Raw genomic sequence first — 56,408 nt, 5'->3', positions numbered from 1 at the left:
CAGAACGACCAGTTCTACGCCGATTACTGCAATGGCACGCTGGACATTCACGCCTACCAGCGCTTTGCGCTCGCACCCCTCGTGGGCCGCGATCCCGAGGAACTGGCGCAGTGGCATCGCGAATTCATGCAGCGATACATCGAACCCATTATCCTGCCCAAAGGATTTGAAGCGCTGGAGAAACACCGCAAGGCAGGCGATACGCTGATGATCATCACCGCCACCAATGCCTTTGTTACACGCCCCATTGCCGAGCGCCTCGGCGTAGAGCATCTGCTCGCCACCGAACCAGAACGGGATGAAAACGGCTATTACACCGGCGAAATTGTCGGCATTCCCACCTTTCAACACGGCAAGGTGGAACGCCTGCAGCAGTGGCTGAATGAACATGGCGAGACGCTGGAAGGCAGCTGGTTCTATTCCGACTCCCACAATGACATCCCTCTGCTGGAAGCGGTTGACAATCCTGCGGTCGTTGATCCGGACGACCGGTTGCGGGCTCATGCCGAGCGACAGGGCTGGCCGATTATCTCTTTCCGCTAAAACGAGGCGCTACGCCTGAACAGCCTAGCAGCCATCACGAATCGCACTTCATAGGCATTTAAAGTCAGTCGGGTTCTCTAGATAGATCTCCAGATAAACAAAGCCCCGCACCTGGCGGGGCTTTTTCACGCTGCAGATGCGTGAGAAGTAATCAGGCCAGACCCATCTCTTCCACGATCTGATCAACCCACTGGCTGACGCGCTCTTCGGTCAATTCGGGCTGCTGATCCTCGTCAATGGCAAGCCCCACAAAGAACTCGCCATCCTCGGTCACCGCCTTGGACGCATCGAACTCATAGCCATCCGTGGGCCAGTAGCCGACCGGCTCGGCACCATTTTCCACCGCTACATCGTGCATCATGCCCATGGCATCAAGGAAATATTCGGAGTAATCCGCCTGGTCACCGAGCCCGAAACAGGCCACCTTCTTGCCGGTGAAATCCACTTTCTTGAAGTCGTCCCAGAACTCGTCCCAGCTGCTCTGCAGCTCGCCGTAGTACCACGTGGGCTGACCCAGAATGATGTACTGATACTTGTCGAAATCTTCTGGCGAGGCGGTAGCCACGTCATAAACGTCCACCTGCCCTTCACCAATCTTTTCTTCCAGCTTTTCCTTGATCAGTTCGGCGACGCGCTCGGTGTTGCCGGTATCCGTGCCGTAGAACAGGCCCACTTTTCCAGTCATGGTGTGCTCCTCATAAGGTAAATTGATTGAGTTGATAAAATCATAGCACCGAAGCGGCCCAGCGTCGATAAACTTGCATTATGAATAAGAATAAACAAATAGACTGCTTTCGTTGTCGGCACTTTTATGTCACATGGGATCCCTCTGCGCCGCGGGGCTGTCGGGCCTTCGGCTTCAAGACGAAACTGCTCCCTTCCATAGTCGTTCAGCAAAGTTCCGGCGAGCCGTGCCAACTGTTCGAGCCAAAACAGGATACGAACGCTACAAACACTGGTTCAAAAACGCCAGTTTGAAACCCTCGAACATGCCAACAGCAAGCCGATGGATCGTGCCCGTGCGGGCTTGCCCGCTGACAGGGTTAAGCCCTCCTTTGCCAGTTAAACCGCCTGAACAGACTCGACAGCCGATGCCAGGCAAACGCGGCACCCGGATCCGTCTTGCGACCGGGCGCAATCTCGCTGTGGCCCGCAATCCCTTCGATGGGATAGGCCTGCGCCAACAGCGGTAACACCTGCTCAAGACACCGGTACTGCGCGGCCGTGTAAGGCAGCCAGTCCGCACCCTCCAACTCAATGCCAATGGAAAAGTCATTGCAGCGTTCAAGACCACGCCAATGAGAAAGGCCGGCATGCCAGGCGCGACGATTAAAGGCCACATACTGGGTGATACGCCCCTGACGGTCGATCAGCAGGTGAGCCGAGACACGCAGGTGCGCAATCTGTGCAAAATAGGGGTGCTTCGCCGGATCGAGACGATTGGTAAACAGGTCATCCACATGGGAGCCGCCAAACTCGCCCGGCGGCAGACTGATCCCGTGCACAACAACCAGCCGCGGCTGCACGCCGTCGGGACGGGCATCCTGGTTGGGGCTGGGCAGCCAACGAACAGGCTGCAGGCGATGGTGGCGCAAGGCCAGAGAGGTCTTCATGGCGCATCAGTATAATGGGGTCCATTCACACAATACACGGCATTCCCATGGCGCACTTCGAGCTGACCCCTTCACACATCCGTCCCATCGTGCAACTGGCACTGGAAGAAGATATCGGCTCCGGGGATGTGAGTGCGGCACTGATTCCGGCGGAGACACGAGCTGAAGCGCGCGTCATCAGCCGAGAAGACGCAGTCATCTGTGGACGTCTGTGGTTTGACGAGGTCTTCCAACAGCTCAGCCACGAAGTGGAAATCGAATGGCTGGTCGACGAAGGCGCACAGGTCAAACCCGACCAGCCCATCGTACAACTGCACGGACCGGCACGTGCCCTGCTCAGTGGCGAGCGCACCGCGCTTAACTTTCTCCAGACACTCAGCGGGACCGCCACTGTCACACGCCGTTATGTAGAGGCACTGGGCGACAGCAAAACCCGTCTGCTGGACACGCGCAAGACCTTGCCGGGTCTGCGCCTCGCGCAGAAATACGCCGTACGCTGTGGAGGCGGTCACAATCACCGCCTTGGCCTGCACGACATGATCATGTTGAAGGAAAACCACATTGCCGCAGCGGGCGGCATTCAGGCAGCCGTGCAGCGGGCCCGGGCACAGTTCCCAGACTTAAAGGTAGAGGTAGAAACGGAAACACTGCAAGAAGTGGACGCAGCACTGCAAGCCGGCGCCGACATTATCATGCTGGACAATTTCGATATTCCCACCGTGTGCGAGGCGCTTGAGCGCATCAAGGGCCGCGCGCTGACCGAACTGTCCGGCAATGTCACGCTCGACACCCTACCCCAATTGGCGAAACTGGGGGTTGATTTCATTTCCACCGGCGCCATTACCAAGCATGTGCGCGCCATTGACCTTTCCATGAGAATTGTCAATGAATGAACACATCATCCTCGCTATCGCCGCCCTGCTTGGGGTGAGCATGGTGGTGGTCGCCCTTGCGCACCGCCTGCACATGCCGGCCATCCTCGGCTATATCCTTGTGGGAATGCTGGTGGGGCCGGACGGTCTGGGCTGGATACAGAGTGACAAGACCATTCACCTGCTGGCCGAGGTGGGTATCGTCTTTCTGCTGTTTTCCATCGGGCTGGAATTTTCCGTGCCGCAGATGCTGGCACTGCGTCGGCACGTGTTCGGCATGGGTACGCTTCAGGTGGTGCTGACGACGCTGGTGATTTTTCTGTTGGCCATCGTCTTTTTCGAGCTGGATACCACGCAGGCGTTTGTCATCGGCTCAGCGCTGGCACTCTCCTCCACCGCCATTGTCATCAAGCAGCTGGCCGATCAGGGTGAGCTGCAGTCCCGCCATGGCAGGGCGGCCGTAGGCATTCTGATCTTTCAGGACCTGATGGCCATCCCGCTGCTCATCGTGGTGCCCGCACTGGGCAACCCAGTTGAAGGCCAGCTGGCCACCACGCTTGCCTGGTCATTGCTGAAGGGACTGGGCGTCACCGCCCTGCTTCTGTTGGCCGGGCGCTATGTGTTACGCCCTCTGTTTCACGAGGTGGCCCACAGCCGCAGCGAGGAACTGTTCACCCTCACCGTTCTGACCGTAGCCCTGCTCGCCGCGGCTCTCGCCGAAAGCGCCGGCATCAGCATGACGCTGGGTGCCTTTATTGCCGGCATGATGCTGGGAGAAACCGAGTATCGCCATCAGATCGAATCGGACATCCGACCCTTCCGCGACGTGCTGCTGGGGCTGTTCTTCATTACCGTCGGCATGGGGCTTTCGTTCAAGGTATTGGGTGCAAATTTCGTCTGGATCCTTGCGCTCACGCTTGCCATCATGGCGCTGAAAACCCTCGTCATTCTGCTGGTCGGCTGGCTGATGCGCAAACCGCTCGGCGTCAGTCTGCGCACCGCCCTGTCGTTGAATCAGGTCGGCGAGTTCGGCCTGGTACTGCTGACGCTGGCTGGCAGCTACGCCCTGCTGGATGAGTTGACACTGCAATGGATCATGACCGCTGCCGTGCTCTCCATGATGATGGCCCCCATCCTCATCAAATTCAATGGCGTGATCGCCAAACGGCTCGATCTCAGCTATGGTCAGGAACTGGTCAACCGTGAAGAAGAAATCCGCGAAGAAACCGACTGGATGAAGAACCACGTCATCCTGTGCGGCTTTGGCCGGGTCGGCCAGATGACGGCACGCTTTCTGAAGGAAGCACACGAGCCTTATCTTGCACTGGATCTGGACATCAGCCGCGTGCATCTGGCCAAACAGGCCGGTGAGCCCGTGTTTTACGGCAACAGCTCACGGCCCAGCATTCTCGAAGCGGCCCACATCGACCGCGCCCGCCTTGTCAGCATCACCTATGGCGACGTGCAGATGGCGCTGAAAACCCTTGAAGCCGTGCGCCGCCTGCGTCCCGATATTCCTGTGATGGTACGCCTGCGCGACGACCGCCATTACGAAGAATTCTTGCAGGCCGGCGCCACCGAAGTTATCTCCGACACTTTTGAGGCCAGCCTGCTGCTGAGCGCCGAAATTCTCCTTAAGCTGGGCCATAGCGAAACCGAAGTGCTCAACGCCATCGAGCTAGCGCGCAAGCACCATGAAGAAGTGCTGGAAGGCTTCTATCAGGGCGAAGGCAACCTGACGCGCCTGAAGGATCAAGGCATTCGCAAGCTGACCCGTACCGTGCCGCTCACGGCAGACAGCTACGCGACCGGCCGCACCATCGGCGACCTGAATCTGCAGGACATGAACGTCAAGGTGCAGGCGGTCAAACGCGGCCACATCCGTGGCGAAAACCCGGAAGACGCCACCCGCCTGCGCGACGAGGATGTGGTCGTACTGGTGGGCGAGCCGGAAGATCTCGAACGCGCCGAGCACTTCCTACAGTCCGGCAAATAACGTTGGCTAGCCCTTGGGGCACACCAGTTCGAACGCCCAGCCGCCGTCCGGCATGTTAACCGCATCCAGCCGCCCATGACAGGCGCGGGCGAAGTTCTGCCGCGCCAGATACAGCCCCAGCCCCAGCCCACTTTCACTGGTGGTCCAGAAGGGTTCGAACATGCGCACCCGCTGTTCTGCAGTAAGGGGCTGTTGCATCGAAGCATCGCGCAAACGCATCACCACGCCTACGCCCTGATCCTCGATCCAGATCCGAACAGGTTCATTGCGCTCGCCATGGTGGATAAAATTCTCCAGAACACCCTGCAACCCCTGTTCAAACAGCGCTTCATAAGCCTTGAGCGTTGCATCACCTTCGATAGCTACCTGAACATCAACCATGCGCGCCACCAGCTGAATGCGTTCGCTCAAGGCAAAGGTCTGCTGTTCAGCCGTATCGATATTTTTCTGGGTCAGAAAGCGCAGGATGCGCTGGGCACGATGTTCCAACGAGGGCAGCACACCCCGCAAACGGTTTACCAGCTTAAGGACACACTCGGAATCATCACAGCGATCAATCTGGCTGTTCAGCAAGGTAAGGAACTGAGCCAGGTTTTTCAAATCATGTTTATAAAACATTTCATAGCGTTGCATCTGTTGTTGGGATAGATGCAACTGGGCAACACGACCATTGAGCTGCGCAGCCAGCAGGCGCAGCCAGAGCTGCTTGACGACCTGAAAAAGGGCTTCTCGCTCCCCACGAAGCGAACTTTTGGGGCACAACAGGACAGTTGCCTGAAGCTCGCCTTCACCCAGGCTGAAAACTTCGCATCCTTTTTCCTCCTGGTCTGCAGAGCGTCCCGATACGGTATCCCCCAGCTGCAATACTTCACCAAACCAGTTCAGGCGAACATGCAGTTTGTCCGCGCCTGCCCGCTTCATCCATGCCAGAGTGGATTTGATGAATTCGATGGGATCATTGCGGGCATCTTCATCCAGATGGACCAACTGCTGAATCAGGTACTCCACTTCCTTTGCCTGCATGTGCAGGTAGTAGGCAGCGGCAATAAGGGTGACACCGGCCACCACCAGAATAAGCGGCAACAGCAGCGTCAGTTCCATAACGGCTTACCCATCCTTTTGTGGACGCTTGATGCCATATTTCTTCAGCAGGTAATAGACGTTTTCCCGATTCAGGTTCAGGCGACGGGCGGTTTCATGGATTTTGTAGGCCGATTCTTCCAGTACCTGCCGCAGCAACTGCTCCTCGGCACGATTGCGCACCGGCTTGACACCTTCTCCCACCGGCAGGGTAAGCGTAAGCTTCTCTTCACCGGCTTCGTTGCGCAAACGCTGTTCATTATCCAGAAACAGCAGCGCACGCTCGAGGGCGTGCAATAGCCGCCCTTCCTCCACGGGTTTGGAAAGATAATCGAACGCACCATGACGGATGGCTGCATAGGCCGATTCACTGCGGTTCTGTCCCGTCAGCACGATGGTTTTGAGTCGACGCGGATGCTGCTGCAGCCAGTCCAGTACCTGAAGGCCCTCTTCCAATGTGTGCTCGTGAGGCGGCATGCCCATATCCAGAAACACAACGTCAAACGCGTGCTGATGCAGCTGTGCCACAGCACAGTGGCGATCCCGTGCCAGAGCGACATCGTGCCCCTCCCCCTCCAGCAGCAGGGCCAGCATATTGCGCAGTGCTGCATCATCATCAACAACCAGTATCTGCGCCATATAACCCTCTCACAAAAAACCCCGCAGTGCGGGGTTTTCATTACATGCATTACATGGTGTACTGATTCTGAATGAAGCGGCTCATTTCGAGAAAGCGCGCATTCATCTCTTTCTGCAGTCTGTGGCCATTGCGAATGATCGCCCGCATAATGTGATAGCAGGTCACCGGTGCGTTTTCCACCAGCGATTCGAAATCTTCCCGCTTAATGGTAATAACCTCGGTCGATTTAAGTGCCTTCAGGGTCAGTGTATGAGGCGACCCGTCCACAAAGGCCATTTCACCGGCGATGGCGCCTTCCTTGAGGGTGGCGATGTCCACCCAGCGACCGCCCTCATCCTTGCCCACGGCAACCTTTCCGGAGACGATCACATACAGGGTATTGTCCTGATCACCTTCCTGATAGAGCACATCTCCCGCATTCAGAGTTTGGTGGCGTGTAATGGTCGCCAGAAGCTGGGCGTCCTGATCGGACAGGTCCTGCCCCAGTACGGATTGCTTGATGATTTCTGCATCAGCCTGTTGACTCATGTTTCAACTCCTTCGATGAACGTGGCCGGAGACTACTTGTAGGTTTCTACCGGGAAAAAGGCATCCACCCATGCCCCCATGGCGATAATGAAGATAAACGCCAGTATGGACACCACAATCAGCGCCCAGGCCACCTTGTTGTCATAAAACTTCTCTTTCCATTCCTTGTGGGCGATATAGGGCCACATCATGTACACAAACAGTACACCGCTGCCCACGGCGATAATCAGAACGCTCCACTCCAGCCATGCCGGCATGTGTCCTGCGTTCATCCTGTCTGCTCCATCAGGTCGGTATGGAAATTCACCAGCAGCTGGTAGTAGATCTCGGTGAGAATCCGCAGATCGTCCACCGCCACATGCTCATCCACCTTGTGAATGGTGGCATTCAATGGGCCCAGCTCAATCACCTGCGCACCTGTCTGAGCGATAAAGCGGCCATCGGACGTCCCCCCTCCGGTGGACAATGATGGCATCTGTCCGGTGACCGATTCAATCGCCTTGCGCACATGGCGCACCAGTGTGCCATCCCGTTGCGTCAGAAATGGCAGCCCCGACAGGGACCAGTCCAGATCATGTTTCAAGCCGTGCTCATCAAGGATGGCGTGCACACGCTGCTTGAGGGACTCGGGCGTCTGCTCGGTGGAAAAGCGGAAATTGAACGACACCTGCAGGTGCCCGGGAATTACATTGGTGGCCCCGGTACCGGCATGGATATTGGAAATCTGGAACGATGTGGGCGGAAAATCCTCATTGCCCTCATCCCATACCTCCGACACCAGCGCCTGCAGCGCCGGCGCAAAACGGTGCACCGGGTTTTCAGCCAGATGGGGGTAGGCAATGTGCCCCTGTACGCCATGAATGGTCAGCTCACCCGACAGGGAGCCGCGGCGGCCGTTTTTGATTTCGTCCCCGACCCGCTTCACGCTGGAAGGTTCACCCACCAGACAGTACTCAAAGCGTTCGTTGCGTGTACCCAGTTCACGCAGCACGGCAGCGGTACCATCCACCGCGGGGCCTTCCTCGTCGGAGGTGATCAGATACCCCAGCGACAGCGGCGTATCGGGAAAGTCGTGCAGAAAACGGGTGGTGGCGGCGATAAAGCAGGCGATGCTGCCTTTCATGTCCGCCGCACCGCGAGCATAGAGCTTGTCACCCTCAATAACAGCCTCGAACGGTGGATGTGTCCAGTCTTCCACCGGCCCGGGCGGCACCACATCCGTATGCCCGGCAAACACCAGCATGGGGCCAGTGCGTCGGCGCGTGGCCCACAGGTTTTTCACTTCACCGAACGGCATGCGCTCACAGGAAAAGTCCAGCTCTTCCAGATGACTGGCAATCAGCTCCTGACAGCCGCCGTCCTCAGGCGTAATGGAGGGAATGCGCAAGAGGTGCTGGGCCAGCTTGACAGGATCGATCATGCCAGTACCTCCGCCCAGCGTTCGGGATCAAATCCCACCAGGATCTGTCCATCCACATCCAGCAGGGGGCGTTTAATCAGCGTGGGGTGCGCTGCCAGCCCCTGCAGATCACCATTCAGAATGGCTGCACGTGCTGCCCCGTCCAGCTGTCGCCACGTGGCACTGCGGGTATTAACCAGCGTTTTCAGGCCCACCGCCTGCAGCCAGCGTTGCAGCAGTGCTTCATCAAGCCCGTCCTTGCGCAGATCCCAGAAACGGTAGAGCACCCCCCGCTCTTCAAGCCACTTGCGCGCGGCACGCACCTTGTCGCAGTTGGGAATGCCGTAAAGGATAATCTCAGACACCGCGCAGCAACTCGTTGATGCCCACCTTGCTCAGCGTCTTGGCGTCCACCTTCTTGACGATCACGGCGCAGTAGAGGCTGTAGCTGCCATCCCTGGACGGCAGGGAGCCGGACACCACCACGGAACCCGCCGGTACGCGGCCGTAGTGGATTTCACCGGTTTCGCGGTCGTAGATGCGCGTGGACTGACCGATGTACACACCCATGGAAATGACGGAGCCCTCCTCCACAATCACACCTTCAACAATCTCGGAACGGGCACCGATAAAGCAGTTGTCCTCGATGATGGTGGGCGCAGCCTGCAACGGCTCCAGCACACCACCAATGCCGACACCGCCGGACAGGTGCACGTTCTTGCCGATCTGCGCACAGGAACCCACCGTCGCCCAGGTATCCACCATGGTGCCTTCATCCACATAGGCGCCGATGTTCACGTAGGAAGGCATCAGCACCGCACCCTTGGCAATGAAGCTACCCTTGCGCGCCATCGCAGGAGGCACAACTCGGATGCCAGCGGTACGGAAATCGTCTTCATTCCAGTCAGCAAACTTGGACGGCACCTTGTCGAAATACTTGGTATCCGGGGCTTCGATTACATGATTGTCTTCCAGACGGAAGGAGAGCAGCACCGCCTTTTTCAGCCATTCATTGACCTTCCACTGGCCAACACCTTCGCGCTCGGCCACGCGCAGCTTGCCGGAATCCAGCAGGTTGATGGCCTCCGCGACGGCTTCACGCACCTGTGCCGGGGCGTTGGTGGGCGTATACTCGGCTCGGTTTTCAAATGCCTGTTCGATGGTATTCTGCAGATCCTGATACATGCGCAGTGACTCCTTGATTCCATAAAAACAATAACACGCTATTATAAGGCAGCTGCGCAAGGTTTCTGAATGCGCTTGCGTTGCGGTGCGATGACGGCAGATACCAGGCACGAGCCGCAGGGTTGGAGAGTCCAAATCCAAAGTGAGCAACACAGCTGATGCCGCCATCCCGCCGCAACCCGAAGGGCCAGGGCGACTCTGGCCCAGTGCGGCGTTGTGGCTCGCTTACGTGGAATGACCGTGCCGCACTCGCCACACCTTGCCTTAGACCCTATCGCCATGGTCGCGACCGTTCAGAAACTTTGCGGAGGTGCCACTTTCATGACAGGAGCATTTTGAGCATGGCCGTAATCGGACTTGACCACGTCAGCATTCTCGTCAGCGATGCAGAAAAGGCTTACGCCTTCTACCACAAGGTGCTGGGACTGACCACCCTGCCCCGCCCCAATCTGGGCTTTCCCGGCTACTGGCTGGATCTGAACGATGGTCGCAGCCTGCACCTGATGCAGCTGCCTAATCCCTATAGTGGAGCTGAAAAACCGGCGCACGGCGGGCGTGACATGCACTTTGCCCTGCGCGTGGATGATCTTGCCTGGCATGCCGAACAGCTCGAACAGCTGCAGATTCCGTTCACGCGCAGCAAATCGGGGCGAAAGGCCCTGTTTTTCCGCGATCTGGACGGCAACGCAGTAGAACTTTTCGAGCCCTGAAAAAACCGACCCTGAAAAAGTCGGGGACCCCCCCTACAGCAACAGATTGTCCAGCAGGCGGGTGCTACCCAGACGAGCAGCGGCTAACAGGATTGCATTGTCCACCACCTGTGTCGGTGCCAGCGTGGCCTGATCGCACAGGGCGAAATAATCCACCTGATCAAACCCCGCCTTGAGCAGGCGCGCCTGCGCCTGTTCCTGAACTATCTGGGGCACCACACCAGAACGCAACTGCGCTGCCGCCCAGGTCAGCGTGGCGTTCAGCTGCGGTGCAATGGCGCGCTGGCGTGCATCCAGATACTGATTGCGTGAACTCATGGCCAGACCATCCGCCTCCCGTGCAATGGGCACGCGCACGATTTCGATGGGGTAATTCAGCTCGGCCACCATGGTTTCGATAATGCGCAGCTGCTGAAAGTCCTTCTGCCCAAAGGCGGCCGCATCCGGCTGCACGATATTGAACAGCTTGCTCACCACGGTGGCGACCCCATCAAAGTGACCGGGACGACTGGCGCCTTCCCAGCGGGCTGCCAGCTCCGGGGCCGCCAGTACGCGCGTCGCCTGCGGCCAGGTGGGATACATGGCTTCCACGGCCGGGTGAAACATGACATCCACACCCGCCGCTTCCAGTGCGGCGCGGTCAGCATCGAAGGTGCGCGGATAACGCTCGAAATCCTCGCTGGGACCAAACTGCAGCGGATTGACGAAGACGCTGACCACCAGGCGGTCGCAACACGGCATCAACGCATCCACCAGCGAAAGATGACCGGCGTGCAGGTTGCCCATGGTGGGCACGAAACCCACCCGCTCACCGGCCGCCTTCCAGACGCGCACCTGCTGCTGCAGGGTTTCGATCTTTTCGATAACCTGCGTGCTCATGATTCAGGGAATGTTCCGTTCTTGACAGCCTCGACATAGGCACGCAAGGCGCTCTGAACCGAATCGGCACCCGCCATAAAGTTGCGCGCAAACGAGGGCGTGCGCCCGATGGTCAGTCCCAGCACATCCTGCAACACCAGCACCTGACCGTCGGTATCCGGCCCACTGCCAATGCCGATGACGGGAACGGCATGGCTGTGGCTGATGGTTTCTGCCGTTTCCGAACGGACACATTCCAGCACCAGCATTTCCGCACCGGCCTGTACCAGCGCATCGGCTGCTGCAATCAGGGCTTCATCCGCCTCCACGGTGCGATACCCGTGTCGCAGCACCGACTGTGGCAGCAGCCCCAGATGACCGCACACCGGCACACCCAGTTCAGCCAGGCGATGCACCAGGGGCAGCACCGGCAATCCGCCCTCCACCTTGACCATGTTGGCACCGGCCTGAATCAGCGCCTGAGCGGCTTCCAGCCCTTTTGCCAGTGTCGCATCGCTCATGAAGGGCACATCCGCCACAATCCATGCATCAGGCGCACCCCGTGCCACCATTTCGGTGTGATACACCATCTGTTCAAGCGTAACCGGCAGCGTCGTGGCGTGCCCCTGCACCACCATACCGAGGGAATCGCCGACAAGAATCACTTCGCACCCCGCCTGCGCCACCCAGTGGGCCATGTTGGCGTCATAGGCGGTCAGACAGGCGATCTTCTCGCCGTTCTGTTTCAGTTGCTTGAGTTGTGCAAGGGTCATAGGCGTTCCTGAATAAAGTGATCGGGCAACTGCGCCAGCATCTCGCTGACGGAGCCCTTCCCGGGAACCATCCAGTCAGGGGCAATCTCCGCCAGCGGCACCAGCACAAAGTCCCGTTTATGCAGCCACGGGTGCGGCACGGTCAGATCATCCGATTGTATCACCGCATCGCCATACAGCAGCAGATCCAGGTCGATTTCGCGCGCCTGCCAGTGCCCCCGCTTGATCTTGCCCAAATCGCGTTCAATGGCCTGCAGGGCGGCCAGCAGTGCATGGGGGGCCAGCGTTGTTTCGATCAGGGCACAGGCATTGACGTAATCCGGTTGCTCGGCATCCCCCTGGGGTGCCGAGCGGTAAAAACTTGATGTCGCCGTCAGACTAATCGCATCGTGCGCCTGCAGCCGTTGTAGCGCAGCCTGCAATTGCGAAATCGGATCACCCAGATTGCTGCCCAGACCAATGGCGGCTTGCACAGTGCTCATGCGTCGCCTGCCGCGCCTCCAGACGCCGACGCATTCTGATCGGATGAGGCATTCGCCGCCCCATTGCCCGCCTCGCCTGCACGGCGGCGGTAGGGGTTACGATTGCGTCGACGGCGCTTGCGCTTGCGTTTGGGGCGTGCCACCTGTGCGGCAAAGGCCACACGCTCCACCGGCGACAGGGCCTGATACTCAGTCCACCAGGCATGCAGGGCCTTGAGCGCCTCATCGCCACTGGCTTCTGCGCGCAGCCCCAGCAGATCATAGGCGGCGCGAAAGCGGGGATGCTCCATCAGGCGAGCCGCTCGCTCGCCGTGGCGGTTGGGCAGGCGCAGCTGCAGATGCCAGATATCGCGCACCTGCTGGGTAAAGCGCCGCGGTACGGCAATATGCTTCATCTGCTCGGCAATGACAGCATCCGCCGCCTTGGCCATGGCTTCCTGCGGACTGTGTTCGGCCAGCAGGGGCTGCATGCGCCGCTCCAACACGCTCCATAGCATGAAGGCAAATAGGAACGCCGGGTTCACCCCCTTGCCGATCTGCAGGCGCCGCTCGGTGCTCTGCAACCCGGCCACCACCAATGCAGCCACTGCTTCGTCTTCATCGAGCAGCGCATCCGTGACCGGAAAGAGGTGGCGGAACAGATCGTAATGACGCAGCTTTTCAAACACCTCCACCGCCTGACGGTTATGAAACAGCTTGAGTGTTTCCTCGAACAGACGCGCCGGAGACACTTCTGCCAGCAGAGCACCCATTTCCCGCAGGGGCTTTTCCGTTTGCGGCTCAATATTGAAACCCAGCTTTACCGCAAAACGCACTGCTCGAATAGTGCGCACCGGGTCCTCGCGGTAGCGGGTTTCCGGATCGCCGATCAGGCGCAGCTGCCCGTTGCGCAGGTCATTGAGGCCACCGGTATAGTCGATGATGGAGAAGTTGCGAATGTCGTAATACAGGGCATTGACAGTAAAGTCGCGCCGCCACACATCCTCTTCCAGGGTGCCGTACACATTGTCGTAGATGATACGGCCCTGCCCGTCCGTCTTGCGCTGCCCTTCCCCCTGCCCGCGGAAGGTGGCCACCTCCACATAGTTGTCACGACCAAAATAGACATGAGCCAGACGAAAGCGCCGCCCAATGATGCGGCACTTGCGCCCGAAAACGCGCTTGATCTCCTCAGGGCGCGCATTGGTGACCACGTCAAAATCCTTCGGCTCCAGCCCCAGCAGCAGATCGCGCACCCCACCACCCACCAGATAGGCGTCATAGCCGGCACGCTTCAGGCCATACAGCACATCCAGCGCCGGCTTGTCGATCATCTTGCGAGAAATGTTGTGCTCACTGCGCGGCACGCGGATGGGCGCAGTTGCATTCTGGGCAGAGACCTGCGCCGATGAATCCTTCCGAGGGGAAAAAAGTTTTTTGACTGCATTGACCCAGCGCTGCATGGGCACCTACCCTGATAGAAAAATTAACGGTTATTCTATCACTGATGCAAAAACCACTGCTCTCGCGCACGCTGGTTGCCATCCAGTTTGGCGCCATCCTTCTTCTGCTGCTCACCGGCCCCTGGTTCGCCCACAGCCTGTGGGGGCTCGCCCTGCAGGGCCTCGGTGTTGCCGTCGGCCTCTGGGGCGTGCTGACCATGCAGCGCTTCAACATTGTGCCGGACCCTCGCCCCGACTGCGAACTGGTGTGCCACGGGCCCTATCGCTGGATCCGACACCCCATGTACCTGTCCATCATTCTGTTCTTCAGTCCGCCGGTCGTAGAAACGCCAACCACACTGCGGCTGGGTGTTTTTGCGATACTGATTGCCGATCTGCTGATCAAACTCAGTTATGAAGAACGCCTGCTGTGCACGCAGGTCGATGGCTACAGCGACTACTGCCGCCGCAGCAAGCGTCTGCTGCCCTTCATCTGGTAAAATCCGCACCGTTTCATCTTCACGAGGCAGCGCCATGAGCAAACCCGTTCTTCTCAGCGGCATTCAACCCTCAGGGGTCATGACCATCGGTAACTACGTGGGCGCCATGCGTAACTGGATCAGGTTACAGGACGACTATCAGTGCCTGTTTTCACTGGTGGACCTGCACGCCATTACCGTGCCGCAGGATCCGCAGGCGCTGCGCCAGCGCTCACTGGACTTCGTGGCGCTCTATCTCGCCTGCGGCATAGATCCGGACAAGTCCGTGGTGTTCATCCAGTCTCATGTGCCACAGCACAGCGAGCTGGCGTGGGTGCTCAACTGCCACGCCTACATGGGCGAACTGTCACGCATGACACAGTTCAAGGACAAGTCGCAGAAGCAGGGCGAAAACATTTCCGTCGGCCTGTTCGACTATCCGGTGCTCATGGCGGCCGACATCCTGCTCTATCAGACCAAAGTGGTTCCGGTGGGCGAGGATCAGAAGCAGCATCTGGAGCTGACACGGGATCTGGCCGAGCGCTTCAACCGCAAGTACGACGTCGAAATCTTCACCATTCCGGAACCCTATATCCCGCCGAAGACCGCCGGCGGACGCATCATGAGCCTGCAGGAACCCACCAAGAAGATGTCCAAGTCGGACGAAAACCCCAACAATTACATCTCCTTGCTGGACGAACCGAAAAAGATCATCAAGAAGTTCAAGAAGGCCGTGACCGACTCCGGCGACGAGATCCGCTACGATCCGGACAACAAGCCCGGCGTCTCCAATTTGCTGACGCTATACAGCATCTTCAGCGATCAGCCCATGGAAGCGGTAGAGAAACACTTCGAAGGCAAGATGTATGGCCATCTGAAGGTGGAGCTGGGTGAGCTGGTGGCGGACACCATCGCTCCTATTCAGGAGCGCTTCCGGGCCATTCGCGAAGATGAGGCAGCGCTGCTGCAGCTGTTGCGCGACGGGGCTGCCCGCGCTCGGGAGATGGCACAGCCCACCCTCGAGCGTGTCCACGACGCCGTGGGCTTTATCCCGCACTGAAACTGCAGGAATTTTCTCACCTAATAAAAAGCCCGGCACCAAGCCGGGCTTTTTGTTTCATGATGTTATAGGCCTTATTTCCCAATGGATACGTGGTAGTGCGGATCCTCGGAAACATTCACCTCCACCAGATCCTTGGCGTCCTTGAGCAGTTCACGGCATTCCGGGCTCAGGTGCTTGAGCACCAGTTTCTTGCCCAGTTTTTTGTAGCGTCGCGTCAGCTTGTCGATGGCCTCTACACCGGTATGGTCATACACGCGTGAATAGCGGAAATCGATCACCACGCAGTCGGGATCGTTCTGCGGATCGAACTGTTCCAGAAAGGTAGGCGCGGAAGCAAAGAACAGCGGTCCAAACGGCTGATAGATCCTGATCCTGCGACCGTCTTCCTCCACCTCTTCCGCGCGCACCACAATGCGCTGGGCATGCTGCCAGGTAAACACCAGTGCCGAGACGATGACGCCCGCCACCACGGCAACGGCCAGATCGAACACAACCGTGAGCACGGTGACCAGCACCACCACAAAGGCGTCATACTTGTTGATACCGCGCAAAATGTTGAGCGTGGACCAGTCGAAGGTGGCGATCACCACCACAAACATCAGCCCGACCAGTGCGGCCACTGGCACCATTTCCATATAGTCCGAAAACGCCAGAATAATCGCCAGCAGACCCAGCGAGGCGGCGATGCCGGACAGGCGCCCGCGCCCACCGGAGCTGATATTGATCAGCGACTGACCGATTAACGCACAGCCGCCCATGGTGCTGCAGGCGCCGGCCACCACATTGGCCGACCCCAGTGCACGACACTCACGGTTGGCCTGACCGCGGGTCTGGGTCAGATCGTCGATCAGCGTCATGGTCAGCAGCGACTCGGTGGTGCCCACCACGGTAAGAATCAGCGCATAGGGGAGCACGATCCACAGCGTTTCCCAGGTATAGGGCACATTGGGCAGGTGCAGGCCATTCAGTTGGGGGTCATTGGGGTCGCCAAAAATGAGCGTCTCCAGGGTGCCATGCACGCTGGCCAGATCACCCACTGTCCTGGTATCGATATTGAAGATCGCCACCAGCAGCGTCACCAGGATAATGGCGACCAGTCCTGCTGGGATCGCCTTAACAAAGCGCGGCAGGATGTACATGATCGCCATGGTCAGTCCCACCAGTCCCAGCATGATATAGAGCGGCACACCCTGCAGCCAGTGGCCGTCGGCATCCTTGAATTGACCCAGCTGCGCCATGAAAATCACGATGGCCAGGCCATTTACAAACCCCAGCATCACCGGCTGCGGCACCATGCGAATGAACTTGCCCCAGCCCATGATGCCGATGATGAGCTGGAAGATCCCCATGAGAATCACAGCGGCATACAGATATTCCACGCCGTGCTGTACCACCAGCCCGACCATAACCACCGCCAGCGAACCGGCGGCAGCGGAAATCATGCCGGGGCGTCCGCCGAACGCGGCGGTGATGAAACCGACGATCACGGCTGCATACAGACCCACCAGCGGATTCACATGGGCGACAAACGAAAACGCCACCGCTTCCGGCACCAGCGCCATCGCCACCGTCAGACCCGAGAGAATATCTCGCCGCATCTGGTGGGGGTCAGTTTGCGGCCCCATCAGATTCATACGCTGCAGAAAGCTTTCCAGTTTGCGTTCGGTCTGCTGCTTGTCCATGACTTTGATAAAAAATTCTTATTTCTTAAGGGGCGCGAATTATAGCAGAATGCCCCTATTCATTTAAGGGAGCGCCCCGACATGTGGATTCATCACCTTGGCACCGTTATGGCAGGTGTATTTGTGGTTCTGATCGTCGCACATCTGGGCCTGCATGTGTACATGAAAAAGCGCCGCAGGAAGCAGACAGAGCGAGAGCAATAAGCGTCATTCTTGGCTGGAAACAGCCAAAAGTGGGACGTTTTGCCCTCCTCCATCTGGGGTTTCGCCCTTTTTTCTACTGGCTGAGTTTAGTGCTGCATTGCTGGGCTTGGCCTGGCTGCTGGCGCTGACATTGCCCGCTCAGCTTCACAGCGCCTGGACCAATGCGGCCCTGTGGCACGGCCACGAAATGGTGTTCGGCTTCGGCTTTGCGGTCATCACCGGGTTTCTGCTCACCGCCATCCGCAACTGGACCGGCCTGCAGACCCTGCACCGCTGGCCATTGGCTCTGCTGGCACTGCTCTGGCTTACGGCGCGCTTTGCCAATGCCGTCGATGGCGGCCTCATCCCGGCCTTCATCTTCGACAGCCTGTTCGGGCTGGGTGCCGCAGACGCCATAACCTACCCCATCGTCCGTGCCCGCCAATGGAAACAGATGGGGCTGATCAGCGCCCTTATCCGCGTACTGGGGCCGCTTTTTATGGCCTACGCGTACACGCTGCTGATTCAATTCAGCTTGATCCTGTGGATTCTTGGTTGGAGCCTGTTTACGCTCCAGTATCTGCCATATTGGCTGCGCCCGCGGGTGGATGGGCACTACGGATAGGGGGTCCCCGACTTTTTTCAGGCGCATTTTTTTCGCCGTGCAAAAAGTCAGGGGAAACAGGGCTTCCCGAGGCCTTAAATGGCCTTTTTAACTCCGCGGGCCCAGCAATTCGATCTGATAACCATCCGGGTCTTCCACAAAGGCAATAATGGTGGTGCCCGCATTCATGGGACCGGCTTCGCGGATGATCTTGCCGCCACGTGCGCGGATCGCCTCCACCGCTTTATACACATCATCCACCTCGATGGCGATATGGCCAAAGCCGTTGCCCAGATCGTAATGGTCCACACCCCAGTTGTAAGTCAGTTCCAGCACGCAGGTTTCACTTTCCGGACCATAACCGAGAAATGCCAGCGTAAACTTCCCGTCCGGATAATCCTTCTGGCGCAGCAGCTGCATGCCCAGCACATTAGTGTAAAAGTCGATGGAACGCTCCAGGTTCCCGACGCGCAGCATGGTATGCAACAGTCTCATTTTCGGTCTCCCCATTGATGAAAAATCCATAATGCCAGCAGGGCCAGCCCCAGCGACACGACATAGCCCAGTGTGCCACCCCCCCAGTGCCACAGATAGCCGCCCAGCAGCGCGCCCACGCCACCGCCCAGCCCGTGGCTGATGGCCGCATACAGCCCCTGCCCACGCACTTGCGTCCGTCCGCGGAAATGCCGATCGATCAGCGTGATGGCGGCACCGTGGTAGAGGGCATAGCTGGCGGCATGCAGCGCCTGCGCAAACAGCTGCACGCCCAGCTGCGTCGGCCAGAACAGGTTCAGCCCCCAGCGCAGCGCCGTCAGTGCAATGGCCACCTGCAGCAACCACGGCACTGACCAGCGGGCAAACAGCCGATGCAGCACAAAAAACAGCGCCACTTCCACCAGCACCGCCCACGCCCACAGCACGCTGATGAGCGATTCGCCATAGCCCGCTTCCTTCCAGGCGATGGAATAGAAGTTGTAATACACCCCATGGGATGCCGTCACCAGAAAACTGGTGACCAGCAGCGCCTGCACTGCTGGCTGGCGCAGGATAGGGGCCAGCGGTACCACCGCCTCTTCATGGTGGATCGCGCTGTCGCGCAATACAAGCGTGCTGGCAAAGGTGAACACGGCTGCGATGACCAGCAGCCACGGCAGCCACGCAACCCCCTGCCAGTGCAGCCACTGCCCCGCCCCCAGCACGGCTGCGATAAAGCCGAGCGAGCCCCAAAGGCGAATGCGACCATAGCGGCCCTTGTCGTGCAGGCGCTCCAGGGTGATCGCCTCCACCTGTGGCAGCATGGCGTGGTAGAAAAAGCTGAAGGTTATGGATACCAGCAGCAGGCTGTAGAAGCGTTCGGCCACCAGCCAGCCCAGCGCAAACAGAACCGTCAGCCCGGCAGCCGCCTGCGCCCAGCGCACCTTGTGGCCGCTGTGATCGGCAAAGTATCCCCACAGCGCCGGGGCAATGAGTTTGGTGCCAATAAAGGCCCCCATGACCACGCCAATCTGCACGGCATCCAGCCCCTGCGCATCAAGCCACAGGCTGGTATAGGGCACCAGCACGCCCAGCAGCGCGAAATAGGCAAAATAAAACGCGGCCAGGTCAGTATGGCCGCGTTGCCGTGTGGCGGATGGCGCTGTCATGGCCGTTTACAGCCGGGCCAGATCCGGCATGGGCGGTTCAACATCGGCATTCTGGGCCCGGTGGCGCAAATAGTGATCCATGAGCACAATGGCCAGCTGCGCCTCCGCAATGGGCACGGCACGTATGCCGACACAGGGGTCGTGACGCCCCTTGGTGATCATCTCCACCGCTTCCATGTTGCGGGTCACGCTGCGCCCCGGCACGGTAATGCTGGAGGTGGGCTTGAGGGCGATATGGGCCACAATATCCTGCCCGGTAGAGATGCCGCCCACCACGCCGCCAGCGTGGTTGCTGAGAAAGCCTTCCTCGGGGGTGATCTCGTCGCGGTGTTCGCTGCCGCGCTGGTTAACCACGGCAAAGCCGTCGCCGATTTCCACACCCTTGACTGCATTAATGCTCATCAGCGACTTGGCGATATCGGCATCCAGGCGGTCAAATACCGGCTCGCCCAGTCCCACCGGCACCCCGCTGGCCACCACGCTCACTTTGGCGCCGATGGAGTCCCCTGTTTTTTTCAGGTCAATGAGGAACTGCTCCATTTTCGGCAGTGCCTCCGGGTCCGGACAAAAGAGCGGATTGGTATCGATAAAGCTGCGCTCTACCTTCTCGATGGCCACAGGGCCGATTTGACTCACATAACCGAAAATCTCCACCCCTATTCGTTCGCGCAGATATTTTTTGGCAATGGCGCCGGCCGCGACACGCATGGCGGTTTCCCGTGCGGACGAGCGCCCGCCGCCGCGGTAGTCACGGATGCCGTATTTCTGCAGATAGGTGTAGTCGGCGTGGGCGGGGCGGAAGGTCTGCGCGATGCTGCCATAATCCTTCGAGCGCTGGTCGGTGTTTTCGATCACCATGGCGATAGGCGTGCCGGTGGTCTTGCCTTCGAACACGCCGGAGAGAATCTTCACATGATCGGCTTCCCGTCGTGGCGTGGTGAACTTGGAACTGCCAGGGCGACGACGGTCCAGATCGGGCTGGATGTCCGCTTCGGACAATTCCATGCCCGGCGGACAGCCGTCCACAATGCAGACCAGTGCCGGTCCGTGACTCTCGCCGGCGGTGGTCACGCGAAACAGTTCGCCAAGGGTATTGCCTGCCATGCTCGCTCTCCCGAAAACAAAAAACCCCGCTATTTTAGCAGGGTGTCTCAATCGGCTCCGTGGCGCCGATCAATAATAGTAGAAGTCGTTACTCATGTCCGGCTCGGCCCACGACTTGAGTACATGGCGCGAATGCACGCCCTGTACCGGACGGTTGTTGGTGTGCAGCAGCGCATGCATGGCATCGATCTGATCCGCCGAAGCCTCAATGGGCTGCTTGAACACCATCCAGTACACGCCTTCGGAGCACGGCGGCGTGGTCAACGAGCCGCTGTACTTGTAGAACAGCTTCTGCGCCGGGAAGAATTTGGTCAGGTCAATATGCACACCCTTATAGTGGTGTTCCTTGCCCACGTCCTTGGGCAGGTGATCGATAAGCTTCTGCAGCTCGGCATTGTGCTCGCCTTCCTTGTATAGAATGCCGATAACGGCCAGATTGCCATCACCATCCTTGTGCACCAGGTGCATCTCCATGGGATAGTTGAAGCCTTCCTTGGTGTGCTCCGACGGCGTGTGGAAGTGGAACTGCAGCAGCTCGAAGCGGTGGTTGCCCACGGTAATGTGGCTGTTTCCAATGGGATAGTTCACCTGAATGGTGTGACCATTGTTGATGACGCGCAGCTGCGGCTGCCCGTAGGCTACCGTCAGCCCCGGCAACCCGACCGTACCCACGGCCACCTTGTCGCGAATATCGATGGGCGACTGGTTTACGCCCAGCTTGCACATGATGTATTTGGGATCCAGGTCGCCCCAGTGATCCGGGCCGGTTTCACCGCTGTAGCCCCAGTGCGCCTTGTGAGCGGCGTGCTTCTTGTCGTCGGCATGGTCTGACTTCTTCGCGTGATCCGCCGCGGCATGGGTGTCCACGCCGGCGTATTTTTTTGCCTCTTCCTCCAGATTGATCAGCGGCGCCTTGGCGTGCTCCACCTTGATGGCATGACCGTGATGGTGGGTTTCGGCCATGGCGGCCGGTGTCATGGCTGCGGCGATCAGCGTGGCAAGCAGTGTTTTTTTCATGTCTTGGTATCCTTCCTCTGTTGGAGTATGTCGTCAAAGGCTACCAGTTCGCTGCGGTTTAGGGCAAACACCCCTTCGCCGCCCTGCTCGAACTCGAACCAGTAAAAGGGCAGCTCGGGATAGGCTTCCACCAGGTTCATCCAGCTCACGCCCACTTCCACCACCAGCACCCCCTGTTCGGTCAGGTGATCCTTCGCCTCGGCCAGCATGCGCCGCACCAGATCCAGTCCGTCTTCACCCGCCGCAAGCCCGAGGCTGGGTTCCTGCTGGAACTCCGGCGGCAGGTGGGCCATTTCAATGGCATCCACATAGGGCGGATTGGAAACGATAAGATCGTAGCGTTCTCCCTGAAGGTTTGCAAACAGATCCGACTCGATAGTGCGCACCTGCCCTTCCACCCTATGTCGCGCAATATTGCGCTGTGCCACGTCCAGCGCTTCCGGGGAAATATCCACCAGATCCACCCGGGCATCGGGGAATGCCTGCAGAGAGGCAATGCCGATACAGCCGGAGCCGGTGCACATGTCCAGAATGCGTTCGACCCGCTCCGGCTGCAGCCAACCATCGAAACCGCGCGCGATCAGTTCCGCAATGGGTGAACGCGGCACCAGCACATGCTCGTTTACGTAAAACGGCAACCCGGCAAACCACGCCTCGCCCGTGAGATAGGCTGCCGGCTTGCGGGTTTCGATGCGCTGCTGAAACAGCTGTGTGATGCGGGCACGCTCTGCCATGCTCAGCCGTGCCTGCCAGTAGCGCTCCGGCAGATCCCACGGCAGCTTCAGGGCACTGAACACCATAAACATGGCTTCGTCGTAGGAGTTGTCGGTGCCATGGCCGAAACAGAGCCCGGCCTGCTGAAAAAGCGTCGCCCCCCAGCGCACGAAGTCGGCAATGGTTTCCAGGCCATCGTACTGATAGTTGATGCGTGTCACTGCGGCTTCCTGGCGTGTTTGGGACGAAATGCCTGAATGAAATCCTCGTTCGTTTCCAGATACGGCCCTTCGATCAGGTCGATGCAGTATGGCACCGCCGGGAAGACCGCCTCCAGACACTCGGCGATGGCCGAGGGCTTGCCGGGCAGGTTGATGATCAGGCTGCTGCCGCGGGTGCCGGCGATCTGCCGTGACAGGATTGCCGTGGGGACATACTGCAGCGACACGGCGCGCATCTGCTCGGCGAAGCCGTCGAGGATCTTGTCGCACACCGCCTCGGTGGCTTCGGGGGTGACATCCCGTTTGGCCGGGCCGGTGCCGCCGGTGGTGAGAATCAGGCAGCAGCCCGCCTCGTCCGCCAGTTCCTTCAGCGTGGCCTCGATCACTGCCTGTTCATCGGGAATCAGGCGTGCCTCGGGCTGCCACGGCGTTTTCAGCGCCTTGCCAATCCAGTCCTGCATGGCCGGACCGCCCAGATCCTCGTACACGCCGCTGCTGGCACGGTCAGAGACGGTCACAAAGCCGATTTTTACCGGTGTTTCAGACATTGCTTATCCTTGAATTCCTGAAAATGTGCCCCATATGATAGCCATAAGCCAACAATCTGTCTCGAACACAAGGGATCCATGAAAGACACCATCCGATTTGAACTTCCCCCTGAAGAAGACAACACACAACAGCAATCGGGCACCGTCCACGAAGGAGAGCTGGTGCGCGACGAAAATAGCGAGGATACGCAGCACCCCGCCCCTGCCGGTGCATCGTTGCCTGCGCGCATCTTTCTGCTGCCAATCAAGGACCGTCCCTTCTTCCCGGGGCAGACGCTGCCTGTCGTTCTGAACAAGGAGGCGTGGTTCGACACCATCAAGGCGATGAAGGTCGCCGGCCAGGATGTGCTGGGCGTGGTCTTCGTCACCAGCGAAGACAACCTCAAGGCCAAACCCGAGGAGTTCTCCAAAATCGGCACGCTGATCCGCGTGCACGAGCTCAAGGTCAAGGAAGACTACATTCAGCTGATTGCGGAAGGGCTGCGCCGCTTCAAGATCGAGCAGCTGCTGACGGACAAGCCGCCGTTTGAAGCGGTGGTGAGCTATCCGGAAGACATTCACGACGCCTCAGAAACCGAGCTGAAGGCGTATGGCTTGGCGATCATGAACGCTTTCCGCGAGCTGCTGCCGCTCAACCCACTATTCAGCGAGGAACTGCGCTATTTCCTCAACCGCTTCAGCCCGTCCAACCATGCGCAGCTGGCCGACTTTGCCGCCACGCTTACCACGGCGGAAGGGCCGGTGTTGCAAGACGTGCTGGAAACGCTCAACCTGAGCGAGCGCATGGAAAAGGTGCTGCGCCTGATCAAGGACGAAATCGAGGTCACCCGCATCCAGTCCAATATCCGTGAGCGGGTGGAGGAAAACCTCAGCCAGCACCAGCGCGAATTTTTCCTCAAGCAGCAGCTCAAGGAGATCCAGAAGGAGCTGGGCATCGTCAAGGACGACCGCAGCGCCGACGTGGACCTGTTCCGCGAACGGCTAGAAAATCTCCAGCTCAGCGAAGAAGCTCGCCAGAAGGCGGAAGAGGAACTGGAAAAGCTGGCCATGCTCGACCCGCACTCTCCCGAATACGCGGTGTCGCGCAACTGGCTCGACTGGATTACCCAGCTGCCGTGGGGTATCCACAGCAAGGACAATCTCGATCTTGGGCACGCCCGCAAGGTGCTCGACCGTCATCACGACGGCCTCGAAGACGTCAAGCAGCGGATTCTGGAGTTCATCGCCGTGGGCAAGCTCAAGGGCGAAGTGTCCGGCTCCATCATCCTGCTGGTGGGCCCGCCGGGTGTGGGCAAGACCTCCATCGGAAAGTCCATCGCCGAAGCGCTTGGACGCAAGTTCTACCGCTTCAGCGTGGGTGGCATGCGCGATGAGGCTGAAATCAAGGGTCATCGCCGTACCTATATCGGCGCCATGCCCGGCAAGTTTATCCAGGCACTGAAAACGGTGGGCACCGCCAACCCGGTCATCATGCTGGACGAGGTGGACAAGATTGGCGCCAGCTATCAGGGCGACCCGGCCTCCGCTTTGCTGGAGGTGCTGGACCCGGAGCAGAACAGCGATTTCCTCGATCACTATCTGGACGTGCGTTTTGACCTGTCCAACGTGCTGTTCGTCTGCACTGCCAACCAGCTGGATACCATTCCGGGACCGCTGCTTGACCGCATGGAGGTGATTCGCCTCTCCGGCTACATCACCGAAGAGAAGGTGGCCATCGCCAAGCATCACCTGTGGCCGAAACTGCTCAAGGAAGCGGGACTGGACAGGCAGTCGGTGCAGATCACCGAAGCGGCCATCCGTCATGTGATCGAGGGCTATGCCCGTGAGGCGGGTGTGCGCAGCCTGCAGAAACAGCTGGGGCGCATCATTCGCAAGGCCGCCCTGAAGCTGGTGGAAGGTGCCGAACCGCCGATCCGCATCCACGTGAGCGATCTGCCGGACTATCTGGGCCAGCCGCGGTTTCATGCGGATAAACACCCGCGCCTCATCGGTACGGTCACCGGGCTGGCGTGGACGGCAATGGGGGGCGCCACCCTCACCATAGAAGCCACGCGCGTACATACGCTCAACCGCGGCTTCAAGCTGTCCGGCCAGCTGGGTACGGTGATGCAGGAGTCGGCCAATATCGCCTACAGCTTTATCAGCTCGCACCTGCAGCAGTACAAGGCCGACCCTGAGTTTTTCGACAAGGCTTTCGTGCACCTGCACGTACCCGATGGCGCCACGCCCAAGGATGGCCCCAGCGCCGGCATCACCATGGCCACCGCCCTGCTGTCGCTGGCCCGGGGCGAACCGGTGCAGCACGAGCTGGCCATGACCGGTGAGCTGAGTCTGACCGGGCAGGTGCTGCCTGTGGGCGGCATTCGTGAAAAGGTGATTGCAGCACGCCGTTCAGGCATCAAAATGCTGATTCTGCCGGAAGACAACCGCAAGGACTTCGAGGAGCTGCCTGACTACCTGAAGGAAGGGCTGGACGTGCACTTTGCCCGGCATTATGACGATGTGGCACGCCTGGCCTTTAACATCCGCGCCAAATCACCGGCGCTGAAGGCCTGGCTGGAGAAGGAAGCACGTCTGGCTGCAGAAGGCAGCTGTCAGCTGCCCTAAGACTCAAAATAGGGGGAAAATGCCCGTTTTGATATGAAAAAGCCCTGCAAATCCGCAGGGCTTTTTTTGCGCTTTGAAAAAAGTCGGGGACCCCCTCAGGAACGGGCCGCCTGCAGATAACGCGACAGGTTGTAGCGCACGATAAAGCCGGGAAAGGCAAAAATCATGAACAGGAAGAAAGTGGTTGTCCAGAACTCCCACCCCTGTTCCGACAGGTTGCCCATGACGCGCCACTCTACAAAACGGGCCAGTGTCATGCTCAGGGCGTAGTAGACACCCCACTCAAGCAGCCCCAGCCAGAATGGCTTGTCGTGACGTGAAAAGACAAGGAACACGCGGTCCCGCATCAACCACGGCAGGTTGGCGAGGATCAGTGCCAGCACGATCAGCAGGCTAATAGCCAGTTCAAGATTCATGTCAGCCTACCACCGTCACGCCAAGGCTGCGATAACACAGATCCAGGATCCATGACGGGAACAGGCCCAGAATCAGCAGCAGGCCGGAAACGACACTCACCGCAAAGCCCAGCTCACGGGTAATAGGCTCGGCGGGCTTGCTCTCCTCCACGGTATCAAAGTACATCACCTTGACCACGCGCAGGTAGTAGAAGGCACCGATCACGGCGGTGATGACTGCCACGATGGCCAGCCACAGCAGGCCCGCGTTTACGGCCGCTTCAATCACCGCCAGCTTGACCCAGAAGCCGATGAAAGGCGGAATGCCAGCCATGGAGAACATGATGAACAGCATCATGGCGGCCAGCCAGGGATTGCGCTGGTTCAGCCCCTTGAAGTCTTCGATTTCGTCAAATTCGTGCCCCATGCGTGCCAGGGCGATGATCATGCCGAACGCCGCCACGCTGGTGATGGCGTAAATGATGATATAGAACATGGCCGCAGCAAAGCCTTCCGCATCGCCTGCAGCCACCCCCATGAGCACAAAGCCCATGTGGCTGATACCGGAATAGGCCAGCAGGCGCTTGAGGTTGGTCTGCACCACGGCAATCACCGTACCCACAATCAGCGATAGTACCGACAGGATAATCAGCATGCCCTGCCAGTCCGGCAGCGCCAGCTGCAGGCCGTCCCACAGCAGGCGATACAGCATGGCAAAGGCTGCGATCTTGGGAGCAGACGCCAGATAGAGCGTCATGGCCGTGGGAGCACCATGGTAAACGTCAGGCACCCACATGTGGAATGGCACTGCACCCAGCTTGAACGCCAGACCGATGACGATGAATACCAGCGAGAACGCCAGTACGGCCTGGTCCGCATGCCCGCTTGCAATGACCTGCGCAATCTTCGGCAGCTCCAGCGTCCCGGTCGCGCCATACAGCATGGACATGCCATACAGCATCATGCCCGTGGCCAACGCGCCAAGCACGAAATACTTCATGGCAGCTTCAGAGGCCTTTTGCGAGTCGCGCTGCATGGCGATCATGGCGTACAGCGCCAGCGACATGATCTCCAGCCCAAGATAGAGGGTAATCAGGTTATAGGCGCTGACCATGACAAACATGCCCAGCACACCGTACAGACCCAAAACGAAGAACTCACCATGATAACTGCGCTGCTGAAGCAGATACTCACGCGAAAACAGGAATATGCCGATACTGGTGGCGACGATGAACAGCTTGAGCACATCAGCCAGGGTATCGCGCACGAAGCTGCCATCGAAGGTGACCACGGTCTGCGTGGTAAAGCTGCTCACAATGAGCCAGCCGACCACAAGCAGGGTGATCTGCGTCGCCCAGTAGGTGCAGTGCGCACAGCGTTTCGACCAGACGGTGTCTGCAATCAGCAGAAACGAGGTCAACGTCAGCAGAACGATCTCAGGCAATGCAGGCGCGAGATTGGGAACTTCAAATGTCATGATCGCTTCCTAAATATGCGGTTGTCAGGGCTTACAGTTTCGATGTAAAGGCTTGCTGGATCAGATGCTCGACCGATGCGTGCATCACATCCATCAGCGGATAGGGATACACACCCAGTGCAATCACTGCCACAGCCAACGCTGTCATGATGGCAAATTCACGCTTGTTCAGGTCTTCCATCTTGGCGACCGCCTCGTTGCGAATGTCCCCAAAGATGACGCGCTTGACCATCCACAGGGTATAGGCGGCACCGATGATCAACGTAAAGGCTGCCAGAATCCCATACCACGGGTTGGCTTTGAAGCTGCTCAGAATCACCATGAATTCGCCCACAAAACCGGAGGTGCCGGGCAGTCCCACATTGCCCATGGCAAACAGCACCGCGAAGAAGCCAAACCACGGCATCACATTGACCACTCCGCCATAGGCACTGATTTCACGGGTATGCAGTCGGTCATACAGAACACCGATTGCAAGGAACATGGCACCGGAAATAAAGCCGTGAGAAATCATCTGCACCATGGCGCCTTCCATCCCCAGTTGTGCGCCCTGCAGAGTACCCGTGTTCTGCAGAATGTCGTACAGCACGAACATGCCAAGGGTGACAAAGCCCATGTGAGAAATGGAGGAATAGGCCACCAGTTTTTTCATGTCATGCTGCACCAGGGCCACGAAGCCGATGTAGACGATGGCAATCAGCGACAGCACAATCACCAGCCAGTCCAGCTGCATGGACGCATCCGGTGTGATCGGCAGACTGAAGCGCACAAAGCCGTAGCCCCCCATCTTCAGCATGATCGCCGCCAGCACTACGGAACCGGCAGTGGGTGCCTCAACGTGGGCATCCGGCAGCCAGGTATGCACCGGGAACATGGGGATTTTCACCGCAAAGGCGATCAGGAACGCCAGGAAAATGAGAATCTGTGCCGTCATCCCCAATGGCAGGGTATGGAAGTCGAGAATCGAGAAGCTGCCGCTCTGGTAATACATGTACAGGAAGGACACCAGCATGAATACGGAGCCGAAGAAGGTGTACAGGAAGAACTTGATGGTTGCATAAACACGACGCGGGCCGCCCCACTTGCCGATTACGATGAACATCGGGATCAGCAGCGCTTCCCAGAACACGTAAAACAGCACCGCATCCAGGGCCACAAAAACGCCTGTCATCAGCCCCTGCATGATCAGGAACGCACCCATGTACTGCTCAACGCGCTCCTTGATCACCTCCCATGCCGAAGCAATCACCAGTACCTGGGTAAAGGTGGTGAGCAGGACCAGCGGCATGGAGAGGCCATCCACACCGAGGAAGTATTGAATGTTGTAGGCCGGAATCCAGTCGAGCTTTTCCACAAACTGCATGGCTGCCGTGGTGCGATCGAATGCAAACCACAGCGGCAGTGACAGCAGGAAGGTCACGATAACTGTCGCCAGGGACAGCCATTTGGCCAGGCGCGGATTGTTTCGCCCTGCGAACAGAACGATCACACCGGCGATAATGGGCAGCCAGATCAGCGTACTCAGAATGGGATAACCGACTGTCATGTAGTGCATTCCTTATAGATTATTTTTGTATCGCGTCGTGTTCGTATAAAACGGCTTACCACAATGCCCACAGGAGCAGAATGAGGGTGCCGAAAATCATCACAAAGGCGTAATGGTACAGGTAGCCCGTCTGCAGCTGACGCCAGTTGCGCGCGGCGACGGCCACCAGATTTGCAGTGCCATTCACCATCCAGCCATCAATGATGGTCTGGTCGATGACCTTCCAGAAGAACTCACCCAGTTTGCGGGAGCCGTTCACAAAGACGATCTCGTTGAAGCGGTCGAAGCCATACCCATTCTCAAGAATGCGATAGCACACCGGGCACGCCTGCTGTACCCTGGCCGGCAGCGCCGGGTTCTTGATGTACATGTACCAGGCCAGCGCCACACCTGCAAAGGAAAGCCATACCGGCAGGGTGAACAGCCCGTGAATGACCATGTTCAGCGCGCCGTGGAAATGGTGCTCGTAGATTTCGCGCAGGACATCGTGTTCTGGCAGAACAAAAATGGAATCTGCGAAATAGCTGCCGGAGAGGATGGGACCGATCATGGGCCAGCCCACCAGCACAGCCGGAATCGACAGCAGAATCAGGGGGACCGTCACCACCTTCGGCGACTCGTGAATGTCGTGTGTACGCACATACTCGCTTTCCGGTGCGTGGAAGACCAGGAAGAACATGCGGAAGGTATAAAAGGCCGTGACAAAGACGCCTGCCACCAGCAACAGGTGAGCAAAGCCGGCACCAAACTGCTCCGAGGCTTCGGTGGCCATGATGATGGAATCCTTGGAGAAGAAGCCGGAGAAGCCCGGGAAACCGATCAGAGCCAATGACCCGATCAGCATGGTCCAGTAGGTAATCGGCATGTATTTCTTCAGGCCGCCCATGTTGCGGATGTCCTGATCGTGATGCATGGCGATAATCACGGAACCGGCCGCGAGGAACAGCAGTGCCTTGAAGAAGGCATGCGTAATCACATGGAACATGCCCGCGGCATAAGCCGATACACCCAGGGCAGCAGTCATGTAGCCCAGCTGCGACAGGGTGGAGTAGGCAACAACCCGCTTGATGTCATTCTGCACGATGCCCAGCAGCCCCATCATGAAAGCGGTAATGGCGCCCACAAGCAGTACCACGCTCAGCGCCACTTCGGACAACTCATACGCGGGCGACAGACGCGCCACCATGAAAATGCCGGCCGTCACCATGGTTGCAGCGTGAATCAGGGCTGAAATCGGCGTCGGACCTTCCATGGATTCCGGTAGCCAGACATGCAGTGGCATCTGCGCGGATTTGCCCATGGCGCCCACAAACAGCAGCAGGGTTGCCGCAGTAATCATGGACACCGGCCCCCAACCGAAATCGATCACATCATCCTTGTGCGCATCCAGCCCATTAAAGAAGGTCTGGTAATCCAGCGTGCCAAAGTACATCACTACAATGGCGATACCTAGTACGAAACCAAAGTCGCCTACCCGGTTGACCAGAAACGCCTTCAGGTTTGCCTGAATGGCCGATTCGCGCTTCATGTAGAAACCGATCAGCAAGTAGGACACTAGGCCCACCGCTTCCCAGCCGAAGAACAACTGCAGGAAGTTGTTCGCCATCACCAGCGACAGCATGGAGAAGGTAAACAGGGAGATATAGCTGAAAAAGCGCTGGTAATACGGGTTTTCCGGTGGATAGTCTGCGTCGTGATCCATGTAGCCGATGGTGTAGATGTGCACCATCAGGGAAACGAAGGTCACCACCAGCATCATCGTAGCCGACAGCGAATCGATCAGGTAACCGATCTCGAACTTGATTCCGTCACTGATCATCCAGGTGTACAGCGATGCATTGTAGGGCTCGTGCCCCTGAATGACGAACAGGGCAAATACCCAGGCAGCGAGCACGGTAGACAGTGCAACAGCGGCGATGGTCACACTGTGGGCACCCTTGCGGCCGATCTGACGGCCAAAAAGACCGGCAATGATCGAACCGATCAGTGGTGCTACCAACAGGACGGTGAGAATCGTATGCAAAGTGCTCATCCAGCCTTACCCCTTGAGTTGATCGAGATCGTCAACCGTAATGTGCTTGCGGTGACGGAATACCAGTACCAGAATCGCCAGACCAATCGCCGCTTCCGCCGCTGCAACGGTCAGGATGAAGAACACGAAGATTTCACCCTGCACGTCGTTCAGATAGTGGGAAAACGCCACCAGATTGGTGTTGACTGCCAGCAGCAGCAGTTCGATACACATCAGAATGATGATCAGGTTCTTGCGGTTAAGGAAAATGCCGGCAAGGCTGATCATGAACAGTACGGCGCCAAACAGCAGGTAATCGGACAGTGCAATCATTTGGCGCCCTCCTCTTCTTCATTCTTGCTGGACACATCAGGCTCCACCTCCGGGGCCATTTTCACCATGGTCAGGCGGTCTTCCGCACGCACGCGAACCTGCGCATCAATGTCCTGATACAGGGCATCGCGGGGACCACGACGGCGCAGCGTCAGCGCAATGGCTGCAACAATGCCCACCAGCAAAAGTACTGCGGCGAGTACGAAGGCATACGCATGCTGGGTGTACAACGGCACAGCAATTTCCTTGGTATTGCTGTAGTCCGGGCCATGGGTCACCGGCAGGCCCGTCTTGTCGAGACCGAAATGCTCAGGACCGACCACCAGGTAAATCAGACCGAAGACCACCAGCGCGACGAGCGCACCCACCGGGGCATATTGTGCGAAGCCTTCCTTCATCTCCGCCAGATTGATGTCCAGCATCATCACCACGAACAGGAAGAGCACCATCACGGCGCCCACGTACACCAGAATCAGCACCAGACCGAGAAACTCGGACTCGGCCAGCAGCCAGACGCCAGCTGCACTGATAAAGGTCAATACCAGCCAGAGGGCGGCCTTGACCGGGTTGCGCACCGTGATCATCATCAGGGCCGCCAGGGACGAGATCCCGGCAAATGCATAGAACACCAGCTGCTCAAAGCTCATAGATCCATTCCTTAACGGTACTTGGCATCGGCAGCCTTGTCGGCTGCAATAATCTGTTCATGCTTGTCGCCAAACTCAAGGAGCTTCTCCTTGGTCATGATGTTTTCGCCGCGTTCCCAGAACACATACTCAAACACGCGCGACTCAACGATGGCATCCACAGGGCACGCCTCTTCGCAGAAGCCGCAATAAATACACTTGAACATGTCAATGTCATAGCGGGTCGTGCGGCGGGTGCCGTCTTCACGCTCTTCCGACTCGATGGTGATGGCATTGGCCGGGCACACTGCCTCGCACAATTTGCAGGCAATGCAGCGCTCTTCGCCGTTTTCATAGCGACGCAGGGCATGATGACCACGGAAGCGCGGTGAAATGGGCGTCTTTTCTTCAGGATAGCGCACGGTAATCTTGGGCTTGAACAGGTATTTGCCCGTTACCGCCAGCCCCTTGAACAGTTCAATCAGACCGAAGGTCTTGATCCAGTGTCGAAGTGTATGACTCATGCTGCGTTCCTCAGTTGAACCACGGGCCAACCTTGTAGTAATGCAGCAGCATCACGACAAAGACCCACACGATGGTAAGCGGAATAAACACCTTCCACCCTAGACGCATCAGCTGGTCGTAGCGATAGCGCGGGAAGGTGGCTCGGAACCACAGGAAAGTAAACAGCAGGAAAGCGACTTTCAGAGCCAGCCACCAGAAGCCGGGCACCCAGGCGAACAGGGTTTCGAGGACAGGAATGCCTTCAAAGGGTGACCACCAGCCCCCCAGGAACATGATCGCAGTCATGTAGGAAATCAGGATCATCATGGCATATTCCGCCAGGAAGAATACCGCAAAGGCCATGCCTGAATATTCCACGTGGAAACCGGCCACAATTTCCGACTCGCCTTCCGCGATGTCGAAGGGCGCACGGTTGGTTTCAGCCACACCGGAGATGAAATAGACCACGAACATGGGCAGCAGCGGGATAAGGTACCAGTGCCAGATGCCGCCCTTCTGCCCTTCAACGATCTGGGTCAGGTTCATGGTGTCCGCCACCATGAGCACGGTCACCAGGGCGAAGCCCATGGCGATCTCGTAGGAGATCTTCTGTGCCGATGAGCGCAGCGCACCCAGGAAGGCGTACTTGGAGTTGGACGCCCAGCCGGAAACCACCACACCATATACCGTGATGGAAGAAATGGCCAGCACATACAGCACGCCTGCATCAATGTCTGCCACGACCCAACCTTCCGCAAAGGGGATGGCGGCCCACACGGCGATGGCCGGGGCAATGGCCAACACCGGTGCAATCAGGAACAGATAGATGTTCGACTGACTGGGCAGCACCACTTCCTTGAAGAGCAGTTTGACCGCATCCGCAATCGGCTGCAGTAATCCATAGGGGCCAACACGGTTTGGGCCCATACGAACCTGCATATAGGCAATGACCTTGCGCTCGGCGTAGGTGAGGTAGGCCACAACCAGCATCAAGGGCAGAATAATGACGACTGCCTGAATCAGGATGGTGATCAGAACAGCCAGCCAGTCCCACATCCACGTTGAAAGCCAGTGCTGTAAGGTTTCAAACATGCTTGACCCCTATCAGGATGCCGCCACACTGACATCCGTCAGTGTAACATCAGCGGTTTCGGAAAGTCCCATGGGCACCAGCACCACACCGGGTGCCACGGACTCGTCGTATTCGTTCGGCAGCGTAATCGGCCCTGCCGGCGTATTCAGAACGATTTCATCAGCCTCAATGGCGCTGCGCACAACCGGTCGAGCTGCACCCGCCGCCTTTTGCAGCGGCTCACTGCGTCTCACGATCGGATCAACGCTGTACAGCGACCACTCTCCCAGCACGACCGGTTTGTCACAGGTACGCGCTGGGATAGCGAGATCGCCCTGAACCGAGCCGAGCGATTGCGTTTGGGCTTTCGCCTCTTCAAGCACTTCATCTGCATGGACATAGTCGAACCCGTCCATATCCAGCAGATTGCCCAGTACGCGCAGAATCTTCCACAGCGGCTTGGCATCACCCGGTGCTGCTGAGGCAATTTTGAACGACTGCCAATCGCCGGTTGCGTTCACAAAGGTGCCCGCCGTTTCCGTATGCACGGCGATCGGCAGCATGATGTCGCTCACGGACCGCAGATACTCGGAGTCATAAGCCGTCAGGCTGATGACCGTGTCAGCCTGATCCAGCGCCTGTTTGAGGCGTGCACCATAAACGGTGTCCAGTTCTGGATCGATACCCACCACAATCCACGCTTTCTTGTCGCTTGCAAGCATGGAATCGATATTGCCGCCATTTGCAGGTACGGCGCCCACCTGATAGGCGCCCACTTCATTGGCACTTTGCGGCACCACATTGATCGTTGCCCCGGTCAGGTCGGCCAGGCGTGCAGACCAGAGCACAAAGTCGGCATAGAGCGGGCTCTGTTGCGCCATGGCGCCCACCATAATGGTGGCCTTGCCACTTTCAACAAGATCTTTTGCCCAGGCCTGATGCTGTTCGCTAACAACGGCATCCTCTGCACCCGCCGGGATTTCTGTTCCTTTCAGTTCGGCCGCCGCACGCACCAGCACCTTCAGAGTGTCGACCAGCGCCTGAGGATCGGCGATCACCTTATCCTCAAGGTCAAAGGTAAAGGGGTAATCCGCCACGTTTAGGACTCGCACGCGTGCGCCTTCCAGTTGTGCCTTGCGGACACGCAAATTCAGCAGTGGGATTTCATAACGCAGGTTGCTGCCCACCAGCAATACGCTCTCCATGGCTTCGATTTCCGGCAGCGTATTGACCAGACCTGGCGCAACAGGCTTGCCTGCCGCCTCATCAAGGCGGAAATCAATCTGGCGCAGGCGGGTTTCAATGTCCTTCACACCATGAGCATGCAGGAGCTTGCGCAACAGGTAGAGCTCCTCCACCGTCGCATTGGGTGATACCAGCACGCCCACGGTATCCGGATTATTGAGATGGGGTTTCAGCAGTTCGACCGTCTGATTGAGCGCATCCTCCCATTCCTGCTCGTCCCATTGCCCTTTTGACTTGGCAAGGGGAACGGTGAGACGATCTTGGCTGTTAATGCCCTCGTAGGCAAAGCGATCACGGTCGGACAGCCAGGTTTCGTTAATGGCCTCGTTATCCCGAGGCACCACACGCATCACTTTGTCCTGATAGGTATGTACTTCGATATGCGAACCCAGACTGTCGTGGGCCGCGATAGAAGGATGCGCCACCATTTCCCACGCACGCGCTTTGAAGCGGAACGGCTTGGAAGTCAACGCCCCGACCGGACACAGGTCGATAATGTTGCCGGAAATCTCCGAGGTAATGGACTTGCCCACATAGGTGGTGATTTCCATCCATTCGGAACGGCCCACAGCGCCCAGTTCCATGAGACCGGAGATCTCCTGGCCGAAACGCACGCAGCGGGTACAGTGAATGCAGCGCGTCATGTCGGTCGCGATCAGCGGGCCCACATCGTGATCGGGCACGACGCGCTTAGCTTCCGAATACTTGCCCACGTCGTTGCCATACTCGAACGCCACGTCCTGCAGCTCGCATTCCCCACCCTGATCGCAGATGGGGCAATCCAGCGGGTGGTTAATGAGCAGAAACTCCATGACCGCCTTCTGAGCGGCGCGTGCCTTGGGCGAGCGTGTATGCACCTTCATGCCATCGGTGACGGGCGTAGCGCACGCAGGCAGCGCCTTGGGCGCACCTTCCACCTCCACCAGGCACATGCGGCAGTTGGCAGCAATGGAGAGTTTCTTGTGATAACAGAAACGCGGAATGGGGATTTTCGCCTCATCGGCAACGTCGATGAGCATATCCCCTTCATGGGCTTCAACAATCTGGCCGTTAATTTCGATCTTAATCATAGCGTGCCATCCAGCTTATGCCCGGTCATAAATGCTGCAACCGTGCTCGATATAGTGTCTGAATTCGTGCTCAAAGTGCTCCAGGAAGCTGGCAACAGGAATGGCTGCCGCATCACCCAAGCCGCAGATCACGCGCCCCATGATCTTGCCGGATACATCCTTGAGCATGTCGATGTCTTCAGGACGACCCTTACCGGTGTAGATGCGGTGAACAACGCGGTGCATCCAACCGGTTCCCTCGCGGCAGGGGGTACATTGCCCGCACGACTCTTCATAGTAGAACCAAGTGAGACGATCCAGCGCCTTCACCATGTCCGTCGTTTCATCCATGATGATGACGGAGCCGGCGCCCAGGAAGGAGCCCGCCTTGGCAATGGAGTCGTAATCCATGTTCATTTCCAGCGCCTTTTCCGCCGGCAGAACGGCTGTAGAGGATCCGCCCGGAATAACCGCTTTCAGCTTGCGGCCTTTCCAGACGCCGCCAGCCAGCGCCAGAAGGTCCTTGAATGGCGTGCCCATGCGAATCTCATAGTTGCCAGGCTTCTCCACATGACCGGAGACGGAGAAAATCTTTGTCCCTCCCGCGCCCGGCACACCCAGATCGGCGAACCACTTGCCCCCTTTCGCCAGAATCATGGGAATGGACGCCAGGGTTTCCGTATTGTTGATGGTAGTCGGGCGACCGTACAGACCGAAACTGGCCGGGAATGGCGGCTTGAAGCGCGGTTGACCCTTCTTGCCCTCGATGGACTCAATCAGTGCCGTTTCTTCGCCACAGATGTAAGCACCTGCCCCCAGATGAGTGTAGAGGTCAAAATCCCAGCCGGATCCAAGAATGTTCTTGCCCAGCAGTCCGGCCTCATATGCCTGCTGCACCGCCTGATCAAAGCGCTTGTAAGGTTCCCAGAATTCGCCGCGGATGTAGTTGTAGCCCGTATTGGCCCCGATGACGTAGCCCGCGATCATCATGCCCTCCACCAGTTGATGGGGGTTATAGCGCAGGATGTCGCGGTCCTTGAACGTGCCCGGCTCACCTTCGTCAGAATTACACAGGATGTATTTCGGACCCGGTGCGTAGCGGTTCATGAAGCTCCACTTTAAGCCCGTGGGAAAGCCTGCACCACCGCGACCGCGGATATTGGACGCCTTCACCTCATCGATGATTTCCTGAGGCGTCAATTCACCGGCCAGCACCTTTTTCCAGACTTCATAACCACCATTGGCCATGTAGGTCTCGATGTCCCAGGATTTGTCCAGGTGATTGAGACGGTAGCAGCATTCGTTCAATGGGATAGACGCCATAACTTACTCCAGGCTTTCCAGCAGTTCATCCAACCGTTCGCGGGTCAGATTGCCGTAGTATTCCTTGCCAATCATGGCCACCGGTGCTTCGCCACAGGCGCCCAGACACTCCACCTTCTTGATGGAGAAACGTCCATCCGGGGTCACCTCGCCAATATCCACACCCAGCTTTTCCTTCAGATATTCGATCAAATCGTCCACATCACGGAGCAGACAGCTGATGTTGTGGCATACACAGATCTTGTGCTTGCCCACTGGCTGGTGCTCGTACATGGAGTAGAAAGTCGCCACCTCATAAACGGCTGCCGGCTGCATGCCCAGATAGGCCGCTACTTCGTCCATTAGCTCCGGTGTCAGATAGCCGCCATTCACCTCCTGAACGATGCGCAGGGCCGGCATGACAGCAGACTGACGCTGGTCGGCCGGATAATGGGAGATCCAGCGGTCAATCCGTTCCTTGACCTCTCCCTTGATCACCTTGAAGTCGGTGTCTTTCATCGGTCGATCTCCCCAAATACGATATCCTGCGTACCAATAATGGTGACCACGTCAGCAATCATGTGCCCCTTGCACATCTCATCCAGAGATGCGAGGTGTGCAAAGCCCGGGGCACGGATTTTCAGGCGATAGGGCTTGTTAGCGCCGTCCGAAACCAGATAGATGCCAAACTCTCCTTTCGGATGCTCCACCGCCGCATAGGCTTCACCTTCCGGCACGCTATAACCCTCGGTAAACAGCTTGAAGTGGTGGATCAGGGCTTCCATATTGGTCTTCATGGCCTCGCGGCTTGGCGGCGTCACCTTGTGGTTTTCCGCCATTACCGGACCGGGATTTTCACGCAGCCACTTGATGCACTGCTTGATAATCTTGTTGGACTCGCGCATTTCGGCCATGCGCACCAGATAGCGGTCGTAGCTGTCACCGTTCTTGCCCACAGGAATATCGAAATCAAGCTTGTCGTACACTTCGTACGGCTGCTTCTTGCGCAGGTCCCAGGCAATGCCCGAGCCTCGCAGCATGGGCCCGGTAAAGCCGAGCTGCAGAGCACGCTCCGGCGAAACCACACCAATATCGACGGTGCGCTGCTTCCAGATGCGGTTATCCGTCAATAGGGTTTCATATTCATCCAAGTAGCCCGGGAAGCGCTCCGTAAAGGCCTCGAGAAAATCAAGCAGGCTGCCCTCGCGCGTCTCGTTCAGGCGCTTGAGCTCCTTTTCAGAACGCCACTTGGATGGCTTGTACTTGGGCATGCTGTCAGGCAGATCGCGATAGACTCCACCCGGGCGGTAATAGGTGGCATGCAGCCGAGCACCGGAGACGGCCTCGTAGCAGTCCATCAGGTCTTCACGCTCGCGGAATGCGTACAGGAACACGGTCATGGCACCGATATCCAGGGCATGCGCCCCAACCCACAACAGGTGGTTGAGGATACGGGTGATTTCGTCGAACATGACGCGGATATACTGAGCACGCTCGGGCACTTCAATGCCCAGCAGCTTTTCAATGGCCAGTACATAGCCGTGTTCGTTACACATCATGGATACATAGTCGAGACGGTCCATGTAGCCGATGGACTGGTTGAACGGCTTGTACTCAGCCAGCTTTTCCGTACCGCGATGGAGCAGGCCAATGTGTGGATCCGAACGGACAACCGTTTCACCGTCCAACTCGAGAATCAGGCGCAACACACCGTGCGCAGAGGGGTGCTGCGGGCCAAAGTTAAGAGTGTAGTTCTTGATTTCTGCCATGACGCTTATCCTTCTTCACCGACCGGTTCATGGCGAATAACCCGGGGCACATTAACGCGGTTTTCAATGGAAACCGGCTCATAGACACAACGTGCCTTTTCCGGGTCGTAACGCATTTCCACATGACCGGTCAGCGGGAAATCCTTGCGCAAGGGGTGGCCGATAAAGCCGTAATCGGTCAGGATGCGACGCAGATCGGGATGACCCCTGAAGATGATGCCGAACAGATCGAAGGCCTCACGCTCGAACCAATTGGCCGCAGACCACACATCAACCACAGAATCGATCTCGGGCTGCTGTGTATCTTCGATAAAGGCGCGCACACGAATGCGACGGTTATGCTGCACGGAGAGCAGATGCATGACAACCGCAAAGCGACGAGGCATGTCCAGTGGCAGCTCGCTGACCACCTCTTCAAAGTCGAAGACGCCACGGCTGAAGCCTTCGTTTGGCGCCTCCAGCGTTTCCCAGTTGGTTCGCTTCCACGCCACATAATCAACACCGCACAGATCGATCAGCTGCTCAAAACCAAGCGTGTCGCGCAATGCCAAGGCCACCTCGTGCCAGCGCGTTGCATCCACCTCAATGGTGTACTCATCCAGCGCAATGACATCCTTTTCGATGGCATCGCCAAGGGCTTCGCGTGACTGGGTCTGCAGATCCAACAATGACTGTTTCATGGCCAATCCTTATCGCGCAATCGTATTGGTGCGCTTGATCTTCTGCTGCAGCTGCACAATGCCGTACAGCAGCGCCTCCGCGGTTGGCGGACAGCCTGGCACATACACATCCACGGGAACGATTCGATCACAGCCGCGCACGACAGAGTAGGAATAGTGGTAATAACCACCGCCATTGGCACAGGACCCCATGGAGATAACCCAACGGGGTTCTGCCATCTGGTCATAAACCTTGCGCAGGGCCGGCGCCATCTTGTTTACCAGCGTGCCGGCCACGATCATGACATCCGACTGGCGCGGACTGGGTCGAAAGATGACACCAAAACGGTCGAGGTCGTAACGGGATGCACCCGCATGCATCATCTCGACGGCGCAGCATGCCAGCCCAAACGTCATGGGCCACAGGGAGCCGGTACGCGCCCAGTTGATCAGCTTGTCCGCCGTGGTGGTAACGACACCCTCCTTGAGAACGCCTTCTACTCCCATTCCAGAGCCCCCTTGCGCCATTCATAGATGAACCCCACCACGAGCAACGCCAGAAAAACGGCCATACTCACCAGACCAAAGGTGCCGATCTCGTCCAGCACAACAGCCCATGGGAAGAGGAATGCGATCTCGAGGTCAAAGATAATGAAGAGAATCGCAACAAGATAGAAACGCACATCGAATTTCATGCGTGCGTCTTCGAATGCTTCAAAACCACACTCGTAGGGAGACAGCTTCTCGTCATCCGGCTTTTGCGGTCCCAGAAGGTAACCGACAACAATGGGACCCACACCAAAGAGAATGCCGAGCACGACAAACACAAGTATGGGGAGGTAGTTCTCCAGCATTGCAACCTCCTGATTTAAGCGACCCAGTGGGTCAAATATGGTGCCCAGGGCGGGAGTCGAACCCGCACGGCTTTCGCCACCACCCCCTCAAGATGGCGTGTCTACCAATTCCACCACCTGGGCAAATTTCTTATTCGGGCACCTTCGGTGCCGGTACAGCAGGCACATCCGCATCCTGGGTAGCAGGCTGCTGTACCTTTTCGATTACGCTCTTGTATTCACGTGTCTGATGACCCGTGATGTACACCAGCGTAATGCTGGTGATAAAGAATACCGTTGCCATGATCGCAGTCAGACGCGACAGAAACGTAGCAGCACCACGACTCCCGAACACGGACTGCGATGACCCCCCTCCAAAGCTGGCACCCGCATCAGCCCCCTTGCCGTGCTGGATCAACACGAGGCCGATAATGGCGAGTGCCACCAGAAGGTGGATTGTCAAAATAATGTTAAACATGCTTACCCTTTTGCAGTTGCTGCAGCATTACAGATGGCAAGAAAATCGTCCGCCACCAGAGACGCGCCGCCAATCAGGCCACCATCGATATCCGGCTGGGAAAACAGTTCCATTGCATTCCCGGGCTTTACGCTACCACCGTACTGAATGATCATGTCATCCGCCGCCTCGGCTGAAAGAAGGCGAATTTTATCACGAATAAAGGCATGAACTGCCTGCGCCTGCTCAGGGGATGCCGTCTTGCCGGTGCCGATCGCCCAAACCGGCTCATATGCCACCACAATATCAGCAAAGGCGTCACCGCCAACACGGTCAATTACTGCCTGCAGCTGACGCTCGATGACCTGCTCGGTAATCCCGGCGTCACGCTCCTCTAGGGTTTCACCCACACACAGAATAGGGGTCAGTCGTGCATTCAGCGCCACCTCAACCTTGCGGGCGATCAGATCGTCATCTTCGCCAAATAGGCTGCGACGCTCGGAATGGCCGAGAATGACGTAACGGCAATCGAACTCCTTGAGCATGGGCGCAGATACCTCACCCGTGAAGGCGCCGTACTCCGGCTCAGCCGCCATGTTCTGCGCACCTACCTTGATGGCAGGATTGTTCAGCGTACGCTGCACGTAATCGATATAAACGAACGGAGGGCATACCGCGACATCCACCTTGTCACCCTGTTGCCACGCCCGGGAGAGATCATTGATCAAACTCGCAATCATGGCCTTGCTGCCATGCATCTTCCAGTTCCCTGCAACAAAAGGCTTGCGCATCGTCCGCTCCGTTATTCAGCAAATCCCGATAATCTTATATGTAGATTGCAGCGATTACAATCTTGACAAATTCATGAATTTTTTGTTTCAAGCCACTCTGCAAGGGCCTGTGCCAACGCCTCGGCCTGAGCCGCATCCTGCGCCTCCACCATCACCCGGATCAGGGGCTCGGTTCCGGACGGACGCACCAGTATGCGCCCCTGCTCACCGAGCAGGGCTTGAGCCTCAGCGAGCCGCTCCTTCCACGCCGTGGTTTCCAGAATGGAGGGATCATCACAGCGGACATTCCTGAGCACGTTTGGAAACTTGTTGACCCGCCAGTCCTGCAGTCGCGTGCCCGTACGCTGCAGGACAGCCAGCACCTGCAAAGCGGCAATAATGCCATCACCGGTTGTCAGACGATGCATGCACAGTACATGCCCGGACGGTTCGGCACCAAAGCACCAGCGCCGTTCCTTCAATGCGGCCATCACATGACGGTCCCCGACCGGCGTTCTGACCAGCTTGATCCCCTGCTCGGCCAACGCCTGCTCAATGGCCATATTGGTCATGACGGTGCCCACCACCCCCTGGGGGCGCTCGCTCTGCCCAGTCGCCAGCAGATAAAGCACATCATCCCCGTCAAAGACTTCGCCCTCACTGTCCACGAACATGACGCGGTCGCCGTCTCCATCAAAGGCGATGCCGAGATCGGCCTGAGCCTCCCTTACGCGCTGGCGCAGCATGATCAGGTCCGTCGCGCCACAGCCGGCATTGATGTTGAGCCCGTCGGGCGAAACGTTGATGGCATCCACCTCGGCACCCAGCTCGGAAAACACGCTGGGAGCGATGTGATAGGTGGCACCATTGGCACAGTCCAGCACAATGCGCAGGCCCTTGAGCCCGACGGGGGCGTCATAGGTACTCTTGCAAAACTCGATATAGCGGCCTGGCGCATCATCAATACGCGATGCCTTGCCCAGGGCTTCGGAGGGAACCATCTTAAGGTCATGATGAAAAGCCGCCTCGATGGCTTCCTCTACCTCATCGGCCACCTTCTGGCCGTCAGCATCGAAGAACTTGATGCCGTTGTCATGATGCGGATTGTGCGAGGCACTGATCACGATGCCCATGTCCGCACTGAAGGTGCGCGTAAGATAGGCTATGGCTGGTGTCGGCATGGGCCCGGTCAGCAACACATCCACACCCGCCGCAATCAGGCCGGCTTCCAGGGCCGACTCGAACATATAGCCGGAAATGCGCGTATCCTTGCCAATGAGCACCTGCCGGCCGCCCTGTTCCCGCAGCACATGGCCAACTGCCCAGCCCAGCTTTAATACCTTATCTGGCCGGATCATGCCTCGGCCAACGCGATCGCGGATGCCGTCCGTGCCGAAAAAACGCTTTGTTTGTTTACTCATAGCAGTGCCATTGCAACCGTCAGTGCATCGACTGTCTCTTTAACATCATGAACCCGTACCACGCTCGCGCCCTTCAAGGCTGCCAACACCGCAGCTGAAACGCTGCCGCACACTCGCTCTTCGATCGGTGCGCCACCCAGCAGCTCGCCGATCATGCGCTTGCGCGATACACCCACCAGCACCGGATAGCCGCTGTCGACCAGGGTATCCAGTTCCGAAAAGAGTGCCTGATTGTGCTCAAGCGTCTTGCCAAAGCCAAACCCGGGGTCAAGCCAGATGGCACTGGAATCCAGACCGGTTTCCGCCTGCACCGCCTGCGCCCGGGCAAGCAAAAAGGCTTCCACATCAGCCACCACATCCGTGTAGACCGGATTGTCCTGCATGGTCTGCGGCGTGCCCTGTCGGTGCATCAGACAAACAGGCACCATTGCTTCACGCACAACATCCAGTGCCCCCGGTGCCTGCAGGGCATTTACATCATTAATCATGTCTGCACCGGCCTCCAGCGCAGCCGCCATCACCTCCGGCTTGCTGGTATCCACGGATATGGGCAGATTCGTTTCCGCACGCACCCACTTGATGGCTGGAATAACACGCGCCAACTCCTCCTCGAGCGAAACCGGTTCAGCGCCAGGGCGGGTTGACTCGCCACCAATATCGATCAGGTCAGCCCCAGCGGCAGCCATTTCGGTCGCATGCTGGCGAATCGCCGCCTCGTGGGTCCAGCGACCACCGTCCGAAAAGGAGTCTGGCGTCACGTTCAGAATACCCATGACCAGCGCACGATCAAGCGGTTCACTCCGCAACAGTGCCTGAAAGCGATTCAAGACATTCCTCCTCGACCCGTTTAGCTGAACCAAGTCATACCTAAAATAAAGCGGCAAGACATAAAAAAACCCCTGCTCGGCAGGGGCTCAAAAAATCGCTATCTTATCGCACTACTGCAACTTCGGTGCGCCATCCGGAATTGCACCGCTCGGCGCATCCTTGTCGGCATCCCCCTTTGACTCGGTCGCCTCTGCCGAGGTGTCAGCAGGTGCCGTCTCAGCGGGTGGCGTCTTGTCCTGACTGTCCTGCCAGTCCTTGGGCTGACCCGGGTCCTTGCCCTCCATAATGCGCTTGATCTGCTCGGCATCAATGGTCTCGTATTCGAGCAGGGCCTGTGCCATGGCGTGCAACTTGTCCATATTGTCCTCAAGGATCTTCTTGGCACGCGCATAGTTGGTGTCGATGATGCGCCGCACCTCTTCGTCGATCAGCTCCTTGGTTTCATCGGATACATAGCTCACGATACCACCACTGCCGAGGAAACCATTCTGTTCTTCCTCTTCGTAGAGCAGTGGACCGAGGCGCTCGGACAGCCCCCACTTCGCTACCATGTTGCGCGCCAGCTTGGTGGCTCGCTCGATATCGTTGCTGGCGCCCGTGGTGACCTTTTCCGGACCAAAAATCAACTCTTCCGCTATGCGTCCACCATAAAGGGAGCACAACTGGCTTTCCAGCTTGGTCTTGGAATAGCTCCAGCTGTCCTCTTCCGGCAGATACATGGTCACACCCAGCGCCTTGCCGCGCGGGATGATACTGACCTTGTACACCGGATCATGCTCGGGCATCAGATAGCCAATAATGGCATGCCCCGCCTCGTGATAGGCCGTAAGCTTTTTCTCTTCCTCGCTCATGACCATGGTCTTGCGTTCCACGCCCATGAGGATCTTGTCCTTCGCCTTTTCGAAGTGGCGCATGTAGACCTTGTCGGAGTTTTCACGGGCCGCGATCAGTGCCGCCTCATTCACCAGGTTGGCCAGATCAGCGCCGGAGAAACCGGGCGTCCCCCGCGCGATAACCGCAGGATCCACATCCTCGCCCACCGGAATCTTGCGCATGTGCACCTTGAGGATCTGTTCACGGCCGCGCACATCCGGCAGACCAACCGTGACCTGACGGTCGAAACGACCCGGACGCAGCAGCGCCGGATCCAGGACATCGGGACGGTTGGTCGCGGCGATAACGATAATACCTTCGCTGCCCTCAATACCGTCCATTTCCACCAGCAGCTGGTTCAGGGTCTGCTCACGCTCGTCATTGCCGCCGCCAATGCCGACACCGCGGCTGCGACCCACCGCATCGATCTCGTCGATGAAGATGATGCAGGGCGCGTTGGCACGGGCCTGCTCGAACAGGTCGCGCACGCGAGACGCACCCACGCCCACGAACATTTCCACGAAGTCCGAGCCGGAAATGCTGAAGAACGGCACATTGGCTTCGCCGGCAATCGCCTTGGCCAGCAACGTCTTACCCGTTCCCGGCGGCCCCACCATGAGTACACCCTTGGGAATCTTGGCACCCAGCTTCTGGAACTTTTCCGGATTCTTGAGGAAATCAACGACCTCCTTCACTTCCTCCTTGGCTTCCTCAGCGCCTGCCACATCATCAAACGTGACCTTCACCTGCTCCGGCGTCAGCATGCGCGCCTTGGACTTGCCAAACGAGAAGGGACCGCCCTTGCCGCCCATGCCGCCGTTGGCCATGCCGCGCATGGCCCACAGCCACACCGCAATCAACAACAGCATGGGGAACCAGGAAATGAAGATCTGCATCAATACGCTCTGCTGCTCGGGTGGACGCGCCACAATGCGCACGTTGTTATCGAGCAGATCCCCCATCAGACCCGGATCACCTGGGTTGTAGGTGGAGAAGGTCTTGCCATCCGTATAGACACCGCGAATCAGATTGCCCTGGATTTCCACTTGAGCGACCCGGCCGCTGCGCACATCCTGAATGAACTGGGTATAGTCCAGTCGATGGGTCGTGCCCATGTTCTGGCTGCCAAAGTGATTGAACACGGTCAGCAGCACAACAGTGAGCACGGTCCAGATGATTAGATTCTTGATCAAGTCGTTGTTATTATTGTTGTTTGGTGGGTTTGCCATACGCTATCAACTTTTAGTGGTTTGACACACAACTTTACTGCAAGCAGAGAGAAAATGCCAGCGCAAAATAAACAAAACTAAAACGCTTATAAACTTTACTTTTTGCCACGCGCAAGCAGATAGACCTCGCGACTGCGTGGACGGGAGGCTTTGGGCTTGCGCGTGATCACCTTGCCATAGCGTTCGCGCAGGGCACGGTGCAATTCATCGAAGCCTTCCCCCTGAAACACCTTCATGAGCAGATCGCCGCCGGGCTTCAATGCCTGATCGGCGAAGTCCATGGCCAACTCGGCCAGATACATAGCGCGTGGAATGTCCACTGCAGTATTGCCACTCATATTGGGGGCCATGTCCGACATGACCAGATCTACTTCACGACCATCCAGGGCATCCAGCAGCTTCTGATAGACCTCGTCTTCTCGAAAGTCCCCCTGAATAAAGGTGATGCCGGCAAAGGGCTCCACCGGCAAAATATCCAGCGCGTACACATGCCCCTTTTCGCCAATACGATGGGTGACCCACTGCGACCACCCCCCCGGGGCCGCTCCCAGGTCCACTACGGTCATGCCCGGCTTGAACAACTTATCCTTCTCGTCGATCTCCTGCAACTTGTAGACCGCACGGGAGCGCCAGCCTTCGCGCTGCGCCTTTTGGACGTAATAGTCGTCGAAATGTTCCTTGAGCCAGCGTTTCGAGGATTTGCTTCGAGCCATGACTTACAATGTGTCTCAATTTGGAAAGGAGCATTATATATGGCGTTGACCATTCAGCAGAAAAAGGCCCTGCGTGGCCTGGCCCACCATCTCAACCCGGTGATTCAGATCGGCGCCAAAGGGGTGACCGACGCCCTGATGGATGAGCTGAACAGCACGCTGGATCATCACGAGCTGATCAAGATCAGGATCAACGAGGGCGATCGCGAAGAACGCAAGGCGATCATTGAAGCCGTCGTAAACGCCACCGGCGCAGAACTGGTGCAAAGCATCGGCAAGGTGTTTGTGCTCTTCCGCCGCAATCCGGAGAAAAAGGACAGCGACTTTGCCCAGCTCCGCTGAAGCCGTCAGCGAATCTGATCCAGTCCGCGCCCCAGGTCTGCCTTGATATCCTCGATGGATTCGAGCCCCACCGAAACGCGCAGCAGATTGTCAGTAATGCCGGCGGCAAGGCGTGCCTCGGGCTCCACACGAGAATGGGTCGTGGTCGCGGGATGGGTGATCAGCGTCTTGGTATCGCCCAGATTAGCGGTAATGTGAATCATCTCCAGGCTGTCCACCACCTTCCAGGCATCCCCTCGCCCGCCCTTGATACGGAAACTGACCAGTCCGCCACCCGCTTTCTGCTGACGCATGGCCAGCTCATGCTGTGGGTGCGAAGGCAGCCCCGGGTAGAACACCTGCTCCACTGCGGGATGGTCGCTGAGCCACTGCGCCAATGCCAGTGCATTAGCTGAATGCGCTTGCATGCGTACATGCAGCGTTTCCAGCCCCTTGAAGAACACCCAGGCATTGAACGGGCTCATGCTGGGACCACAGGTGCGCAGGAAACCGCGCACGTGTTCCTCGACCAGTGATTCCGGGCCCACGACCGCACCGCCGACACAGCGCCCCTGCCCATCCAGAAACTTGGTAGCAGAATGGATGACAAGGTCCGCGCCCAGCTTGAGCGGCTGCTGCAGCGCCGGCGTGCAGAAACAGTTATCTACCACCAGCAGGCAGTCATGGGCGTGTGCAATCTCCGCCAGGCGTTGGATATCGGCCACGTCCGTCATGGGATTGGAGGGCGTTTCCAGAAACAGCATTCTGGTTTCGGGGCGGATGGCGGCAGCCCACGCATCGTAGTCGGTCAACGGCACGTAGGTGGTGTCAATGCCCAGCTTGCCCAGATACTTGGAAAACAGCACCTTTGTGGTGCCAAAAATGCTCTGGGACGAGACAATGTGATCACCGCTTTCCAGCATGCCGAGCATCAGCGACAGAATCGCGCTCATACCGGAGGCCGTGCCCACGCAGGCTTCCCCCCCTTCCATGGCCGCAAGGCGCTGCTCGAAGGTGCGCACGGTAGGATTGGTAAAACGGGAATAGATATTGCCCGGCTCGTCTCCACTGAAACGAGCCGCGGCCTGCGCAGCAGAATCAAACGCAAAACTGGATGTGGGAAAAATCGCTTCGCTGTTCTCCCCTTCCGGTGTGCGCCGGTAGCCGCCGTGAATCGCAAAGGTTTCTTCAGACCAGGTCATCCTATTCTCCCACGTTGGTCATGCCAACCGGCTCGTCACCCACCGGCTGGTTGCCGTGGCGGCTGCGCTCCAGCTCCGCCAGATACTCGGGCGTGATGTCGCCGGTGACATATTCGCCACTGAAACAGGAGGTGTCGAAACAGGGAATCACCTTGTTGCCCTCACGGACCGCGTCCACCAGATCATCCAGATCCTGATAGATGAGGCAATCTGCGCCGATGAACGCGGCGATCTCGTCAACCGTGCGGCCATTGGCGATCAGTTCCGATGCGGCCGGCATGTCGATGCCGTACACATAGGGGTAGCGCACCGGTGGCGCAGCGGAAGCGAAATAGACCTTGTTGGCACCGGCATCCCGCGCCATCTGCACGATTTCGCCCGAGGTGGTGCCACGCACGATGGAGTCATCCACCAGCAGCACGTTCTTGCCCTCGAACTCCAGCCCCACGGGGTTGAGTTTCTGACGAACCGACTTCTTGCGCTGCTGCTGGCCAGGCATGATAAAGGTGCGGCCAATATAGCGGTTCTTGATAAAGCCTTCCCGATAGGGCTTGCCGAGGGTTTCTGCCAACTGCAGGGCACTGGTGCGGCTGGTGTCAGGAATGGGGATGACCACATCGATGTCGTTGTCGGGCCATTCGCGCAGGATTTTCTCACCCAGCTTGCGTCCCATGCGCAGGCGTGCCTTGTAGACGGAAATGCCGTCGATCATGGAGTCCGGCCGGGCAAAATAGACGAACTCGAAAATACAGGGGGCATACTGAGGGTTATCATGACACTGCTCAAACAGCAGTTCGCCGTCCTGGGTCATTACCACCGCCTCGCCCGGCGCCACATCGCGCACCACCTTGAATCCGAGGCCATCCAGGGCCACGCTTTCGGAGGCAACGATATAGTCCTTCTTGCCCTGTGCATTCTCCCGCTCACCCACAATCAGCGGACGCAGGCCGTAGGGATCGCGGAAGGCAAACACGCCTATATCGGCGATCATGCCCACCGTAGCGTAGCCACCACGCACACGCTCGTGGACGCGGCGGATGGCGGCAAAAATATCCGCCGGCTCCGGCTTGAGCTTGTGCTGCTGCATCAGTTCATGGGCAAACACGTTCAGCAGCACTTCAGAGTCGGAATTGGTATTGAGATGACGCAGATCCTGCGTATAGATCTCCTTGCGCAGCTGCTGTGCGTTGGTCAGATTGCCGTTGTGTCCCATGGCGATGCCATAGGGCGCATTGACGTAAAATGGCTGTGCCTCGGCGCTGGATGAGGTACCAGCGGTGGGATAACGCACATGGCCGATCCCCATGCTGCCGATCAGTTCACGCATGTGGCGTGTCCGGAAGACATCCTTGACCAGTCCGTTGTCCTTGCGCTGGAAAAAGCGTCCGTTATGACAGGTCACAATCCCGGCCGCATCCTGACCGCGGTGCTGCAGGATGGTCAGACCGTCATAAATGGACTGGTTGACCAGGGTTTCGTCGGTATGGACGATGCCGATAACTCCGCACATGTTCCGTTTCCTATGATTGAGGTGGTAAGGGTTCAATAATACTGTTGGTATGGAAGCGCTTGTCCACGATCCGCTTCAGTCTCAAGGCTTCCTCTTTCGAGTCCACCGGGGCCAGGCGCACGGAATAGACCGTCTGCCCCTTGGCGTTCATGAATTTCCTGTAGGTGGCGTCATACCCCTGTTCATTGAGCGTGGCCACCAGATCGTTGGCCTGACGGGCGGTAAAGTAGGCCGCCACCTTCACCAGCCAGCGTTGCGCGTGATTGGATGCCTTGACAGCCCGCTTCGCTGATTCCATACCCTGATCCGAGCTGTCAGCCTGTTTTTTCCCCTGTGCAACAGGGGGGTCCCCGACTTTTTCAGCAGCCTCTTTTTTGCGCTCTGCAGAAGACGTTACTGAAGCCGGTTTTTTTGTCAAATCAGCTGCTTGCGCCTCATTTTTGCGTGTTTTTTCAGGTTTTGTTGTATCCGATCCCCTTTCATTGGTCGGGCTGGCATGAGGTTGGGCATCCGTCTGCTTCGCATCACTCACACGCAGGGGCTGTGCCACGATCACGGCCTTGTCTGCCTGCGGCGCAGCCGGCACCGCACTGTCCGGATCAAAATTGACCGGATGGCTGTACCAGTGCCCCACCACCACAATGAGCAGCACAAACCAGATGATCGCGCCGGTCAGTTGATTGCGTAGCTTCTCATCCATGCTCGATCTGCTGCAGGGCCTCACCTGCGGTAATAAAGGAACCGGTCACCAACACGGGCAGTGTCCTCTGTTGTGCCGCGGCCACCGCTGCTGCCATGCTGTCATGGAAATGAATCGCAGAGTCCGGCACCCCCAGCTGCACCAGCTGCTGGCCCAGCGCCTGGGGCGAAAGCGCACGCTCGCCAGGCAACGGCGCCAGGTCCCACACGGCAGCCAGCGGCGCAAGCACACGCAGCGTGTCTGCAATGGCCTTGTCTGCCATCATACCCAAAATCACCTGCAGAGGGCGCTGCGGCGCCAAATAGGCAACCACCTCGGCCATGGCCTGCGGATTATGCGCCACATCGACCCACCAGGACTGCCCCTTGACCTCGCGATGTTCCAATCGACCGGGATTGCGCACCTGCGTCAGCCCCCTTTCGATCAGGCGGCGGGGCAGATAAAAATAGGCTGGCAGCTGTTCCAGTACGGCGAGGACACCCGCCGCGTTCTGCAGCTGAAAATCCCCCCGCAGCGCCGGTCGCGGCAGATGTTTCAGCGTGGCTGCGCCGTGGTAATCCCAACCTGTCCCGTGAGTGCGATAGGAAAAATCCGCCCCCAGCCGCTTAAGGTGCACACCCAGTTCTTCAGCATGCTCCAGCACACTTTTCGGTGGGTTTGGGTCGGAGACAACGGCTTTTTGCTGCGGACGAAAGATACCCGCCTTCTCGCGCCCAATGGCTTCACGGTCATTCCCCAGCCACTGCGCATGATCCACATCAACCGCGGTGACAAGGGCGATATCGGCATCGACAATATTGGCGGCATCCAGGCGTCCGCCCAGACCGACTTCAAGCACGATCAAGTCAAGATGCTGCGCCGAAAAGATTGACAGCGCGGCCAGTGTGCCATACTCAAAAAAGGTCAGCGGAATATCACCGCGGGCGTTTTCGATGCGGTTGAACGCCGCAATGAGGGTGTCGTCATCCACTGGTTCGCCTGACAGACGGATGCGCTCGTTATAGCGCAGCAGATGCGGAGAGGTATAGGTGCCGATACGATAGGCGCCAGCGAGAATGGCTTCCAGCATGGCCACGCTGGAGCCCTTGCCATTGGTGCCGGCAACGGTTACTACGGGTGCCTTGAGCGGTAGCAGCTCCATGCGCTCGGCCACGGTGCGCACGCGCTCCAGACCCAGCTCGATGGCATTGGGGTGCACCCGCTGCTGGTAATCAAGCCACTGTGTCAGCGACCAGTCCTTGTGCGGGTGCATGCTAAACGGGTCAGGCCGGCTGATTGAGGAACATGCGGCACATGAGCGCCAGCTCGTGCTTCATGTCACGCCGGTCGATGATACGGTCGATGGCGCCGTGCTCCAGCAGGAATTCGCTGCGCTGGAAGCCTTCAGGCAGCTTTTCGCGCACGGTCTGCTCGATGACGCGCGGACCTGCAAAACCGATCAGCGCCTTGGGTTCGGCCACGTTGATGTCACCCAGCATGGCAAAGCTGGCAGAGACACCACCCATGGTGGGATCCGTCAACACGGACACAAACGGCAGGCCCTTTTCCCGCAGCTTGCCCAGCGCTGCCGACGTCTTCGCCATCTGCATCAGCGAGAACAGCGACTCCTGCATGCGCGCGCCGCCCGAAGCAGCAAAGACGATCAGGGGCGCATCCAGCTCGATGGCCTTGTTGACGGCACGCACGAATTTCTCGCCCACCACCGAACCCATGGAACCGCCCATAAACTTGAACTCAAAGGCCGCAGCCACGACGCGCAATTTTTCAATTTCGCCCACCATGGTCACCAGCGCATCGTTTTCACCGGTGCTCTTCTGTGCGGCAGTAATGCGGTCCTTGTAACGCTTCTGATCCTTGAACCCAAGAATATCGATGGGCCTTACGTTCTGCGCAAACTCCTGCGCAGTGTTCTCGTCAAAGAAGTAATTCAGACGCTGGCGCGCACCGATGCGCATGTGATGACCGCACTTGGGACACACATACTGGTTGCGTTCCAGTTCCGCCTTGTAGAGGACGCCTTCACATTCAGGGCACTTGATCCACAGCCCTTCGGGGACTGACTTCTTGCGTTGCGCCACGCCCTTGATGCTGGGCAGAATACGTTCAAACCAGTTCATGCCTGCTTCTCCTTATCCGCACGGTCCACCCCGGCTCTGAACGGTGCCATGGCCGCACGCAGACGTTCGATCACCGCGGCCTTGTCTGCATGCCAAACCGCTTCAATTTCATTCACCAGCGCCGAGCCCACGATAACGGCATCCCCCAGACGCGCCATGGCCTCGGCCCGCTCGCCATTGCGAATGCCAAACCCGATACCCACCGGCAGGGAAACATGCTCGCGCAGCTGTGCCACATGGGTCGCCACATCCTCTGCATCCAGCTGATCCGCACCGGTAACGCCCTTCAGGGACACATAGTAGACAAAGCCGCTGCCCAGGCGTTCGATCTGCGCCAGTCGCGACACCGGTGTAGTGGGTGCCGCCAGAAAGACGCGGTCCAGTCCCTCGGACGCCAGTGCCTCGTAGTAGCCGTCCTCGGCTTCCTCCGGAGGAATATCCACGGTGAGCACGCCGTCCACGCCCACTTCGCGGGCGCGCACGGCAAAGGGCACATAGCCCATGGCCTCAATGGGATTGGCATAACCCATCAGAATCACCGGCGTGGCGTCGTCCCGCTGGCGGAACTGCTCGACCATCTCCAGCACCTGCGCCAGACTGGTGCCGTGGGCCAAGGCCCGCTCGGTGGCCTTCTGAATCACCGGGCCGTCAGCCATGGGATCGGAAAACGGCACGCCCAGCTCCAGCATGTCAGCGCCCGCCTCCACCAGCGCGTGCATCATCTCCACGGTGTAATCGGGGTGCGGGTCGCCTGCGGTGATATAGGGCACCAGTGCGGTGCGACCGGCTGCCTTCAGGCGGTCAAAAGTCTGTCCAATGCGGCTCATCAGTATTCAAACCCCTCGATGCGGGCCAGCGTGGCCATATCCTTGTCCCCGCGGCCCGACAGGTTCACAATCATGATCTTGTCTTCGCCAAGTTCAGGCGCCAGTTTTTTGGCATAAGCCAGCGCATGACTGGACTCCAGCGCCGGCAGAATGCCCTCCAGACGGGTCAGGTCGCGGCATGCGTCCAGCGCCTCCTCGTCGGTCACCGCCACATAGTTGGCACGACCGATATCCTTGAGCCAGGCATGCTCCGGCCCTACACCAGGATAGTCCAGCCCGGCGGAAATGGAGTGAGTACCGATAATCTCGCCGTTTTCATCCTGCATCAGATAGGTGCGGTTGCCATGCAGCACGCCCGGCTTGCCAGCACACAGCGGTGCGGCGTGCTCGCCGGTTTCCAGGCCGCGGCCTGCCGCCTCGACCCCATAGATGGCCACATCCTCGTCAGGCAGAAACTCGTAGAACAGTCCGATGGCGTTGGAGCCGCCGCCCACACACGCCACCAGCGCATCCGGCAGACGACCGGCCTTGTCGAGAATCTGCGTACGGGCTTCGCGGCCGATGATGGCCTGAAAGTCGCGCACCATCTCCGGATAGGGGTGTGGTCCCGCAACGGTGCCGATAATGTAGAAGGTGTCATCCACATTGGTGACCCAGTCGCGCATAGCCTCGTTGAGGGCGTCCTTCAGGGTGCGCGTTCCGGAGGTGACCGGGATCACTTCCGCGCCCAGCATCTTCATGCGCGCCACATTGGGCGCCTGGCGCGCCACGTCTTCGGCGCCCATGTAGACCACGCACTCCAGCCCCAGACGAGCAGCCACGGTAGCTGACGCTACGCCATGCTGCCCTGCGCCGGTCTCGGCAATGATGCGCGTCTTGCCCAGCTTCTTGGCCAGCAGTGCCTGGCCGATGGTGTTGTTGATCTTGTGGGCACCGGTGTGGTTCAGGTCTTCCCGCTTGAGGTAGATTTTGGCGCCGCCATAGGCTTCGGTCAGACGTTCGGCCAGATAGAGCGGCGATGGACGCCCCACATAGTCGGCCAGATCGGCATCCAGTTCGGCCCAGAAGGCCGGATCCGCCTTGAGGGTGTGATATTGCTGCTTGAGTTCTTCCAGTGCAGCCATGAGGGTTTCCGGGGCGAAAATGCCGCCGTAGGGCCCGAAATGGCCGCGCGCGTCGGGAAACTTGCTGTAATCGATGGTCATTGATCTGCTGCTTTGACGGCTGCCATAAAAGCGTTAATTTTACTCGAATCCTTGAGACCCTTTTCCTTTTCCACGCCACCGCTTACATCCACCGCCCATGGTTGAACCTGCGCAATGGCATCTGCCACATTATCAGGCGTCAAACCACCGGCGAGGATGATCGGCTTGTCGCACGGCTGCTGGACCAGGGACCAGTCAAAGACCTCGCCGGTGCCGCCGGGCACACCGGGGCGATAGGTATCCAGCAGCAGGCCCTGCGCATCGGCATAGCGCTTCGCAATGGCAGACAGATCCGTATCGGGCCGCATGCGGATTGCCTTGATATAAGGATGAGCAAACTGTTCGCACTGCTCCGGCGATTCATTGCCATGAAACTGCAGGACATCCAGCGGCACTTCTACCAGAATCTCCTCGATCCACTCCGGGTCTGCATCCACGAACAGGCCGACCGTGGTGACAAACGGCGGCACCACCTCGAGGATCTCCCAGGCGGTGGCGATGTCAATGGCCCGCGGACTGTCGGGATAGAACACCAGCCCAATGGCATCAGCACCGGCATTTGCAGCGGCCAGCGCATCCTCGGGACGGGTAATGCCGCAGATTTTCACACGGGTCATGCACACCTCCATACGACGCAGTCGGGTTCACGTTCCGCAATGCCCAGTGCTGGCGGATAGACTGCGGTCACAAAGTAGAGGCCGGCCGCCGGTGCCGTTTCCGCTGCCTGCGTCCGGTCTTTTGCCGCCAGCAATTCAGCGATCCATTCCACTGGGCGTTCGCCCTGGCCCACCTTGAGCAGGCTGCCGACAATATTGCGCACCATGTGGTGCAAAAAGGCATTGGCCTGAATGTCCACAAGCACCATGTTGCCCTGACGGTGCACGTGAACCCGCTGCACCTCGCGCATGGGGTGGCGCGCCTGACAGCCGGCAGCGCGAAAGCTGGAAAAGTCCTGCTCTCCCACCAGTGCCTGCGCGGCCTTGTCCATGGCCGCCGCATCCAGCGGTTCACGCACCCAGGTCACTCGCTGGCGCAGGAGCGCGGAGCGTGTGGGTACGTTATGAATGACATAACGGTAACGACGTGCCACCGCGCTGAAACGGGCATCGAAGTCCTCTGCCACGGGTTTGACCCAATGGATACGAATGGCATCGGGCAGACGGGTATTCACCCCTTCCACCCACGCCCGCAGCGGGCGTTCCGCCGTGGTGTCAAAATGCACCACCTGATTCAGGGCATGTACTCCGGTATCAGTACGTCCGGCACAGACCACTTCGATGGGATGATCAGCCACAAAGGAGAGCGCCGCCTCCACGTGGGTCTGCACCGCGTCGCAGTGATCCTGATGCTGCCAGCCGCAGTAGGCACTGCCGTCGTATTCGATGCCCAGCGCAATGCGCATGGAAGAATCAGATGTATTTTTCAATCAGCAGCTCAGCAATCTGCACG

Annotated in this window: 60 protein-coding genes and 1 tRNA gene (2 of these 61 only partly in view); 9 read left to right on the top strand and 52 right to left on the bottom strand. The window is 58.4% G+C overall.

Features of this window, described 5'->3' with window-relative positions; translation table 11 throughout:
• Positions 1-543 carry the 3' portion of a histidinol-phosphatase gene (locus tag BUQ81_RS04000; protein ID WP_074201107.1) on the top strand. Its footprint begins 114 nt before the window's first position, so the window shows 543 of its 657 coding nt (coding positions 115-657); its start codon lies off the left edge, out of view; its stop codon occupies positions 541-543.
• 151 nt (positions 544-694) lie between these two features.
• On the opposite strand, the gene BUQ81_RS03995 is transcribed toward BUQ81_RS04000, so the two are convergent.
• Both BUQ81_RS03995 and ampD read right to left on the bottom strand, forming a co-directional pair.
• Entirely contained in the window at positions 695-1,228 is a 534-nt protein-coding gene (locus BUQ81_RS03995) for a flavodoxin (RefSeq protein WP_074201106.1), read from the bottom strand.
• A gap of 358 nt (positions 1,229-1,586) precedes the next feature.
• Positions 1,587-2,156 carry a 1,6-anhydro-N-acetylmuramyl-L-alanine amidase AmpD gene (ampD, locus tag BUQ81_RS03985; RefSeq protein WP_074201104.1) on the bottom strand — a complete coding sequence of 190 codons (570 nt, stop codon included), beginning with the start codon at positions 2,154-2,156 and terminating at the stop codon, positions 1,587-1,589.
• A gap of 14 nt (positions 2,157-2,170) precedes the next feature.
• Between ampD and nadC the strand changes: the two genes are divergently transcribed.
• On the top strand, positions 2,171-3,049 hold the full coding sequence (gene nadC / locus BUQ81_RS03980) for a carboxylating nicotinate-nucleotide diphosphorylase (protein WP_234947337.1): 879 nt from the start codon (positions 2,171-2,173) through the stop codon (positions 3,047-3,049).
• Positions 3,042-5,024, top strand: coding sequence for a monovalent cation:proton antiporter family protein (locus tag BUQ81_RS03975; RefSeq protein WP_074201102.1), 1,983 nt, complete (start codon positions 3,042-3,044; stop codon positions 5,022-5,024). The genes nadC and BUQ81_RS03975 overlap by 8 nt, the downstream gene beginning before the upstream one ends.
• 6 nt (positions 5,025-5,030) lie before the next feature.
• Here BUQ81_RS03975 and BUQ81_RS03970 read toward each other — a convergent pair whose 3' ends face one another.
• Genes BUQ81_RS03970 through dapD form a run of 7 tightly spaced genes read right to left on the bottom strand, consistent with a single transcriptional unit; the run spans position 5,031 to position 9,856 of the window.
• On the bottom strand, positions 5,031-6,125 hold the full coding sequence (locus BUQ81_RS03970) for a sensor histidine kinase (RefSeq protein WP_074201101.1): 1,095 nt from the start codon (positions 6,123-6,125) through the stop codon (positions 5,031-5,033).
• 6 nt (positions 6,126-6,131) lie between these two features.
• Positions 6,132-6,743, bottom strand: coding sequence for a response regulator (locus BUQ81_RS03965; RefSeq protein ID WP_074201100.1), 612 nt, complete (start codon positions 6,741-6,743; stop codon positions 6,132-6,134).
• A 49-nt stretch (positions 6,744-6,792) separates the two neighbouring features.
• On the bottom strand, positions 6,793-7,272 hold the full coding sequence (locus BUQ81_RS03960) for a Crp/Fnr family transcriptional regulator (protein WP_074201099.1): 480 nt from the start codon (positions 7,270-7,272) through the stop codon (positions 6,793-6,795).
• A 32-nt stretch (positions 7,273-7,304) separates the two neighbouring features.
• Entirely contained in the window at positions 7,305-7,544 is a 240-nt protein-coding gene (locus BUQ81_RS03955; protein WP_074201098.1) for a hypothetical protein, read from the bottom strand.
• Positions 7,541-8,692 carry a succinyl-diaminopimelate desuccinylase gene (gene dapE / locus BUQ81_RS03950; RefSeq protein ID WP_074201097.1) on the bottom strand — a complete coding sequence of 384 codons (1,152 nt, stop codon included), beginning with the start codon at positions 8,690-8,692 and terminating at the stop codon, positions 7,541-7,543. The genes BUQ81_RS03955 and dapE overlap by 4 nt, the downstream gene beginning before the upstream one ends.
• Positions 8,689-9,036 carry a Spx/MgsR family RNA polymerase-binding regulatory protein gene (locus BUQ81_RS03945; protein WP_074201096.1) on the bottom strand — a complete coding sequence of 116 codons (348 nt, stop codon included), beginning with the start codon at positions 9,034-9,036 and terminating at the stop codon, positions 8,689-8,691. The genes dapE and BUQ81_RS03945 overlap by 4 nt, the downstream gene beginning before the upstream one ends.
• A complete protein-coding gene (dapD, locus tag BUQ81_RS03940; protein ID WP_074201095.1) occupies positions 9,029-9,856 on the bottom strand; it encodes a 2,3,4,5-tetrahydropyridine-2,6-dicarboxylate N-succinyltransferase in 828 nt (275 codons plus the stop codon). Before dapD ends, BUQ81_RS03945 begins: the two co-directional genes overlap by 8 nt.
• Before the next feature lie 341 nt (positions 9,857-10,197).
• On the opposite strand from dapD, the gene BUQ81_RS03935 reads away from it, so the two are divergent.
• On the top strand, positions 10,198-10,566 hold the full coding sequence (locus BUQ81_RS03935; protein ID WP_200770546.1) for a VOC family protein: 369 nt from the start codon (positions 10,198-10,200) through the stop codon (positions 10,564-10,566).
• Between the two features lie 33 nt (positions 10,567-10,599).
• Here BUQ81_RS03935 and panC read toward each other — a convergent pair whose 3' ends face one another.
• The 4 genes from panC to pcnB are packed head-to-tail and all read right to left on the bottom strand — an operon-like array spanning position 10,600 to position 14,121.
• Positions 10,600-11,445, bottom strand: coding sequence for a pantoate--beta-alanine ligase (gene panC, locus BUQ81_RS03930; protein ID WP_074201093.1), 846 nt, complete (start codon positions 11,443-11,445; stop codon positions 10,600-10,602).
• Entirely contained in the window at positions 11,442-12,197 is a 756-nt protein-coding gene (panB, locus tag BUQ81_RS03925) for a 3-methyl-2-oxobutanoate hydroxymethyltransferase (protein ID WP_074201092.1), read from the bottom strand. The genes panC and panB overlap by 4 nt, the downstream gene beginning before the upstream one ends.
• Positions 12,194-12,679 (bottom strand): 2-amino-4-hydroxy-6-hydroxymethyldihydropteridine diphosphokinase, encoded by a 486-nt coding sequence (folK, locus tag BUQ81_RS03920; RefSeq protein WP_074201091.1) that lies wholly within the window; start codon positions 12,677-12,679, stop codon positions 12,194-12,196. Before folK ends, panB begins: the two co-directional genes overlap by 4 nt.
• Complete coding sequence (pcnB, locus tag BUQ81_RS03915; RefSeq protein WP_074201090.1) at positions 12,676-14,121, bottom strand: polynucleotide adenylyltransferase PcnB; 1,446 nt, start codon at positions 14,119-14,121, stop codon at positions 12,676-12,678. The genes folK and pcnB overlap by 4 nt, the downstream gene beginning before the upstream one ends.
• A 44-nt stretch (positions 14,122-14,165) precedes the next feature.
• Between pcnB and BUQ81_RS03910 the strand changes: the two genes are divergently transcribed.
• Positions 14,166-14,600, top strand: a complete 435-nt coding sequence (locus BUQ81_RS03910; protein ID WP_074201089.1) for a methyltransferase family protein — start codon at positions 14,166-14,168, stop codon at positions 14,598-14,600.
• Positions 14,601-14,634: 34 nt separating this feature from the next.
• Positions 14,635-15,639, top strand: coding sequence for a tryptophan--tRNA ligase (gene trpS / locus BUQ81_RS03905; protein WP_074201088.1), 1,005 nt, complete (start codon positions 14,635-14,637; stop codon positions 15,637-15,639).
• A 74-nt stretch (positions 15,640-15,713) separates the two neighbouring features.
• On the opposite strand, the gene BUQ81_RS03900 is transcribed toward trpS, so the two are convergent.
• Positions 15,714-17,324: a SulP family inorganic anion transporter gene (locus BUQ81_RS03900; RefSeq protein WP_456119727.1), complete on the bottom strand. Its 1,611-nt coding sequence runs from the start codon at positions 17,322-17,324 to the stop codon at positions 15,714-15,716.
• A 217-nt stretch (positions 17,325-17,541) separates the two neighbouring features.
• Here BUQ81_RS03900 and BUQ81_RS03895 point away from each other — a divergent pair, with 217 nt between their 5' ends.
• Entirely contained in the window at positions 17,542-18,132 is a 591-nt protein-coding gene (locus BUQ81_RS03895; protein ID WP_084188217.1) for an NnrS family protein, read from the top strand.
• 87 nt (positions 18,133-18,219) lie between these two features.
• Here the strand turns inward: BUQ81_RS03895 and gloA are convergent, their stop codons facing one another.
• The 6 genes from gloA to mog form a co-directional block, all read right to left on the bottom strand.
• Positions 18,220-18,606, bottom strand: coding sequence for a lactoylglutathione lyase (gloA, locus tag BUQ81_RS03890; RefSeq protein WP_074201086.1), 387 nt, complete (start codon positions 18,604-18,606; stop codon positions 18,220-18,222).
• The gene (locus tag BUQ81_RS03885; protein ID WP_074201085.1) at positions 18,603-19,754 is read right to left on the bottom strand and encodes an MFS transporter; all 1,152 of its coding nucleotides are present in this window, start codon (positions 19,752-19,754) and stop codon (positions 18,603-18,605) included. Before BUQ81_RS03885 ends, gloA begins: the two co-directional genes overlap by 4 nt.
• A gap of 6 nt (positions 19,755-19,760) precedes the next feature.
• Complete coding sequence (gene aroC / locus BUQ81_RS03880; RefSeq protein ID WP_074201084.1) at positions 19,761-20,858, bottom strand: chorismate synthase; 1,098 nt, start codon at positions 20,856-20,858, stop codon at positions 19,761-19,763.
• Positions 20,859-20,927: 69 nt separating this feature from the next.
• Positions 20,928-21,875, bottom strand: coding sequence for a carbonic anhydrase (locus tag BUQ81_RS03875; protein ID WP_074201083.1), 948 nt, complete (start codon positions 21,873-21,875; stop codon positions 20,928-20,930).
• Positions 21,872-22,810 carry a 50S ribosomal protein L3 N(5)-glutamine methyltransferase gene (prmB, locus tag BUQ81_RS03870; protein WP_074201082.1) on the bottom strand — a complete coding sequence of 313 codons (939 nt, stop codon included), beginning with the start codon at positions 22,808-22,810 and terminating at the stop codon, positions 21,872-21,874. Before prmB ends, BUQ81_RS03875 begins: the two co-directional genes overlap by 4 nt.
• On the bottom strand, positions 22,807-23,358 hold the full coding sequence (mog, locus tag BUQ81_RS03865) for a molybdopterin adenylyltransferase (protein ID WP_074201081.1): 552 nt from the start codon (positions 23,356-23,358) through the stop codon (positions 22,807-22,809). Before mog ends, prmB begins: the two co-directional genes overlap by 4 nt.
• Positions 23,359-23,436: 78 nt before the next feature.
• On the opposite strand from mog, the gene lon reads away from it, so the two are divergent.
• A complete protein-coding gene (gene lon / locus BUQ81_RS03860; RefSeq protein ID WP_084188216.1) occupies positions 23,437-25,965 on the top strand; it encodes an endopeptidase La in 2,529 nt (842 codons plus the stop codon).
• 95 nt (positions 25,966-26,060) lie between these two features.
• Here the strand turns inward: lon and BUQ81_RS03855 are convergent, their stop codons facing one another.
• The 22 genes from BUQ81_RS03855 to rlmE all read right to left on the bottom strand — a co-directional run bounded on the left by BUQ81_RS03855 (position 26,061) and on the right by rlmE (position 47,077).
• Positions 26,061-26,381 carry a DUF2818 family protein gene (locus BUQ81_RS03855; RefSeq protein ID WP_074201080.1) on the bottom strand — a complete coding sequence of 107 codons (321 nt, stop codon included), beginning with the start codon at positions 26,379-26,381 and terminating at the stop codon, positions 26,061-26,063.
• Between the two features lies 1 nt (position 26,382).
• Positions 26,383-27,837 carry an NADH-quinone oxidoreductase subunit NuoN gene (gene nuoN / locus BUQ81_RS03850; protein ID WP_074201079.1) on the bottom strand — a complete coding sequence of 485 codons (1,455 nt, stop codon included), beginning with the start codon at positions 27,835-27,837 and terminating at the stop codon, positions 26,383-26,385.
• Positions 27,838-27,868: 31 nt separating this feature from the next.
• Positions 27,869-29,383 (bottom strand): NADH-quinone oxidoreductase subunit M, encoded by a 1,515-nt coding sequence (locus BUQ81_RS03845; RefSeq protein WP_074201078.1) that lies wholly within the window; start codon positions 29,381-29,383, stop codon positions 27,869-27,871.
• Between the two features lie 55 nt (positions 29,384-29,438).
• Complete coding sequence (gene nuoL / locus BUQ81_RS03840) at positions 29,439-31,415, bottom strand: NADH-quinone oxidoreductase subunit L (RefSeq protein WP_074201077.1); 1,977 nt, start codon at positions 31,413-31,415, stop codon at positions 29,439-29,441.
• Positions 31,416-31,421: 6 nt separating this feature from the next.
• Complete coding sequence (nuoK, locus tag BUQ81_RS03835; protein WP_074201076.1) at positions 31,422-31,727, bottom strand: NADH-quinone oxidoreductase subunit NuoK; 306 nt, start codon at positions 31,725-31,727, stop codon at positions 31,422-31,424.
• Complete coding sequence (locus BUQ81_RS03830; RefSeq protein ID WP_074201075.1) at positions 31,724-32,374, bottom strand: NADH-quinone oxidoreductase subunit J; 651 nt, start codon at positions 32,372-32,374, stop codon at positions 31,724-31,726. The genes nuoK and BUQ81_RS03830 overlap by 4 nt, the downstream gene beginning before the upstream one ends.
• 11 nt (positions 32,375-32,385) lie before the next feature.
• The gene (gene nuoI / locus BUQ81_RS03825; protein WP_074201074.1) at positions 32,386-32,877 is read right to left on the bottom strand and encodes an NADH-quinone oxidoreductase subunit NuoI; all 492 of its coding nucleotides are present in this window, start codon (positions 32,875-32,877) and stop codon (positions 32,386-32,388) included.
• A 10-nt stretch (positions 32,878-32,887) separates the two neighbouring features.
• Complete coding sequence (gene nuoH / locus BUQ81_RS03820) at positions 32,888-33,949, bottom strand: NADH-quinone oxidoreductase subunit NuoH (RefSeq protein WP_074201073.1); 1,062 nt, start codon at positions 33,947-33,949, stop codon at positions 32,888-32,890.
• A 12-nt stretch (positions 33,950-33,961) separates the two neighbouring features.
• Complete coding sequence (gene nuoG, locus BUQ81_RS03815) at positions 33,962-36,244, bottom strand: NADH-quinone oxidoreductase subunit NuoG (protein WP_074201072.1); 2,283 nt, start codon at positions 36,242-36,244, stop codon at positions 33,962-33,964.
• Positions 36,245-36,259: 15 nt separating this feature from the next.
• Complete coding sequence (gene nuoF, locus BUQ81_RS03810) at positions 36,260-37,546, bottom strand: NADH-quinone oxidoreductase subunit NuoF (RefSeq protein WP_074201071.1); 1,287 nt, start codon at positions 37,544-37,546, stop codon at positions 36,260-36,262.
• A gap of 3 nt (positions 37,547-37,549) precedes the next feature.
• Entirely contained in the window at positions 37,550-38,044 is a 495-nt protein-coding gene (gene nuoE / locus BUQ81_RS03805; RefSeq protein ID WP_074201070.1) for an NADH-quinone oxidoreductase subunit NuoE, read from the bottom strand.
• A complete protein-coding gene (locus BUQ81_RS03800) occupies positions 38,041-39,294 on the bottom strand; it encodes an NADH-quinone oxidoreductase subunit D (RefSeq protein WP_074201069.1) in 1,254 nt (417 codons plus the stop codon). The genes nuoE and BUQ81_RS03800 overlap by 4 nt, the downstream gene beginning before the upstream one ends.
• Before the next feature lie 5 nt (positions 39,295-39,299).
• On the bottom strand, positions 39,300-39,974 hold the full coding sequence (locus tag BUQ81_RS03795) for an NADH-quinone oxidoreductase subunit C (protein WP_143598454.1): 675 nt from the start codon (positions 39,972-39,974) through the stop codon (positions 39,300-39,302).
• Positions 39,975-39,983: 9 nt separating this feature from the next.
• Positions 39,984-40,460 (bottom strand): NuoB/complex I 20 kDa subunit family protein, encoded by a 477-nt coding sequence (locus BUQ81_RS03790; protein WP_074201067.1) that lies wholly within the window; start codon positions 40,458-40,460, stop codon positions 39,984-39,986.
• Positions 40,451-40,807: an NADH-quinone oxidoreductase subunit A gene (locus tag BUQ81_RS03785; RefSeq protein WP_074201066.1), complete on the bottom strand. Its 357-nt coding sequence runs from the start codon at positions 40,805-40,807 to the stop codon at positions 40,451-40,453. Before BUQ81_RS03785 ends, BUQ81_RS03790 begins: the two co-directional genes overlap by 10 nt.
• A 38-nt stretch (positions 40,808-40,845) precedes the next feature.
• Positions 40,846-40,930: transfer RNA gene (locus BUQ81_RS03780), tRNA-Leu, on the bottom strand.
• Positions 40,931-40,937: 7 nt separating this feature from the next.
• Positions 40,938-41,264 (bottom strand): preprotein translocase subunit SecG, encoded by a 327-nt coding sequence (gene secG, locus BUQ81_RS03775; protein ID WP_074201065.1) that lies wholly within the window; start codon positions 41,262-41,264, stop codon positions 40,938-40,940.
• A gap of 2 nt (positions 41,265-41,266) precedes the next feature.
• Entirely contained in the window at positions 41,267-42,034 is a 768-nt protein-coding gene (gene tpiA, locus BUQ81_RS03770; protein WP_074201064.1) for a triose-phosphate isomerase, read from the bottom strand.
• Between the two features lie 71 nt (positions 42,035-42,105).
• Positions 42,106-43,434: a phosphoglucosamine mutase gene (glmM, locus tag BUQ81_RS03765; RefSeq protein ID WP_074201063.1), complete on the bottom strand. Its 1,329-nt coding sequence runs from the start codon at positions 43,432-43,434 to the stop codon at positions 42,106-42,108.
• Positions 43,431-44,261 (bottom strand): dihydropteroate synthase, encoded by an 831-nt coding sequence (folP, locus tag BUQ81_RS03760; RefSeq protein WP_327192026.1) that lies wholly within the window; start codon positions 44,259-44,261, stop codon positions 43,431-43,433. Before folP ends, glmM begins: the two co-directional genes overlap by 4 nt.
• A 111-nt stretch (positions 44,262-44,372) precedes the next feature.
• Entirely contained in the window at positions 44,373-46,364 is a 1,992-nt protein-coding gene (gene ftsH / locus BUQ81_RS03755) for an ATP-dependent zinc metalloprotease FtsH (RefSeq protein ID WP_074201062.1), read from the bottom strand.
• A 95-nt stretch (positions 46,365-46,459) separates the two neighbouring features.
• Complete coding sequence (rlmE, locus tag BUQ81_RS03750; protein ID WP_074201061.1) at positions 46,460-47,077, bottom strand: 23S rRNA (uridine(2552)-2'-O)-methyltransferase RlmE; 618 nt, start codon at positions 47,075-47,077, stop codon at positions 46,460-46,462.
• Between the two features lie 39 nt (positions 47,078-47,116).
• On the opposite strand from rlmE, the gene yhbY reads away from it, so the two are divergent.
• Positions 47,117-47,419 (top strand): ribosome assembly RNA-binding protein YhbY, encoded by a 303-nt coding sequence (gene yhbY / locus BUQ81_RS03745; protein WP_074201060.1) that lies wholly within the window; start codon positions 47,117-47,119, stop codon positions 47,417-47,419.
• 5 nt (positions 47,420-47,424) lie between these two features.
• On the opposite strand, the gene BUQ81_RS03740 is transcribed toward yhbY, so the two are convergent.
• The 10 genes in view from BUQ81_RS03740 to BUQ81_RS03695 are tightly spaced (at most 10 nt apart) and all read right to left on the bottom strand, a layout consistent with a single transcriptional unit that may run on beyond the window.
• A complete protein-coding gene (locus BUQ81_RS03740; protein ID WP_074201059.1) occupies positions 47,425-48,600 on the bottom strand; it encodes an O-succinylhomoserine sulfhydrylase in 1,176 nt (391 codons plus the stop codon).
• Between the two features lies 1 nt (position 48,601).
• Entirely contained in the window at positions 48,602-50,110 is a 1,509-nt protein-coding gene (purF, locus tag BUQ81_RS03735) for an amidophosphoribosyltransferase (protein WP_074201058.1), read from the bottom strand.
• A gap of 10 nt (positions 50,111-50,120) precedes the next feature.
• Positions 50,121-50,810, bottom strand: a complete 690-nt coding sequence (locus BUQ81_RS03730) for an SPOR domain-containing protein (RefSeq protein WP_074201057.1) — start codon at positions 50,808-50,810, stop codon at positions 50,121-50,123.
• On the bottom strand, positions 50,803-52,062 hold the full coding sequence (folC, locus tag BUQ81_RS03725) for a bifunctional tetrahydrofolate synthase/dihydrofolate synthase (protein WP_074201056.1): 1,260 nt from the start codon (positions 52,060-52,062) through the stop codon (positions 50,803-50,805). The genes BUQ81_RS03730 and folC overlap by 8 nt, the downstream gene beginning before the upstream one ends.
• 10 nt (positions 52,063-52,072) lie before the next feature.
• A complete protein-coding gene (accD, locus tag BUQ81_RS03720) occupies positions 52,073-52,927 on the bottom strand; it encodes an acetyl-CoA carboxylase, carboxyltransferase subunit beta (protein ID WP_074201055.1) in 855 nt (284 codons plus the stop codon).
• The gene (gene trpA / locus BUQ81_RS03715; protein ID WP_074201054.1) at positions 52,924-53,754 is read right to left on the bottom strand and encodes a tryptophan synthase subunit alpha; all 831 of its coding nucleotides are present in this window, start codon (positions 53,752-53,754) and stop codon (positions 52,924-52,926) included. Before trpA ends, accD begins: the two co-directional genes overlap by 4 nt.
• Positions 53,754-54,959, bottom strand: a complete 1,206-nt coding sequence (gene trpB / locus BUQ81_RS03710; RefSeq protein ID WP_074201053.1) for a tryptophan synthase subunit beta — start codon at positions 54,957-54,959, stop codon at positions 53,754-53,756. Before trpB ends, trpA begins: the two co-directional genes overlap by 1 nt.
• Positions 54,956-55,576, bottom strand: a complete 621-nt coding sequence (locus BUQ81_RS03705) for a phosphoribosylanthranilate isomerase (protein ID WP_074201052.1) — start codon at positions 55,574-55,576, stop codon at positions 54,956-54,958. Before BUQ81_RS03705 ends, trpB begins: the two co-directional genes overlap by 4 nt.
• Entirely contained in the window at positions 55,573-56,361 is a 789-nt protein-coding gene (gene truA, locus BUQ81_RS03700) for a tRNA pseudouridine(38-40) synthase TruA (protein ID WP_074201051.1), read from the bottom strand. The genes BUQ81_RS03705 and truA overlap by 4 nt, the downstream gene beginning before the upstream one ends.
• Before the next feature lie 7 nt (positions 56,362-56,368).
• A protein-coding gene (locus tag BUQ81_RS03695; RefSeq protein ID WP_074201050.1) for an aspartate-semialdehyde dehydrogenase crosses the window boundary here: on the bottom strand, positions 56,369-56,408 show its 3' portion. Its footprint extends 983 nt past the window's final position; the window shows 40 of its 1,023 coding nt (coding positions 984-1,023); its start codon lies off the right edge, out of view — the gene reads right to left on this strand; the stop codon is at positions 56,369-56,371.

The sequence above is a fragment of the Sulfurivirga caldicuralii genome (assembly GCF_900141795.1).
Taxonomy (GTDB): domain Bacteria; phylum Pseudomonadota; class Gammaproteobacteria; order Thiomicrospirales; family Thiomicrospiraceae; genus Sulfurivirga; species Sulfurivirga caldicuralii.
The sequence above is the reverse complement of the archived record's forward strand: the minus strand, read 5'-3'. Positions and strand labels throughout refer to the sequence as shown.

Coding starts and splice junctions, on each gene's coding strand:
- BUQ81_RS03795 (WP_143598454.1), bottom strand. CDS start 39,974: ATGAAACAGTCATTGTTGGATCTGCAGACCCAGTCACGCGAAGCCCTT.
- panB (WP_074201092.1), bottom strand. CDS start 12,197: ATGACCCTTGCACAACTCAAGCAACTGAAACAGAACGGCGAGAAGATC.
- BUQ81_RS03910 (WP_074201089.1), top strand. CDS start 14,166: ATGCAAAAACCACTGCTCTCGCGCACGCTGGTTGCCATCCAGTTTGGC.
- BUQ81_RS03830 (WP_074201075.1), bottom strand. CDS start 32,374: ATGAGCTTTGAGCAGCTGGTGTTCTATGCATTTGCCGGGATCTCGTCC.
- ampD (WP_074201104.1), bottom strand. CDS start 2,156: ATGAAGACCTCTCTGGCCTTGCGCCACCATCGCCTGCAGCCTGTTCGT.
- BUQ81_RS03960 (WP_074201099.1), bottom strand. CDS start 7,272: ATGAGTCAACAGGCTGATGCAGAAATCATCAAGCAATCCGTACTGGGG.
- BUQ81_RS03845 (WP_074201078.1), bottom strand. CDS start 29,383: ATGACAGTCGGTTATCCCATTCTGAGTACGCTGATCTGGCTGCCCATT.
- BUQ81_RS03995 (WP_074201106.1), bottom strand. CDS start 1,228: ATGACTGGAAAAGTGGGCCTGTTCTACGGCACGGATACCGGCAACACC.
- BUQ81_RS03875 (WP_074201083.1), bottom strand. CDS start 21,875: ATGAAAAAAACACTGCTTGCCACGCTGATCGCCGCAGCCATGACACCG.
- nuoG (WP_074201072.1), bottom strand. CDS start 36,244: ATGATTAAGATCGAAATTAACGGCCAGATTGTTGAAGCCCATGAAGGG.
- gloA (WP_074201086.1), bottom strand. CDS start 18,606: ATGAGACTGTTGCATACCATGCTGCGCGTCGGGAACCTGGAGCGTTCC.
- nuoF (WP_074201071.1), bottom strand. CDS start 37,546: ATGGCGTCTATCCCATTGAACGAATGCTGCTACCGTCTCAATCACCTG.
- yhbY (WP_074201060.1), top strand. CDS start 47,117: ATGGCGTTGACCATTCAGCAGAAAAAGGCCCTGCGTGGCCTGGCCCAC.
- BUQ81_RS03965 (WP_074201100.1), bottom strand. CDS start 6,743: ATGGCGCAGATACTGGTTGTTGATGATGATGCAGCACTGCGCAATATG.
- nuoE (WP_074201070.1), bottom strand. CDS start 38,044: ATGAAAGACACCGACTTCAAGGTGATCAAGGGAGAGGTCAAGGAACGG.
- BUQ81_RS03785 (WP_074201066.1), bottom strand. CDS start 40,807: ATGCTGGAGAACTACCTCCCCATACTTGTGTTTGTCGTGCTCGGCATT.
- BUQ81_RS03955 (WP_074201098.1), bottom strand. CDS start 7,544: ATGAACGCAGGACACATGCCGGCATGGCTGGAGTGGAGCGTTCTGATT.
- BUQ81_RS03705 (WP_074201052.1), bottom strand. CDS start 55,576: ATGACCCGTGTGAAAATCTGCGGCATTACCCGTCCCGAGGATGCGCTG.
- BUQ81_RS03970 (WP_074201101.1), bottom strand. CDS start 6,125: ATGGAACTGACGCTGCTGTTGCCGCTTATTCTGGTGGTGGCCGGTGTC.
- BUQ81_RS03975 (WP_074201102.1), top strand. CDS start 3,042: ATGAATGAACACATCATCCTCGCTATCGCCGCCCTGCTTGGGGTGAGC.
- BUQ81_RS03800 (WP_074201069.1), bottom strand. CDS start 39,294: ATGGCAGAAATCAAGAACTACACTCTTAACTTTGGCCCGCAGCACCCC.
- mog (WP_074201081.1), bottom strand. CDS start 23,358: ATGTCTGAAACACCGGTAAAAATCGGCTTTGTGACCGTCTCTGACCGT.
- aroC (WP_074201084.1), bottom strand. CDS start 20,858: ATGGCAGGCAATACCCTTGGCGAACTGTTTCGCGTGACCACCGCCGGC.
- secG (WP_074201065.1), bottom strand. CDS start 41,264: ATGTTTAACATTATTTTGACAATCCACCTTCTGGTGGCACTCGCCATT.
- dapD (WP_074201095.1), bottom strand. CDS start 9,856: ATGTATCAGGATCTGCAGAATACCATCGAACAGGCATTTGAAAACCGA.
- trpB (WP_074201053.1), bottom strand. CDS start 54,959: ATGACCATCGATTACAGCAAGTTTCCCGACGCGCGCGGCCATTTCGGG.
- BUQ81_RS03935 (WP_200770546.1), top strand. CDS start 10,198: ATGGCCGTAATCGGACTTGACCACGTCAGCATTCTCGTCAGCGATGCA.
- trpS (WP_074201088.1), top strand. CDS start 14,635: ATGAGCAAACCCGTTCTTCTCAGCGGCATTCAACCCTCAGGGGTCATG.
- folC (WP_074201056.1), bottom strand. CDS start 52,062: ATGCACCCGCACAAGGACTGGTCGCTGACACAGTGGCTTGATTACCAG.
- ftsH (WP_074201062.1), bottom strand. CDS start 46,364: ATGGCAAACCCACCAAACAACAATAATAACAACGACTTGATCAAGAAT.
- nuoI (WP_074201074.1), bottom strand. CDS start 32,877: ATGAGTCATACACTTCGACACTGGATCAAGACCTTCGGTCTGATTGAA.
- nuoH (WP_074201073.1), bottom strand. CDS start 33,949: ATGTTTGAAACCTTACAGCACTGGCTTTCAACGTGGATGTGGGACTGG.
- trpA (WP_074201054.1), bottom strand. CDS start 53,754: ATGAGCCGCATTGGACAGACTTTTGACCGCCTGAAGGCAGCCGGTCGC.
- purF (WP_074201058.1), bottom strand. CDS start 50,110: ATGTGCGGAGTTATCGGCATCGTCCATACCGACGAAACCCTGGTCAAC.
- BUQ81_RS03855 (WP_074201080.1), bottom strand. CDS start 26,381: ATGAATCTTGAACTGGCTATTAGCCTGCTGATCGTGCTGGCACTGATC.
- BUQ81_RS03885 (WP_074201085.1), bottom strand. CDS start 19,754: ATGACAGCGCCATCCGCCACACGGCAACGCGGCCATACTGACCTGGCC.
- panC (WP_074201093.1), bottom strand. CDS start 11,445: ATGAGCACGCAGGTTATCGAAAAGATCGAAACCCTGCAGCAGCAGGTG.
- tpiA (WP_074201064.1), bottom strand. CDS start 42,034: ATGCGCAAGCCTTTTGTTGCAGGGAACTGGAAGATGCATGGCAGCAAG.
- nuoK (WP_074201076.1), bottom strand. CDS start 31,727: ATGATTGCACTGTCCGATTACCTGCTGTTTGGCGCCGTACTGTTCATG.
- dapE (WP_074201097.1), bottom strand. CDS start 8,692: ATGATCGATCCTGTCAAGCTGGCCCAGCACCTCTTGCGCATTCCCTCC.
- pcnB (WP_074201090.1), bottom strand. CDS start 14,121: ATGCAGCGCTGGGTCAATGCAGTCAAAAAACTTTTTTCCCCTCGGAAG.
- lon (WP_084188216.1), top strand. CDS start 23,437: ATGAAAGACACCATCCGATTTGAACTTCCCCCTGAAGAAGACAACACA.
- BUQ81_RS03900 (WP_456119727.1), bottom strand. CDS start 17,324: ATGGACAAGCAGCAGACCGAACGCAAACTGGAAAGCTTTCTGCAGCGT.
- BUQ81_RS03790 (WP_074201067.1), bottom strand. CDS start 40,460: ATGGGAGTAGAAGGCGTTCTCAAGGAGGGTGTCGTTACCACCACGGCG.
- glmM (WP_074201063.1), bottom strand. CDS start 43,434: ATGAGTAAACAAACAAAGCGTTTTTTCGGCACGGACGGCATCCGCGAT.
- nuoL (WP_074201077.1), bottom strand. CDS start 31,415: ATGAGCACTTTGCATACGATTCTCACCGTCCTGTTGGTAGCACCACTG.
- rlmE (WP_074201061.1), bottom strand. CDS start 47,077: ATGGCTCGAAGCAAATCCTCGAAACGCTGGCTCAAGGAACATTTCGAC.
- nuoN (WP_074201079.1), bottom strand. CDS start 27,837: ATGACATTTGAAGTTCCCAATCTCGCGCCTGCATTGCCTGAGATCGTT.
- BUQ81_RS03740 (WP_074201059.1), bottom strand. CDS start 48,600: ATGACCTGGTCTGAAGAAACCTTTGCGATTCACGGCGGCTACCGGCGC.
- folK (WP_074201091.1), bottom strand. CDS start 12,679: ATGAGCACTGTGCAAGCCGCCATTGGTCTGGGCAGCAATCTGGGTGAT.
- nadC (WP_234947337.1), top strand. CDS start 2,171: ATGGGGTCCATTCACACAATACACGGCATTCCCATGGCGCACTTCGAG.
- accD (WP_074201055.1), bottom strand. CDS start 52,927: ATGAACTGGTTTGAACGTATTCTGCCCAGCATCAAGGGCGTGGCGCAA.
- truA (WP_074201051.1), bottom strand. CDS start 56,361: ATGCGCATTGCGCTGGGCATCGAATACGACGGCAGTGCCTACTGCGGC.
- BUQ81_RS03730 (WP_074201057.1), bottom strand. CDS start 50,810: ATGGATGAGAAGCTACGCAATCAACTGACCGGCGCGATCATCTGGTTT.